Raw genomic sequence first — 55,650 nt, forward strand, 5'->3', positions numbered from 1 at the left:
CAGTTCCGCACGGACTGGGCGGGGCGCTCGATGGACCGCACGCCGCGCAGCATTTCCGACTACGACGCGGTGATGGACCCGATCCGTTCGGCGCGTCAGGCCAAGAGCGGCCAGCAGCCAGGAGACCCGGACCGGGCGGCGCAAGCGTTGCTGCGGCTAGTGGAGGCGGAGGACCCGCCCACGCGTCTCTTCCTCGGCGAGGACGCCCTGGGGCTGGTCGCCGGCAAGCTGGACGCGATGCGGGCAGAGATCGCGGCGTGGGAAGCCGTCTCCCGCTCCACGAGCTATGGGGCCTGATCGGACGCGTCGGGCGAGAAAACACAGCCTGCACGCTCGTGTCACGACCTGACAGTTGACGGATGTGCTGCGATGGAGCCGGATAGGAACGCCTACGTCCGGCTCCCGAACGACAGACTGAACGGCACGACCACAGGGCGGCCGCGGAACCATAGCATCATAACGAACTTGGCTTGGCTGCGGGTGAGCGTGACGGCGACCATTGCTGCACCAGCGCCAGCGCCTCCTCGTTCTCGTGCCAGCCCAAATAGCCGCGCACCCTGGCCGCGGAACATGAAGTTCACCGGCGGGCTCACGATCCCGGGGCCGTTCGCCATGGTGACGAAGGCGGACTAGCCGCCCTACACCACCAGGTCGTTTCTCACGTGCATGTGCATGAAAAGTGTGTCGTCAAGCAACGGGTCGATCGTGCCCACCGTGAACAGCGCGGGTGGGAGCTCCGCCAGATCCGCGTAGAGCGGCGAGATTGCCGGGTCGCGCAAGTCTGCCGGCCCGCCGCAGGACGCCGCCATCTGCTCAACGATGGGGCGATCGATGAACGCGGTGCCAACGGCCACCTTCCGGACGGAGCGGCTGACGCGGGACGCGACCGCCCGGCCGCTACACCTGATGATCGGGCACTGGCGGTGGGACCGCTTCGCGATGCGCCTGGTCTCCGCGCCCGCGGAGGCGGGCAACCACCTGACGGTGAGTGAACTGGAGCTTGGCTTGAGCCCAGAAAGACGTTGAGGACCGTGCAACACTGAGGCGGTGTGGCTGAGCTTGGCCGGGAACGCCACTGCCGCTTGTGGGTGGAGCATTCGGCGAAGCTGCCGTCCGACGATGCTCCAATTCTGGCAGGTCTCGACCCCAAGCAGCCCTAGCGGGGTGGAAGAACAGCTACAGACATCATTAGAGGTATTTGGACAGACTACCAACGTCCGCCCCATGGATGGCCGCGTTCAGGCTTGCGGTCGGAAAGCGATACATTTGATTTCGACAAGCAGGCCAGGTCGCGCAAGCTCCGACACGCCGATGACCGTCCAGGCACATGTGCTCCGTGGAAAAACCCGGTCCTTCACCGCACGGAAGACAGCGAAGTGCTGGTTGAGGCCGACATGGTAGGTTGTCATGTCGACCACGTCCCCGAAGCCGCACCCAGCCTCTTCCAACACCAGCCTGAGATTGTCCCAGCACGCCATGAACTGCGCCTCTGGGTCCTTGATGACGTTCAGATCCTCGTCTCTGCCTACCTGCCCGGCGCAGAATACGAATGAACCGGCCCTGACTGCGGGCACGTAGCCTGCGGTGTCGACGATGGGCTGCATTTTCCGGGGTATGATAAGCGTGCGGTCAGTCATGAAGGCTTCCTGAGTTCTGACTTCTCTGGCTGGTTACCGGCCGACACACAAATATGCCACTCCGTGGCACCTCGGCCGAAATCTGCTCTCCACCCACCCCAGCCGTATGCCGTCTGAACGGCAACGTCCGGTGTCGGGGAGACAACATGACCTGCGAACCTCCCGATCTGGGCGCAAAACAGCTGTTCGCTTGGCTGAACCCTCTTTTCCCCGGCGCAGCCACAAGGCCGCGGCCCGTGATCAGGAAGCGCGCCCTTAGGCGCGCCGGTCTGTCTAGCATTCACCCAGGAGAGAAGTCCCACCTACTCCCCCACCCATGAACGGCGACCGGCAGGGCCGCCGGGTGGCGCCGAGTTCAGATGCGGGTTGGACATCACCAACGAGGACGCTGCTCATGAATGCCTGTGGAAAACAGGATGCGCTTGCGAGCCCTCGGCCCCTCTGAAGCAGAACACCCCGGCCGCTACTGCCCTCAACAAGGGCGCTCCTTGACCGTCACACAATGCTGTCCCACATTCCTGCCAAGCCAGCGTAAGCTACTGGACCAAATGGGGATCTTGTGTTCCTGGGTGGGAATCCTGACGCACCAACCAGCCGACCAACTTCCGTTTTATTTCAACAATTCACGCTGACGACCTGGCCCTCAGAGGCGGCTCGGTGGTCCGTGTCACACAACGGCGTCACACAACGGCTACCCCGTCCGGCGACGGCCACAGAGCCGCGCAACCCAACTCGCCCAGCGGGACGGAAAGTTCCATCGTGGTTCTCTTTAGGACGGAGAAGGGTGCCGCCAGTAGCTGAGGCGACACCGCACATTACATTGCGGATTACCTGATCGACCCAGAGCCGGACCAGACGGCGAAGGAGCCGACCAACACGGGCAACCGCGCCATGTCCACGCTGGACGCTTAGGCGATCAAGCTCGCCCTGGTGGGCAGCCGCTTCCTCCTGCCGGGCCACGGCCACCCGGCCCTCGTCAGCTGCGGACGGATCGTCGGGTGCTACGAAGGGCTCTTCAGTGACTCGCGCGCGGCTGCCATCGCAGCGGCGAACCATGCGCCGCTCCCGTTACTCCAGGCCGGTGCCGACAGATGGGATCACTGAGCGGGCTGTGGTGAGGCGGGCGCACCAAGCGGCGGGCCGGATCGGCCGCCGCTTGGTGCGCTCCTCATGAGGCGTCGGCCGATGCGGCGAAGGCGTCCAGCGCGCGGGCCGAGTAGACGACGGCCGCGCCGGCGTTGATGCTGACTGCGACGCCCAGCGCCTCGGCCAGCTCGGCCTCGGTGGCGCCGGCCTTGCGGGCCGCGTCAGTGTGCACGGTGATGCAGCCGTCGCAGCGCAGGCTGATCGCCACCGCCACAGCGATCAGCTCCCGCGTCTTGGCGTCGAGCTGGCCCGTCTTCTGACCCGCGGTGCTCAGCGCGCCGTAGCCGCGCACCGTGTCGGGGCTGAGCTTGGCGAAGCCGCCGACGCCAACGCCAACCTGCTGGCGGTAGCGATTCCAGTCCATCATGTGCTGCATGGTTCTGCTCCTGAGATGAGGTGGTGAAGCGCCGACCGCGCGGTTCAGCGCGCAGAGCCGACGAGACAGGGTTGGATGTGCGGCGCGGCGGCGGCCTCTCCGGTCGGGGCGAGCACAGTCCGCCGGTGAAGGACGACCGCAGCCAGCTCCGCCGCGCCCGCGATCGCGCCAATCCCCCAAACTGTGCCGGTGCCCACCACGCCCGCGCCTATGGCGCTGCCGACGGAGAAGCCGAAATACATGGTGGAGGTGTTGAGCGCGAGGGCGACGGAGGCCTGGGCCGGCGTTCCCGCAGCGATGAGCCGTGCCATCTGCGCGGGGAAAAAGGACCAGACGGTGAAGCCCCAGACGGCTACCGCCGCGAGCACCGGGTAAAGGGCGGCAACCGGTGGCAGCGCGGTGGCCGCGGCGAGCGCCAAGAAGGCGGCGCCCAGCAGCAGCAGGGAGCCGAGTGCCACGCGGTCGGAGCCGAAGCGGTCGTTCAGCGCGCCGCCGGTGATCACGCCCACCGCGGCGAAGGCGCCCCACATCGACACGGTGGCGCCGACGCCCCCCGCCCCGAAGCCCAGCACCGCGCCGAGGTAGGGCGCAATGAAGGGATAGGCCGTGTAGGCGCCGACAGACCAGAACAGCGTCACCGCCAGCAGGCGCAGCACGGCGGGCTGGCGGACGACGCCGAGGCGCTCGCCAAGGCCGGCCACCGTGCCCCCCGCCCCGGCGTCCCGCCGCACGCCCGCGGTGATGCCGGCGATGGCGACTAGGCCCATCGCCGCGACCGCCAGGAAGGTGGCGCGCCAGCCGAAGGCGTGCCCCACCACCGCGCCGAGCGGCAGGCCGAGAGCGATCGCCAGCGTCATGCCGCCGCTGACGATGGCCAGGGCCCTGCCGCGTTTCTCCGGCCCGACGATGGCGCCGGCCAGGGCATTGGCATTGGGCGCGTAGAGCCCGGCGGCAACGGCCATCAGAACGCGCGCCGCCATCAGTGTCCAGAAGCCGGGGGAGAAGGCGGCAACAAGGTTACCGGCGGTGAACAGTGCCATGGCGATCACCAGCGTGTCCCGGCGCCGGAGGCGCCCGGTCAGCACCGTCGCGACCGGGGAACTGAGCGCGAGCACCAGGGTGAAGACCACCACCAGCAGCGCTACGGCCGAAAGGCCCATGCCGAAATCCTCGGCCATCACGGGCAGCAGCGGGGCGATCATGAAGCCCTCCGTCCCGATCGCGAAGGTGCCAAGAGCCAGAAAGGCGGGCGGCAGCAAGGAACCGCCCGTTCCGGGGATCACCGCGGCGGTCGGCATCTTGAGTTCTGACATGGGTGCGGTTCCGCTCCTTCCCGCCGGCCGGCGCGCGGCCGGCGGGGCGGCCTTCTTCAGACCGGGATGGGGTTGGCGATCAGGGCGGCGTTGAAATCGTTGACGAGCCTGTGCTCACCGGCGCCGGGGTTGTCGCGAACGGGCTTGACCGCATCAACGACGATCTCCTCGTCATCGCCGGCGAGCTTCTCCATCGTCTCCGCGATGAAGGCGTCCAGCGGCATGGCGCGCGGGTCGCCGCTCTTGCGGATCAGGTCGGTGTCCACCCAGGGCGGCGCGATCTCCTGCACCCGCACGGAGGTGTCGCGCAGCATGAAGCGCTGAGACAGGGTGTAGGAGTGCAGTGCCGCCTTGCTGGCGGAGTAGACCGCGCCGCTGGCCAGCGGCAGGTAGGCGAGCACCGAGGTGGTGTTCAGGATTGTGGCGCGCGGCTGCTTCTTCAGGTGCTCGATCAGCGCGGAGGTCATGCGGATCGGGCCGAGCATGTTCGTCTCCAGGATGCGCTGGCTGACCGCGTCGTTCACCGGCATGGAGGGATCGTCAAGGGGCATGATGCCGGCGTTGTTGACCAGCACGTTCAGCGCCGGGAACTCCGCGATCAACCGCGCCGCGGCGGCGGCGATGCTGTCCGTGTCGGCGATATCCAGCTCCATACCGCCCATGCCGGGATTGGCGGCCGTCACCTCGTCCAGCAGCTTGCGGCGGCGGCCCGCGATGATGACCTTGTTGCCAAGGCGGTGGAAAGATTCGGCCAGAGCGCGGCCGATGCCGGACGTCGCGCCAGTGATGAAGATCGTATTCCCGGTGAGCTGCATCTTTGCTCTCCTGATGGGGGTTGCGTGACGCCGGTCAGGCTGCGCGCGGCAGGGCGCGGTAGCGGGCCGCTGGCTCTGCATGCGACAGGTTGGGGAGCATGGCTTGGCGGGCCGTCTCGTAAGCCGCCCATTGTGCCGCGTCCGGCAGGGCGGGGATGGTGACGAGCTCGCCCGCGTCCAGCCCGGCCAGCGCGGCATCCACCATGTCGGTGGCGCGCATCACGATTTCGCCCGGCAGGTGCTCCACCGGCGTGCCCGCGATGTTCCAGAAGTCGGTCGCCGTGGCGCCGGGCAGCACCGCTTGCACCCGCAGCCCCTTGCCCGCCAGCTCGTGGTGCAACGACTGGCTGAAGGCCAGCACGAAAGCCTTTGCCCCGCCATAGGCGCCGTTCAGGATCTCCGGCCCGATGGCGACGATGGAGGCGATGTTGACGATCGTGCCGCGGCCGCGCGCGGCGAAGGCCGGGGCCGCCGCGTAGGTCAGGCGCATCAACGCCGTGACGTCGAGGTCTATCATCCGTTCCATGGCGTCCACGTCGGCCGAGAGCAGCGGCGCGGTGGCGCCGACGCCCGCGTTGTTGACGAGTATCGAGAGGCTGGCGTCCGTCGCCAGCAGCCGCTCCACGGCGCGCAGATCAGCCTTGTCGCCGAGATCAGCGGAGACGACCTCGACCGAGCGCCCGGTCCGATCCGTGATCCGGGAGGCTAGGTCGGCGAGCTTCGCGCGGTTGCGCGCCACGAGGATGAGGTCGTGGCCGCGGGTGGCCAGGCGGTCTGCGTAGACGGCGCCGATGCCGGAAGAGGCGCCGGTGACGAGCGCGGTGCCGAGAGGGGAAAGGCTCATGGGTCTTGGTCCTGTGCCGGGGCGGCTCCATCGCCGCCTGTCCTGGGCACCGGCTTAGGGCATCCGGGACATGGCCCGAATGTCGTATATGCCTCCTTTTAGGACGCGCGGGCTGCAGCGATGCGCGCCTGCTTTCGCTCCTTCGGCCAGCCACCCCGGGCAAATCGGCGGGCGGGATCGGTGCCGGCCTGATCGGGCGCACGAGTCATTCTGGCGGCGCCGCCCGTTTTGACGCGGCGACGTACCCGGCCTTCGTTATCAGCCCGACCATGGCGATCAGCCCGAAGGCGGCCATGCCCAGCCCAACCGCGAGGAACAGGCCGTGCAGCCCCGCCGTCATCCACCCGCCGAGGATAGCAATGGCCGAGCGGGTGAAGGCGCCGGCCACTGGCCATCCCATACGCCCCGCGCCCTGGGCGGCGCAGTAGGCGGCGAATGCCGCACCAAAAAAGCCGTAGAACGGCCCCGTGGTCCGCAGATATGCGGTGCCGGTGGCCAGCACCTCCGGTTCCCCGCTGAAGCCGCCCAGCCAGACCTCGGGCCAGAAGGCGGCGGCGAGGCCGATGGCCTCCGCCACCAGCGCCGCCATCAGCACGGCGGTCCAGGCGGTGCGGAGGGCGCGACGCCCCTGACCCGCGCCGATGTTCGTGCCGATCAGGATGCCCGCCGGACCACCGATCCCGTAGGAGAGCGGCACGAGAAGGAACTCCAGCCGCGCGCCAGCCCCGTAGCCCGCCACCGCCGCCGTGCCGTGCGCCCCAACGAAGGCGTTCACGATGGCGATGGTCACGTTCGTGCTGGCGCTCACCAGGGTGGACAGGCCGCCAACGCGCAGGATGTTCCAGGCCGGGGCGAGGGCCAGCCGTGGTGGCCGCGTGGCCGGGTGGAGCACGCCGCGGTAGCGCCAGATGTGCAGGGCGAAGCAGAGGCTGCCGCCCGCGTAGTAGAGGAGGATGGCTGCGGCACCACCGCCTACGCCCAGCCCTGGCAGGCCACCGATTCCGAAGATCAGCAGCGGCGAGAGCGGTAGCAGCAGAAGCGCGCCGCCCCCTACCACCATCATCGGCAGGATGAGATTGCCCGTCCCGCGCACCACTGAGAGCAGCGCGTTGAACAGCCATATCAGTGCGGCGCCGGCGAAGATGGCTCGAGAATAGACCTGGGCGGCGTCCAGCGCGCCCGCCTCGGCCCCCATGGCTTGATAGAGCGGCCCGCCGAAGACGAGGACGAGCGCACTGGTGACCAAGCCGAGGACAAGGGCGATCGCCACCGCATACCAAGCGACTTCGCTCGCTTCCGCAACCGCTCCGCGCCCGAGGGAGCGGGCGATGGAGGAAACGATCCCCCCGCCCATGGCGCCCTGAGACACAGCGATGGTCAGCGCCAGCACCGGGAAGACCTGCGACACCCCGGCCAGGGCATCCACGCCGAGGCGGGCGATGAAGTAGATCTCCAGCAGGCCGATCGCGGCCTGCGTCACCATGACGAAGGCGTTCGGGGCGGCGAGGGCGAGAAGGGTGGGAAGAAGCGGCGCCTCCAGCAGGCGGCGCGTCCGCGCATCTGTCACCGTCCCGTTTGCAGCCATCCGAAGAACTCCTCGCAACGGGGCATGCCATCGTCGCCTCCGGAGTTCTGGCCTTCTGGCTAACGGCGCTCCCGGTCTTGGCTGATTGAACCCTTCGCAGAGGCCGTCCGCCGCCGGTGCCAGGGCGACTCTCCCTGGCGCTTGTCCCATAATCCCCGTAACCCTCGTATCAGGACAGGGATTGAGATTGGGAATGCGCGTCGGGTTCGTGATCTTTCCCGGGTTCCAGATGATGAGCCTCGCTGCCGGCTCTGTCTTCGAGTTCGCCAACATCTGCGCCGGGGAGACGGTGTACGAGCTCACCACGGTTTCCGAGCGGGGCGGCCCCGTGCGCAGCTCCACCGGCATGGAGGTGAGCAGCCGCCCCATGGCGGGGGAAGACCTCGACACGGTGCTGGTCGGCGGCGGCGTCGACGTGCCCCGGCCCAGCGAGGGGCTGAAGGCCTGGATCGCAGGCCGCCTGCCGGAGGTGCGGCGACTGGGCGCGATCTGCACCGGCGCCTTCGTGCTGGCGGAAGCGGGCCAGCTCGATGGGCGCCGGGCCACGACCCACTGGCTGCTGGCGCGCGAGCTTCAGGGCCGCTTCCCCGCCGTGAGGGTGGAGGAGGACCGCATCTTCATCATCGACGGGCCGGTCTGGACCTCCGCCGGCATGACGGCCGGCGTGGATCTGGCCCTGGCCATGGTGGAGAAGGACCTGGGCGGGGAGATCGCGCGCTCCGTTGCCCGCAAGCTGGTGATGTACCACCGCCGCGCCGGCGGGCAGACGCAGCACTCGGAGCTGCTGGATCTGGCGCCGAAGTCGGACCGCATCCAGGCCGCGCTGACCTTCGCGCGCCGGAACCTGCGGGCGGAGCTCTCGGTGGAGGAACTCGCCGGGGCCGCGGCCCTCAGCCCACGCCAGTTCAGCCGCGCCTTCCGCGCCGAGACCGGCCAGTCCCCCGCCAAGGCCGTGGAGGGGCTGCGGGTGGAGGCGGCGCGGCTGATGCTGGAGCGGACGCGCCATCCCGTGGAGGTCGTGGCGCGCGAGAGCGGCTTCGACGACCCGGAGCGGATGCGCCGCGCCTTCCTCCGCGCCTTCGGCCAGCCGCCGCAGAGCCTCCGCCGGGCCGGCCAGCTCGCGGCGGGCGGCCACCTCGAGGACTGACCCGGCGGGCTCCGCGGCGGACGGGCGCCCCTACCCCTTCCCGCCGCGCAGGAACACGGAGATGTGGGCGGCCACGGGGCCGGGATGGTGGTGGTGCGGCGCGTTGCCTGTGCCTGGCAGGGTGATGACCTGGAGCGTCGGCAACTGCTGGCTCAGCGCGTACCAGTTCTCCACGGGATAGCCGATGTCGTGGTCGCCGCCGACATGCAGGATCGGGATGCCAGTGGTGCGGAGCGCGGCCAGTACCGCGTCCGAAGGGAAGAGGGGCTGGCGCGGCGCGTCGCCGAGTTGCGCGGCCGCCCACTCCCAGGGCACCTCAGCGCTGCGGCCGGCCTCGCGTAGCACCAGCCGCTCGGCCGATCTTCGCGCCGCTTCCAGGCCCTTCCCGGACCGGTCCCCGAAGAACAGGACCGCCTCGTCCTCCAGGCTGCACTCGGGCTTCGTGGCGATGTCGTAGAAGAGCTGCTCCGCCTGGCGCGCGCTCGGGCCCGGCGGGGCGGTGCCGATGAGCACCACGTGGCTGAGCAGCGCGGGAATGCGGGCCAGGGCGGCCTGGGCGACCATGCCGCCGAGCGACCAGCCGCCCACCGCCACCGGGCCGAGCCCCAGCGCCCCGGACAGGTCGCGCAGGTCCTCCACCATCTCCAGCGGGTTGTAGCTGCGCTCCCCGGTCGAGAGGCCGAGGCCGCTGTGGTCGAAGACGATCACCCGGATGCCGTGGCCCGCCAGCGCGTCGAGGAAGGCCGGATCCCAGCTGTCCATTGTGCCGCGGAACCGGTTGCAGAGCAGAAGGGGGACTCCCTCCCCGATAGAGCGGTAGGCGAGCTGCCGACCGCTGGCCTCGACGCGCCGGTTGGGCGCGGTGACGGCGCCTGGCCTGTCCGCTTTGGTGCGGCGGGGCATGCTTTCTCCTTGATGGGCCCGCGCCGGGGTCGCGGGCGTCTTGCTCCGCCGGCGGCGGATGGCCCGGGAAACATCAGGGCGCCGGGCTGCCCTGCAGGAAGGCGATGATGTCGGCCCTGTCGGCCTCCCCCGCCACGCGCACCGCCATCCGCGTGCCCGGCACCTTGCCCGTGGGGTTGGCGAGGTAGGCGTCGAGCTGGTCTGGGGTCCACTGAATGCCGGCGCCCTTCAGCGCGGGCGAGTAGCCGAACCCCTGCGCGGAAGCGGCGGCACGCCCCACCACCCCCTGTAGATGCGGCCCCACGCCGTTGCGGGGCTGCGCCACCTGGTGACAGACGGCGCACTGCCGCTGGAACAGGGTCTTGCCCTTGTCCGCATCGGCGGCGAAGGCCGGGACTGACAGCGCGACGAGGACCATCGACAGGAGGAAGGGGCGCATCAGACGGCTCCGAAGCGGGTCTTGGAGAGGGGAAGGCTGCGGACGCGCTGGCCGGTGAGGGCCGCGACCGCGTTGGCGACGGCGGGCGGCACCCCCGGCAGGCCGGGCTCGCCGATGCCGCCCATGGGCGCGCCGCTCTCGACGATGCGCACGTGCACGCGCGGCATCCGCGTGCGGTTCAGGATGGGGTAGGCATCGAAGTTGCGGGCCTGCGGCGCACCCTTCTCGTAGACCACCTCCTCCAGCAGGGAGGAGGAGAGGCCGAGCGCTACCGCCGACTGCACCTGGTTGGTGATGATGGCCGGGTTCACGACCGAGCCCGGGTCGATCGCCACCCAGACCTCGTGGACCTGCACCTCGCCCTCCGCGATGGAGACTTCGGCGATCGTCGCCACCTCCGTATTGAAGGCGCTGGCCAGGGCGACGCCGCGCGCGCGCTTCCCACCCTCGGCCTCGTATGGGCCGCGCTTCCAGCCCCCGGAGAGGTCGCCCACGGCCCGCAGCAGGTCGCGCTGGCGCGGGCTGTCCTTCAGCAGCTCCATCCGCAGCGCGAAGGGGTCCTTGCCCCCGGCCGCCGCGATCTCGTCCAGGAAGGATTCGTAGAAGAACTCGTTCATGGAGTGGCCGACGGAGCGCCAGAAGGCGATCACCGCGGGCTGGGGGTGCTTCACGCAGTCAATACGCCGGTTGGGAATGGCGTAGGGCCGCTCCACGATGCCCTCCACCATGGAGGGATCCACGGGCGGGTTGCCCATGGCCGCGCCGAAGTAGCGGCCGATCGGCCCCTCCCCGACCACCGCGACGTGCAGGGCCACGGGCATGCCGTTCGCGTCCAGCCCGGCCCTGAAGCGGGTAAAGCCCATGGGGCGCACCGCGTCGCGCGCGAATTCCTCCTCCCGGCTCCAGATCACCTTCACCGGGCGCCCCACCGCCTTGGCGAGCTGGATGGCCTGCTGAAAGGGGTTGGCGAAGTCGTAGAGGAAGTGGCGGCCGAAGAAGCCGCCGAGCATGGGGGAGTGCAGCTTCACCTGCTCCGGCCTCAGCCCCGCGACCTGGGCGGCGGCCCCCTGGAACAGCTCCGGCATCTGGTTCGGCAGCCATAGCTCCAGCGTGCCGTCCGCGTTGAAGCGCGCGAGGGCGGAGGGTGGCTCCAGCTGCGCGTGGGAGAGGTAGGGCGCGTCGTACTCCGCCTCGATCATCTTCGCCGCGCCGCGCAGCGCCGCCTCGGCGTCGCCCTTCTCCTCCGCCACCGCGCCCGTGCCGCGCTCGGCCCTCAGCGCGGCCAGCATGCCGGCAGAGGAGAAGTCCTCGGGCAGTCCGCCCTGTCCGGGCTTCCAATCCACCTTCAGCGTCTCCACCGCGCGGCGGGCGCGCCACCAGCTGTCGGCGACCACCGCTACGGCGTCCTTCAGCCGGTGGATGGAGTGGACGCCGGGCATGGCGCGCACCTCCGCCTCGTTCAGGAAATCACCCGCCTCCGCGCCGATGCGCGGCGCGTGCTGCACGGCGGCCTGCAGCATGCCGTCCACGCGGGTGTCGATGCTGTAGGCAGCGCGGCCCGTGGACTTGTCGCGCATGTCCAGCCGGGCGAAGGGCTTGCCGATGTAGCGGAAGGTCTTCGGGTCGCGCAGCCTCACGCTCTCGGCCGGGGGCAGCGCCATCGCCTCGCCAGCCAGGGCGGCGTAAGTCAGGCGGCGGCCGCTCCCCCGGTGCAGCACCTGCCCGTTCTCGGTCACCAGCTGCTCCGGCCGCACCTTCCAGCGCGTGGCGGCGGCGCGCACCAGCATATCCCGCGCGGTCGCCCCCAGCCGCCGCATGATCGCGTAGGAGGATCGGGTGGAGGAGGAGCCGCCCGTCATCCGCATCCCGTCCACCACCGCGTAGTCGAGCCCGGGCGGCGCGCACTCCACCTCAAAGCGCGCGGGATCGACGTCCAGCTCCTCCCCCATGATCTGCGCCATGGTGGTGGCGATACCCTGCCCGCCCTCCACGAAGGGAGAGAGCAGCCGGAAGCGCCCGTCCGGGTGGATCTCCAGGAAGGCGCTGACGCGCGTGCCCGGGGGCGGCGGGGTGGCACCCTCCGCACGGGCCATGCGCCGGGGCAGCGAGGCCCCGAGGACCAGGGCTCCGAGCGTCACGCCGAGGCCGCGCCGGGAGAGGCGCGGGCCCGCAGCCGCGCGCGCGAAAGGTGGGATCATGCCGTCCATCTCCGCCCCTCCTCAAGCCGCCGAGGCGGCGTGGCGGACGGCGTCCGCGATGTTGTTGTAGGTGCCGCAGCGGCAGAGATTCGTCATCGCGGCGGCGATGTCCTCGTCTGTCGGCTTCGGCGTCTGCTGCAGCAGCGCGGTGGCGGCGATCACCTGGCCGGACTGGCAGTAGCCGCACTGCGGCACCTCCCCACCCACCCAGGCCGCCACGACCTTCTTGCCCACCGGCAGCGTCTCGATCGCCTCGATGGTGGTGATCTGCGTGCCCACCGCGCTCTCCACGGGCGTGACGCAGGAGCGTGTGGCCTGCCCGTCCAGCAGCACGGAGCAGGCGCCGCACTGGGCGATGCCGCAGCCGTACTTCGTGCCGGTCATGCCGAGCGTGTCGCGCAGCACCCAGAGAAGGGGCGTATCGCCCTCCACATCGACATGGCGGGTCGTGCCGTTGATGGTCAGCTCGATCATGCGGCCTCCTGGGATAGTGCTTCGGCGTCCTGCGCCACTCGAGGCGCGCGGACGGGAAGCGGCGACAAGGCCCGGACCCTAGGCCCCGCTCCCCCTGGCGGACTTGTCGTTTTCGCTTCCCTCAGCACGTGGGCGCTTTCCCGCCCGGGGCGGGCCGAAAAGGCGGGTGCAAAAACGGGGGGCGGGACTTTTAACACCGCTTTACTCACGCCCCCCGCGGCGGCGGGGGCATGAGACTGGCACGGGTCGCACCGCGCCGAGGACGGCAAGGGGCGGGCCCGGGCAGGAAAGGGCCGCCCCATGCAGACGAGCTTCGCCAACCCGGTCGCCGCCGGTCACCTCATCCCCGCCAGCCACATCGAGCGGCTGGCCGCGCTGCTGGACGCGCCGCAGGGCCACGCCGCCGCCGATGCGCGGGCGCTGCAATCCGTGCTGCTGCGGGCCAACGCCATGGTCTCGGCCATGCTGCGCGCCGAGCCGGAGCCGCGTCCGCTGCCCACGCCGCGCCGCGGCTGCGCGGGGCTGGCGCCGTGGCAGCAGAAGCGCGTGCGCGACTTGGTGGAGGAGCGGATGCACGAGAGCCTCTCCGTGGTCGAGATGGCCGCCGCCGCGCGGCTGAGCCGCAGCTTCTTCTCCCGCGCCTTCAGCGCCTCCTTCGGCTGCTCGCCGCACGCCTACGTCATGGATCGGCGCATCGCCCGCGCGCAGGCGCTGATGCAGGAAGGGGATGAGCCGCTCGCGCAGATCGCCGTGGCCTGCGGGCTCTCGGACCAGGCGCACCTCTCCCGCCTCTTCCGCCGTCACGCGGGCATGACGCCCTCCGCCTGGCGCCGGCGCGCGCAGGTCGGGCGCGGCAGCACGCCGTCCCGCGGCATCGTGGACGGGAACGCTGCGCTGGCGGTGGGCTAGGGGCTGGCCATGTGGGTCCAGGCCCTGCCGCCCTCCTACTCCGACCTGCCGATACAGGAGGTGCTGTTGATCGAGCCAGCCATGCCCCGCGCCGCGCAAGGGCGGGAACGGGACGTGCTGCACGGTGACCTGCGGCGCCTGGCCGCGCTGGGGGAGATGACGGCCGCGGCGGTGCACGACTTCAACAACCTCCTCCAGGTCGTCGTCAGCGCGCTCCGCGTGATCGAGGGCCAGCTGGACCCGGTGCCCGCGCAGGAGGTGAAGGACCTCTTCGCCCAGGGGCTCTCGGCCGCCCAGCGCGCCGCCTTCCTTTCGCGCCGCCTGCTCTCCTACGGCACGGCTAGCGGGGGCGCCGCCGCGCGTCTGGAGATCGGCGCGGCGCTGCGTGGCTCAATGCCGATGCTGGGCTGGATACTCGGCGGCCGGATCGGGCTGCGGCAGGCGCTGCACGAGGAGCCCATGGTGGTGGAGTGCTGCGCCAACGAGCTGGAGCAGGTGCTGCTGAACCTCGCCGCGAACGCGCGGGATGCCATGTCCGGTGCGGGCACCCTCACGCTCCGCAGCGAGATCGTGCCTGCATCTTCGCTCTCCTGGCCCACCCGCAGCGTGGTTGCCGTTTCTGTCGTGGACGACGGGTGCGGCATGCCGGAAGATGTGCAGGCGCGGGCCTTCGATCGCTACTTCACCACGAAGGGTGCCGAGGGGTCGGGAATCGGCCTCTTCGCCGTGCGGGAGTTCGCGCGGAGGAACGGGGGCGACGCCTGGCTCCGCAGCGCCCCGGGCCAGGGCACCACGGTGACGGTGGCGCTGCCCTGCCGGCCGCTGGACTAGGGGCTGCCATGCCCGTGGCGGTTTGCCACGGCCTTTTTGCGGGTGCTAAATGCGACGGACCTGATCGAGTGATGACCTCGCGCCGGGGGCGGCCTGCCGTTTCCTTCCGGGGTCGGAGGGCCACGGCTGCATGGCACGAGAGAGTTTCGTCTTCGGCTCCTTCCGCCTCGATCCCGCGCAGCAGCTCCTGACCAAGAACGGGCACCCGCTGGCGCTCGGCGCCCGCGCCCTGGCCATCCTCGCCCTGCTGGCGGAGCGCGCGCCGGAGACGGTCGGCAACGCGGAGATCATGGCCCGCGTCTGGCCGGGGATCTTCGTGGAGGACGCGAACATCCGCGTCCACGTCTCCGGGCTACGGAAGGCGCTCGGGGAAGGCCACGGCATCGTCAACCATCCCGGCGCCGGCTACGCCCTCTCCACGCCGGTGCGCCGGTGCGGCGAGGAAGCCGGCGCGGCGCTGCCCGACGCGGCCGCAGCGCTGCTGGGGCGGGAGGAGGCGCTCGCCCACCTCTCCGAATCCCTCGCCCGGCACCGTCTCACCACCGTCATCGGGCCCGGCGGCATCGGCAAGACCAGCTTGGCCCTTTCCACGGCGCAGGCCGTCGCCGGGCGCTTCCCGGAGGGCGTGCACTTCGTCGATGTCTCGCCGCTGCAGGACGCTTCGCTCCTCACCGGCCGCGTGGCCTCGGCGCTGGGGCTGCGTCTGGCCGACGCCGATTCCGCGGCGGAGCTGGCGGCGGCGCTGCGCGACCGCGCGCTGCTGCTGGTCCTCGACAACCTCGAGCACGTGGTGGACGCCGCCGCCGTGCTGGTGGAGGAGCTGCAGGCCGGCGCGCCGGGCCTGTGCATCCTCGCCACCAGCCGGGAGCCGCTGCGCGCGGAGGGCGAGCACCTCTACCGCCTGCCGCCGCTGGGCCTGCCGCTGGCCGGGGAGGCGGAGCGCGACCCGGCGGGCGCCATGCGCCTCCCGGCCATGCGCCTCCTCGTGGAGCGCGCGGCGAGCAACGACCCGCCCTACGCCCTGTCGGAGTCCGAGGCGCCGCTCGCGGCCCGGCTCTGCCGCGCGCTGGACGGGCTTCCGCTCGCCATCGAGCTGGCCGCGGCACGGCTGGGCAGCTTCAGCCTCCCCGCCCTCCTGTCGCACCTTGACGAGGCGCTCTCCACCCCGCTGGAAGGGGCCGGCCCCGCGCAGGCGCGGCATCGCACGCTGACCGCGACGCTGGACTGGAGCTACGGCCTGCTGCCGCCGGCGGAGCGCGCGCTGCTGGATCGGTTGGGCATCTTCTGCGGTGCCTTCTCGCTGGAGGCGGTGGGCGTCGTCGCCGCGGATGGCGACGACGAGGCGGTAAATGGACCGCGCCTCGGCGCCGCCATGGCGGTCGCGGGGCTTGCGGAGCTGATCGACAAGTCCCTCGTCGTCGCGGACCTCAGCGGCGAGCAGCCCTGGTACCGCCTGCTCGACACCATGCGGCACTACGCGCAGGGCAAGCTGGCCGGCACGGCGCTTTCCGCCCGGCTCTCCCGCCGCCACGCGGTGCGCGTCCTCGCACGGCTCGCCGAACTGGCCACACCGAGCGCCCTGCAGGCGGAGCAGCGGCAGGCGGCGAACCGACGCCTTCTGGACGACGTGCGCGGCGCGCTGGACTGGGCGTTCTCGTCCTCGGGCGATCTCGGGCTCGGCCTCTCGCTCGCTACCGCCGCGGGGCCCTTCTACCTCCAGCTCTCCATGGCCGGGGAGTTCCGCCGCCAAGCCGGGCGCGCGCTGGACGCTATCTCCGCCGCGCCCGATCAGCACCAGGCCGCCGAGATGGGCCTACTGCTCACCCTCGGCAGCGCGATCTACAACACGGATGGGGCGACGCCCGCTGTGTTCGACGCCTACTCCCGTGCCCTCGCCCTCGCCGAGGCGCTGGGCGACGTGGCGGCCAAGCGGCGCAGCCTTTGGGGGCTGTGGCTGCACGCCTTTGGCCTCGGCCACTACGCCGAGAGCCTGACTTATGCCCAGGCCTTCAGCGCCTGCACGCCGCCGGAGGAGGATCCGCTGCACGTGCGGGACCGGATCCCGGCCATGTCGCTGCACCACATGGGCGAACTGCGCCCGGCGCGCGAGCTGGCCGAGCAGGCGCTGAGGCGCCGGCCGCCGCAGGGCGGCAACGTCCTCGGCGGCTACCAGTTCGAGCACCGGGTCGCCATCCTCGGCGGCCTCTCGCGCGTGCTCTGGCTGCAGGGCCACGCCGACCAGGCGCGGGCGGCCGCGCGGGACAGCCTGGAGGAAGGGCTGAAGGGCGGCCACGCCCTCTCGATCCTCTTCACGCTCAATCTCGGCCAGTGCTTCATCGCTCACGTCAGCGGCACGCCGGAAGATGCGCGGGACGCGGCCGAGCTCATGCTTTCCACCGCGCGCGGCAATGCGCTGCCCTATTGGCTACGCTACGGCCAGGTCTATCGCCGCGCCGCGGCGGTGGGGTTCGGAGAGGCGCTGGATGACGAGGCAGCATTCCTGCACGGCCCCCCCTGGAACAACGGGCAGGTGGAGCTGATCGCGACGCTCGGCCTCGGTTACGCTCACCCGCAGGGTTTCGCGCGGTTCGAGGGCGGAGAGGTCTTCTGGGGCTTGCCGGAGGTGTTCCGCCTGGAGGCGGGGCGACTGGCCGGTCGGGATCCCGCGGGCGCCGCCGCCCTTCTCGACCGCGCGGACGGGATCGCGGAGAGGCAGGGCGCCCTGGCCTGGAGGCTGCGGATCGCGATCAGCCGCGTCCGGCTCCTCGGGAGCGGGGCCGGCTCAGCACGGGCGTTGGAAGCGGTGCTGTCGCGCTTCACCGAAGGATTTGATACGCCCGATCTCGTCGCGGCACACCGGATGCTTTCCTCGGCGACGATGCGGGCGGGATGACGCGTACTCCTTCAGATGAGGCTGGCGTGAAGAGCGGAACTGGACGGCGAATCCTCGGTGTGGCCGTCATCGGCGGAGCACTTGCCCCCCTTATCCCGGCGGCGAGGGCCCAGACAGCCGACCGCCCGATCCGCATCCTGGTCCCCGGCGCGCCGAGCACGCAGCCCGACCTCGTCGCGCGCATCCTGGCCGAGGAGATGGGGCGGCAGCTCGGCCGCGCCGTGGTCGCGGAGCCGCGCCCGGGCGGGAACGGCATCGTCGCGGTGAACGCGCTGAGGCAGCAGCAGTCGGACGGGGGGGTGCTGATGCTCGGCGGCGGTTCCGTGCTGACCTACAACCCCGCGCTCTACGCGAACCCACCCTATGATCCCCTGCGAGATTTCAGCGCGATCGGCCTCGTCGCCAATTCCCCGATGACCCTGGTCGCCAGCCGCCGTAGCGGCATCGCGACCGTTGCAGACCTGCTGGAGAAGGCGCGTGCGCGGCCGGAGGCGCTGACCTTCGCCAGCGGCGGCTATGGGCACTCGACCCACCTGGCGATGGAGATGCTCTGCGACGTGGCCGGCATTCGCCTGACCCATGTGCCCTTCCCGACGCGCTCGCCCCTGCCGGAACTGCTGTCCGGCGCCATCGACCTCGCGACCGGTCCCGTCAGCAGCAGCCTGCCCTCGGTGCGCGCCGGGGAATTGGTGGCGGTGGCGGTGCTGTCGCCCGGGCGGGTGCCCGCGCTGCCCGACATACCCACCCTGCGCGAGGCCGGGCTGGACTGCCCGCTGGTGCCCGTGTGGTACGCGGTGGTCGGCCCGGCGGGCATGCCCGAAGACATCACGGCCCGGCTCAGCGCCGCGATCGGCGCCGCGGTCGCGTCCCCGGCCTTGCAGGCCCGGATGGCCGATCTCCAGATCACCCCGCTGGTCGGCAACCCGGCGCAGGTTGGGGAGAAGATCAGGACCGAGGCGGCGGCCTGGTCGCCCTTCGTCCGGAAGATCGGGTTGTCGATCGGCTAGGCCGCTTCCAGCGCTTTCCGGGCTGCCATCAGGTCCGGCATGTCGCGGCCCTCGTCGAAGGTGGTGAGGAGGGGCGTCAGCAGGTCCTCTGCCCGGCCGTGCTCCCCCTGGCCTCGCCAGAGCCTGGCGAGGCTGGTAGCGCTGCGGAGCGCCCAGGCGCGCAGCGCCCCCCGCTCCGCCAGGGCCAGCGCTTCGCGCAGGACGCGCTCCGCGGCCCGCGCGGCCCCGGGCTCGCCGCCGGCGCGGCGGAGGAGGTTCTCGGCCTTGGCGCGCAGCAGCTCCGGCGCGCACCAGGCGGCCTGCCCCGCCTCGGCCCGCGCGATGGTGGCACTGTCGGCCAGGGCCGGGTTCATCGTGGCCACGACTTCCAGGTGATAGGGCGTCAGCTCCAGTTCCCTCGGTAAGCTGGGCACCTCGCCGGGCCGGACGGAGAGGCTTCCGAAGAGGCGCGCCCAGCCGTGCCAGTAGGGCATGCGGTGGCGCAGGGCGGTGGCGGCCAGCTGCTCCACCCGCTCCGGCGCCGCCGGGTCGCCCGTCCAGACGGCGATGGGAACCCCGGCCTGGGTCAGGGCGTAGCAGAGCGAGAGCGCGTCCTCCGCCGCTTCTGCCGCCGCCAGTGCCGCCCCTGCCGCCGCCCGGGCCGCGTCGAAGCGACCATCCAGCCAGAGCAGCCGTGCGTCCAGCACGTGCACCGCGGCGGCTTGGTCGATCATGAGGCCGTAGGGACTGGTGTCCAGCCTCGCGCGGAGGTGGTGCATGGCCAAGTCGGCGTGCCGCCGCGCCTCCCGCTGGTCGCCGGCATAGTGCAGGGTCAGCGCGGCCACCCGGTGGTGCGCCTGCCGCAGGTCGGAATCCGGAGGCGTCCCGGGCGGGATGCGGGCGTCCATCTCCGCCGAGAGGCGCACGGCGCCGGCCGTGTCGCCCGCCATGATGCAGGCCATCCACAGCCCGCCCACGGCGCGGATCGCCGCGCCGCCCTCGCCGATCCGGTCGGCGATCTCGATGGCCCGGCGCAGCGGCTCCGCGACCAGCGCCACCTCCCCCGTGTTTCGCAGGATCGTCATGCCGGCGGCGACGTGCAGCCGCAGGGCGGCCAGGGTCTCCCCCTGGCCGGAGGCCGTCAGGCGCGAGAGGGCCAGCTCCAGGCGGTGGCGGTACTCGGCCGCGAGGTTCAGGCCCAGCCAGAGCGGGCCGGAGCCGGCAAGGAGACTCAGGCCGATCTCCACCTCTCCCTCCGGTCCGAAGGCCCAGTCCACCGCGGCGCGCAGGTCGTCCGCCAGCCCGGCATGGGCCGTGCGCCAGGCGGAAGGAGACATGCCCGGGCGCATCGCCTCGGCCGCGCCCACCCTCTCCAGCACGTGCAGGGCGTGGAGGCGGTGCAGGGCCGGAGCCTCGCCGCTGGCCTCCAGCTTCTCGGCGGCATAGGCCCGTGTCGTCGCCAGCAGCCGCCGCAGCGGCCCGCCATCGCCCTCCCCCTCCACGCGGTGCAGCAGCGACTTCGTCTCCAGCCGCACCAGCGCGCGCCCGGCGTCTATGGAAACGTCCTCTCCCGTCACGGTGACGGCGGAGGTGACGGAGAAGGGGCCGCGGAAGACGGAGAGCCGCCGTAGCAGGCGCTGATCCGCCGGGGAAAGGGCGTCGTGGCTCCAGTCCAGCGTCGCCCGCATGGTCCGGTGCCGCCCCGGCGTGCTGCGGCGTGAAGAACCTGGGGCGGCCAGCTGGTCGGCCATCCCCGCCGCCAGCCCGGCGATGCCGAACATGTCGATGCGCGACGCCGCGAGGGCGATGGCGAGCGGCAGCCCGTCCAGCTTCCGGCAAAGCAGGGCCAATCCGGCGGCGTCAGAATCTTTCGGGCTGAACCCGCCCAGCCGGGCCGAGGCGCGCTCCACGAAGAGCTGGGCGGCGGGGTAGGCCATCACCTCCGCCGCGTCCCGCGGTTCCGTCTCCGGCGGCACCTCCAGCGGCGCCAGCCGGTGCAGCCACTCCCCCGCCGCGCCCAGCGGCTCCCGGCTGGTCACCAGCAGGCGCAGCGCCGGGCTGCGCTTCAGCAGCCGCTCGGCGAGGCGCGCGGCGGCCTCGGCCAGGTGCTCCGCGCTGTCCAGGATCAGCATCGTCTCGCCCCGCAGAGTGGCGCCGATCTCCTCCACCGGGTCCAGCCCCGGCGTGCCCAGGCCGAGCGCGCCGCCCGCCGCGGCCGGCAGCAGCGCGGGATCGGAAAGGGCGGTGAGGTCGAGGAAGCGCAGGCGCCGCCCGTGCCGGGCCGCCCAATCCCCGGCGGCGGCCAGGGCAAGGCTCGTCTTGCCAATGCCGCCGATGCCGGCCAGCGTGATCAGCCGCCGGTCCTCCAGCCGCTCCGCCAGTAGCGCCAACTCCCTCTCCCGCCCAATCAGCCGCGTCAGCAACGGCGGCGGGCGGCCGGATTCCTCATCCGGCAGGCCCGCCACCAAGGGCGGGGCCGAGAGGCGTCGAACAGGCAGGGTGAACTGGTAGCCGCGGCCGGGGATGTTGAGGATCGCCCCCTGGCCCTCCGGCACCGCCGCCAGCGCCTTGCGAAGCGCCGTCATCTGCACGCGCAGGTTCGCCTCGCCCCGCGCGCCGCCGGGCCAGGCGCTCTCCATCAGCGCGGCGGCGCCCACCACCTCGCCGGGTTGTGCTAGCAGGGCCGCGAGGAGGCTCCGCGCCGGCCCGCCCAGAGTCACCGGCGTACCGTTCAGCAGCAGCGTCCGGGCGGCCGGGTGGAACAGGAAGTCACCGAAGGCGAGGGGCTCGTCGGCCGTCGTCAAACCTCATCCACTCCGCATCGTCGCGCGGCCGGGCTTCGTGCCGGGCCGCGTGGGAGAATGCACGGCCCGGGCAGGAGGGCAACGCGCCAGCAGCACGCCCCAACCCGGGCGAGGCCGGGGCGGGGCGCCGCCGCCGGAGCCGGCAGCCTGCGCGGGACGCCCGGCGGGGGCTTGCAGGACTGCCCGGCGGCGCGGCGGGACGATCCGCCAATCCGGTGCTCAACCTTCCAGCACGCGCCCGGCCTCCCGTAGGTCGGGCGTGTCGAAGCCCTCCTCGAAACGGCCATGGACCTCGTGCAGCGCCTCCAGGCCGCGCGCCCGGGCCGCGGCGTCGGCCGGCAGCCGCGCCATGCTCGTCAGGATCCGCAGCTCGTAGGCCAGCGCGCCGTTGCCGCGGGCGTGGGCCAGCGCCTCGTCCAACCCGGCCACCAGGCGCGCGGTGTCGCCATCGCCATTCCACGCGTAGAGGGCGCGGAGGTGCAGCAGGTGCGGCAGGTTCACCAGCTCCGCCGTCTCCTGGGAGCGAAAGATCGCCGCCTCCACCTCCGCCAGCGCCGCCCCGTGCCGCCCGGCCGCCGCATAGGCCTCGGAGAGGTGAATCATCAGCACCACCTCCAGCAGGCGGCTGTTGATGCCGCGCAGAGCGGACAGGCTTCCTTCCAGCAGGGGGATGCCCTCCGCCGGCCGGCCGCGATGGGTGAGGACCGCGCCGCGATGCGCCTGCCCGACGAGACGGGAGGGGGAGAGGCCGCCGCGCGCGGTGCACTCCTCCAGCCGCGCCAGCCGGCGTTCCGCCACCACCACCTCGCCGGTCCAGAGGGCGATCGGCAGGGTCCACATCAGCGCGACGGCGAGGGTGACGGGATCGCCCAGCGCCTCCGTCTCCTCCACGTTGCAGGCCGCCACCTCCCGTGCCTGATCCGCCATGCCCTGCATCCACAGGGCGCGGGCCAGGGCGTTGGCGGCGTTCACCCGCTGGTCCACGCCGATGCGCAGCACGTCCACCGGCCGCTTGCGGGGCAGCGTCGCCATCGCGCGCACGAGGTGGCGGCGCGTCTCCGGCAGGTTCCCCGCAAAGTAGTGGGACACGCCCATCATCCAGTCCGATCCGCCGTAATTCGGCAGGGTGATGCTCCGGGTCAGCGCCTCGGCTCGGCGCGCCGTGTCGAACATCGCGCGGAAATGCCCGCCGCGCAGGTGGTAGGTGAAAAGGCCGTCCAGAATGCGGGCCTGGTGGGCCACCGCGCCCAGCTTCTCCGCCAGCCCCAGCGCGCGCTCCAGCGCCAGCCGGACCTCCTCCAGATTGCCGCGGGTGAAGAGGAGGGGCATGGCGAAGCCCGTGCGCAGCTCCATCTCTCGCACCGTGCCGCGCTCCTCATTCGGCAGGCGCTCCAGGGCGAGGCCGGTCCAGCGGACGCACTCGGCCAGGAGCGACAGATCGATGAAGAGAAAGGCCGCCGCGACCGAGAGCGGCATGCCGATGGAGAGGTCCCCCTCCGGCGAGAAGGCCCAGGCCAGGGCGGCGCGGATGTTGTCCAGGTCCGGCCGGAAGGGTAGCAGCGTCTCGGCCGGGCGTTCCCGCAGGAAGCGCTGCAGCACGTTCAGGAAGTGCAGGGCATGGCGCCGCGCGAAGACGCCGCGCTCCCCTTTCTCCGCCAGGCGTTCCAGCGCGTAGACGCGCGTGGTCTCCAGCAGCGCGTAGCGCACGTTGCCTGAGGCGGTGTCGGCCGAGACGAGTGAGGCGAGGACGAGGCGGGCGAGGTGGTCGGTGAAGTCGTCCGGGGGGATGTCGTCGCCGCAGACCACGGCCTCCGCCGCGTCCAGCGTGGAGGAACCGGCGAAGAGGCTCAGGCGGCGCAGCACCACCTTCTCCTCCTCGGTGAGGAGGTCGTAGCTCCAGTCCAGCGCCAGGCGCAGAGTCTGCTGGCGCGGCAGGGCCGTGCGGCGGCCGCGGCTGAGCAGCTGGAAGCGCTGGTCCAGCCCCGCCGCCAGCCCCTTCACGCCGAAGGAATCGATCCGCCCCGCCGCCAGCTCGATCGCGAGCGCCAGCCCGTCCAGCCGGCGGCAGATCTCGGCCACCACCGGGGCGTTCCCGTCGGTCAGCACGAAGCCGGCGGCGCCGGCGGCGGCGCGCTCCACGAAGAGGGCGGCGGCGGGGTAGGTCGCGACCTCCGCCGCCGTCCGGTCCCCGCCCTCCGGCGGGCAGGGAAGGGGCGGCAGGCGATGCACGCGCTCCGCCCGGATGCAGAGGGGCTCCCGCGTCGTCGCCAGAATGCAGGCCCGCGGGGCGCGCTCGTGGATTGCCTCCGCGAGCGTCGCTACCCCGTCCAGCACGTGCTCGCAATTGTCGAGGACCAGGAGGACGGGCGCATCCTGCAGCGCGGCGAGGATGTTGCCGGTCTCGTCCTCGGACCGGATGGGCAGGTTCAGGGCGGTAGCGACCGCGCTCTGCACCATGCGCTCCTCGCGCAGCGGGGCGAGGTCCACGAAGGCGACAGCACCGGGGAAGCGGTCGGCCAGCGCGGCCGCGACGGCGAGGGCGGCGGTGGTCTTGCCGATGCCGCCCGGCCCGACGACGGAGATCAGCCGGTGCCCGAGCAGCGCCTCCGCGAGTTCCGCGACCTGCTCCGCCCGGCCGAGCACGGCGGTGCGGCGCTGGGGCGGCGGGCGCAGCCCGGTGGAGGACGCGACGGGCTTGGGGCGGGGCGGCTCCGCGGTCTGCGGTGCCGCCCCGCCCTGCCCGACCAGGGCCACGAAGCTGTAACCGCGCCCAGGGATGTTGACGACGTAGCGCTGGGTCTCGCTGTCACCCAGCGCCTTGCGAAGGGCGTGGATGTGGACGCGAAGGTTCTCCTCCTCCACGTGCACGCTGCCCCAGGCGCGCTCCAGCAGCTCCTCCTTGCCGACGACTTCGCCCGCGCGCTCCACCAGCAGGAGAAGGAGGCCGAAGGCGCGGTTGCCGAGGGGAACCGCCCTTCCTTCTCGGAAGAGGCGCCTCGCGGCGGGGTCGAGGCGGAAGGGGCCGAAGCCGATTGCCTGCGGTGCCGCGGCGCCGGCCTCTCCCGCCGTGTCGAGGCGTTGCTGCATCCCGGCGCCTACCTAGCGTAGCGATGGGTGTCCGTCACCTCCGCCAGGGGCTGCTCTGCCGTGCCGGAGAAGCGCGGCAGCCGGGCCATGATCGCGGCAGCGGCCAGCAGCAGCGCGGTCACGCCCCAGATCACCGCGGCGTAGTTGCCGCTGCGATCGAAGCTCATACCCGCCAGGAAGGGACCCACGGCGCCGCCCAGGACGAAAAGGGCGTAGAGGATGCCGTAGTTGGTGGCGTAGCGCGACATACCGAAGTAGCGGGCCGTCAGGAAGGCCATGAAGTCCACCTCCGCACCCAGGGAGAGGCCGATGGCGAGGGCGGCCACGGGCGCCAGTCCGACGCCGCCCACCGCCAGCAGGAGGCAGCCCGCTGCGGCGCCGGCGAAGAACAGCGCTGCTACCAGCGGCGCGAAGAAGCGGTCGACGAGGTAACCCGCCGCGAGCCGGCCCACGAGCACGCCGACGCCGACCAGCGAAGCGATGCGCGCCGCCCCCATCGCGTCCAGCCCCGCGTCGCGCAGCAGCGGCACCATGTGGACGATCAGGGCCGAAACGGCGACCGCGACGGCGGCGAAGGCGAGCACCATGGCCCAGTAGGTGCCGCGGCCCAGCGCCGTGGCCGCCGCGGCCCCGCCCCTCGCGCCCGCCGCGGCCCGGTGCCGAGGAAAGGCGAGGAGGACGAAGGGCCAGGGCAGCAGCGCCAGCACCGCCAGGGTTAGATAGCCCGTCCGCCAGCCGTAGGTGCCGTTGATCGAAGAGAGCAGGACCGGCAGCAACATGGCGGCGACGCCAATGCCGGCCAGCGAGATGCCGAGCGCCGTCCCCCGTGCCCGGCGGAAGGCCGCGTTCACCGCTCGGGTATAGTTCACGGGCGTCGCGCCCGCGCCCAGCAGCCCCATGAGGCCGAAGGCGAGCTGGAAGTGGAGCAGCGAGCCCTGGAAGGCGCCGAGAAGCAGGAGGCCCACCGCGAAGAGCGGGATCGCGAGGAGCGACACGCGACGCACCCCGAAACGGTCCGCCAGCACCCCCAGCAGCGGCGCCGCTACGGCGAGCACGAGGGTGGTGTAGAGGTAAGAGGTGGTGATCGCGCCCCGGCCCCAGCCGAACTCGGCCTGCAGCGGACCGATGAAGGTTCCCAGGGTGTAGAAGGGCAGCACGCTGACCCCTGTGGCGGAGCCGAGCGTCGCGGCCAGCAGCACCGGCCAGCCCCGGCGAAACTCTGCCAGGGCGGAGGGGGCGTTCTCTCCCGTCGTGGCGTCCATCGTCGGCGGCTCCTGATGCCTGGCTGCGCTGCGCGGCACCGCCAGGGACCCCGCCCCCCGGGGCTCGCACCGGACACGGGGTGCCCGCAGCCTCGGCCGGTGGATCATGCCCGTCTTGTCCGGATGTGCCCTCCGGACGCCTCGGCGCTTCAGCCATGGTCACAGGAAATGAAGCGGCCCCGCACCGGCCGGGGAGAGGGGGGCCGGGCGGGGCCGACGCACGCCATCCCGCCGTGGGGGGCGGCATGAAGGCTGGGATGGCGGTGCGAGCGGTCCGGGGCCTCCGCGCCCCGGGGTGGTCTCGTCGGCCTAGCGGTTGCGCGCGACGTAGGCGACGCCCTGGACCAGCCCGTTGTTGCAGGGCTGGTCGGCGCTGACCACGGCCATGTCGTACCCGCCGATGCGCAGGACCGGCCGGCCCTCGCTGCTGCCCACCACCTGCACGGTCGCCTCGTCGAGGGTGTAGAACTCCTGCCCCGGCTTCATCTCGGCAACGGGGTGGCGCCCTTCTAAGACCAGCTGGTCCATCACCGGGCCCACGCCGCGCACGTCACCGATCTCGGGCCCGAGCGGCAGGAAGAGGTTGCGCACCGCCGGCGGCACCTTCTCCACCTCGGCGTTGTCCAGCGCGAAGATGGTGATCGGCTGGTTTTGGGTGAAGCGCGCCGTGCCGCCGACGCGCTCGATCGCGTCAAAGAAGGAGCGGTAGTTCGGGTTCGCCTCGAGCGCGTTCACGCAGCTGTGCAGGCGCGGCGATGCCGCGTCCACCGGCACGGCGGAGGAGAGGAGGACGCCCGCGACGGTGGCGAGGGCGAGAGTGCGAAGAGCGTTCATGCTAAGGACCCTTTCCTGCTGTTGATTTCATCCGGCGAGTTCGAAGGGGGGCGCGGACGAGGGGTGTTGTAGGCCGCCGGAGCGAGCTTCTCTTGGAGGGACGGACCCTGGTTGTCCGGTTGCGTTGCGCCGTGACTTGAAAGGCTGAATTGAATCGTCACGGTGGTCTCGGGAGGCTCTGTGAGCAGGGCAGCCAGATCGAGATCCGCTTCCCGCGCGAACGCGGGAGGCGGAGCCGTCCAAAGATGCGGAGTGGTCCTGATGAGAGATCAAGAGGCCTTGGCGTAGGTGAAGCCGGCCCGCTGCACCTCGGCCAGATAGGCAACGACGCTTGGCACGAGCACGGTGCCGGAGACGAGATTGTTCGTGAGTTCGGCCGCGATGGCATCGGCCGCTCCTGCCTCCGCTCCCCGCGCGGCGCGGATACCCCGGGCGATAGCATGGATCGAGTCATGACAGGCCACGAACACGGCGCCGCGCCGTTGCAGCGAGACGATGTTGTTGTTTCCCGGTCCGTAGAAGCCGTCCAGACTCTGGAGATCGTCCTCCGGCGAAGCGCCGGGCCGCTCAACGATCATCTCGTTGCGCGAGAGGCTGCCACGGGTGTTCGCGGCCAGCCCGTACTTGTCCCACATCACCTGGCTGAACAGCGCCAGGTGCGCGGTGCCGTGCACGGCGGCCACCGCCAGGAAGTCGGGATGGCTGTGCGCGAAGACTTGGCCGTTGAGGGCTTCGCGCATGAGGTTCGGCCAGGCTGCGGCAATGTCGCTGCACTCCCACACCTGCTTCGGCCCGCCGGGATAGTCCAGCAGAATCGCCGAGGCCTCGTGGTCCCAGAGGTCCGGCCGGTCCACCACGAGGGGAACGGCCGCGAAGCCGCGCCGACGCGGTGCGGCGGCGAGACGGCGCGAGAGCGCGGCGAGCGCGGCGAGCGCCGGGCCGCCCGACCCGGCCCTGGCGGCCGGGGCTCCCGCCGACAGGGCCGCCGCACCGCCAATCCCGAGCAGGGCCAGGCGTCGTGACAGGTTCATCGCTGCCCCCTCAGTAGGAGTAGACGTTGGCGGCGTGGTCGACGACCGCCTCCATCGCCTTGCCCATCGCGGCCACGGTGGCGGGATCGTTGATCCCGTAGCGGCCGGCCAGGGCCTCCAGCTCCGGGTAGCCGATCCAGGTGCGCCCCATTGCGTCCTCCCACACCAGCACGCGCAGCGGGAGGTCCAGGCCCACTGTCTGGTCGTCCTGCATCAGCCGCGTGCCGATCCGGGGATTGCCGAAGGTGATAACGGTGGTCGGCCGCAGCGTCTCGCCCACGCCGCGCGCATTGGCGGCGTGGTCGACTGTGGCAAAGACCGGGACGTTGCCGGCGGCGAGCCCGGCCTGGATCCGCGCGACCGTCTCGGCCGCACCGAACTTGCTCTCCTGCGCGACGAGGCCCCGGTTGGCGACCGCCGGGCCGAGGTCGTCCTTGTAGGCGGCCGCGATCTGGCGCGCGAGCACCGTCAGGTCCACGCCCTCCTTGTTCGTCAGCAGGGTCACGCAGACCAGCTCGGCCGATTCCGTGAAGCGGCTGAGGTAGGAGCTGAAGCCCGGGGAATTGCCCTTCACCTCCATAAAGCCGGGGTGGTGCGTGAACTCCCAGCCCGCCATGGCCGGCACCACCGTGCCGTTGGCCAGCTGCGTGGGCTTGTAGATCACGTCGCGGTTCGCCGCCTCCCGGATCAAGGTGGAGCCGGCCAGGCCGATGTCCCACTTGCTGATGTCCTCGGCCGACGACCAGAGATCGCCGAAGCCGAACAGGTTGGCGGAGCTCTCCGGCGTCACAGCGACCATGCGCCCGTTCACGAGCTGGTAGCCGGTAGCCGGTTCCACCGGGTTGATGAAGCGCACATCCGACTTGAAGCGGGAGTGCTGGTTGTCGTGCGCGGGCGTCGGCACCGGCCGGTCCACTGCCGCACGCTCCGCAAAGTCGGCGGCGTACATCGTCGCCGTCAGACCCTCCACCTCGATCTGGTTCTTGCGGACGAACTCGTGATAGCTCATGCCGCTGGCATGCTCGACGGCCATGGCGAGAAGCGTGGAGTTCGTCGCGCTCAGCCGCGCCTCGGTGCCGTGCTCGAACAGCATCGGCTTCGCGGCGACGAGCCCGATGAGGTCGCGCGGCGCGTAGCGGCGGCCGGCCTCCATCGCCTCGCGGTAGTCGGGAATGCCGGAGGCGTTCTGCAGCAGCTCCATCACCGTCACCCCGCGCCAAGTGACCGGAAGTCCGTCCACGAACTTGCCGATCGGGTCCTCGAGCCGGAGCGCGCCGCGCTCCTTCAGCTGCATCACAGCGACGGCGGTGAAGGCCTGGGTGATCGGCCCGACGTTCCACAGCGTGCGGGTGGAGGCGAGCTCGTCGTGGTCGAGGCTGGTCCTGCCGTAGCCGGCGGAGCGCGGGATGTAAGGCGCCTGGACGATGGCCATGGTCAGCCCGGGAAGACCGTGTTTCGTGATGAAGTCGGCGATCAGTTGGTCGATGTAGACGCCACGGTCCTGAAGCCGCGCGTCGCCGCGCACGATCGGGATGCCGGAGGTCTGCGGTGCCTGCGCGAAGGCCGATCCGATCGGCGAGAGGGCGGTGGTGGCGAGGGCCAGCGTGAGCACGGCTCGGGCGATCTTCATGGCGGTTTCTCTCTTCGGGGGGAACGAGACGCGTTCGGGTGGGCGCCGCGTGCCCCCAAGCTGGCGATCCAGCGCCGCGATCGCTTGAACCGCAGTCCGTCAACGCTCGCGCGCGTCGGTTGGGTCACGTTCCGACAAGTCGGCCTGCACAGGGCGGATTTCTGTCCGTCGCGAGAGCCTTCCGCGAGCGCGGCAGGGCAGGAGGATCGCGGAATGCCGTTCATCAACATCCGGTGCGCCGGGACAGCCCTGACGGGCACGCAGACCGCGCGGTTGCAGGAGGAGGCCAGGCGGATCCTGGCGGAGACCATGCGCAAGCGAGCGGACTGGATCATCGTCCTTGTCGAGGAAACCTCGCGGCGGGGCTGGAGCATCGTGGGGCAGCCGGGCGGCATCGCGGCCCATGTACGGACGACGGTCAACGCGGGCGGCAGCACGGCGGAGGAGAAGGCACGCTACGTCGCCGCGACCTACGCGATGCTGGGCGAGGTGCTGGGCCGCGATCTCGGCGAGATGGCCTATGTCGAGATCCTGGAGCTGGACGGCGATGCCTGGGGCTTCGGTGGCCTGACCAACGCCGACCGCGCGGCGATGCAGCGTGTGTCGCATTGAGCCCACCGCCGCGACCCATGGCGCCAAGCCGGGGAGGCGTCCGGCGTCCATCCTTCCGGCACGCAACCCCGGGAGATTTGGCATGGACCCACTGGCGCAGCGCGTGATCGACGCGCATGGCGGGCTGGAGCGCTGGAAGGCGTTCAGCACCGTATCGGCCGACCTCGTGCAGGGCGGCGCCCTCTGGGCGATCAAGGGCCACTCGCGCACGCTGGAGCGCACCCGCGTCACCGCCGGGCTGCGGGAGGAGTGGGCGGGCCACGCGCCCTTCGGAGGGAACGGGCGCCGGAGCCGGTTCGAGCCGGGCCGGGTCGCGCTGGAGGCGGCGGACGGCACCGTGCTGGAGGAGCTGCGGGAGCCTCGGCGCAGCTTTGCCGGGCATGATCTGATGACGCCCTGGACGGAGCTGCAACTGGCCTATTTCGCGGGATGCGCGATGTGGACCTACCTCAACACCCCTTTTCTCCTGGCCTGGCCGGGGGTGGAGAGCGAGGAGGTGGAGCCTTGGGAGGAGGACGGCGCGGCATGGCGGCGGCTGCGTCTTCGCTTCCCGCCCGGCATCGCGACGCACAGCATGATCCAGACTCTCTACGTCGACAACGAGGGCCTTCTTCGCCGGCACGACTACGACGTAGAGATCGCCGGGGGAACGCCGGGCGCCCATTACATCAGCGCCTACACGCAGGTGTCGGGCATCACCTTCCCGACAAGGCGCCGCATCTTTCCGCGCGGGGAGGACGGGCGGGCAGCGCCGGAGCCGCTGGTCGTCTCCATCGACCTGTCGGGGATCGAGCTGCGCTGAGGCCGGAAAGGGGCGGGCGGCACAATCTCGGACAACGGTCCAAGAGGCGCCGCCCGCCGCGGGAGCAGGGTTGAAACGCCCACCCCGCATCGGAGATCCCGCCATGCAGCCGCGCAACCCCGCCTATGCCGACCCGCCGAACCCCGCCCTGCCGGTTGTCGGCATGGATCTGGACCTCAGCCGCACCGCGCTGCTGGTCACGGACCCGCAGATCGACTTCCTGAGCCCGCAGGGTGCAGCCTGGGGCGTCTTCGGCGAGAGCATCACCGAGCACCGCACGGTGGAGAACCTCGGCCGGCTCTTCGAGGCTTCCAAGCGCGCCGGTATCCCCGTGGTGATCTCGCCCCATTACTACTACCCCTTCGACCACCGCTGGAGCTTCGCCGCCACCGGCGAGACGCTGATGCACAAGCTGCGAATGTTCGACCGCCGCGATCCCCTCTCGCTGGAAGGCTTCGACGGCTCGGGCGCGGACTGGATGCCGGAGTTCAAGTCCCTCATCCAGGACGGCCAGACGATCGTCTGCTCCCCGCACAAGATCGCCGGGCCGCAGACGAACGACGTGGTCTTCCAGCTTCGCAAGAAGCGGATCGACCAGGTGATCCTCGCCGGCATGGCCGCGAACTACTGTGTGGAGTCGCACCTGCGCGACCTGGTCGAGAAGGGCTTCGAGGTCGCGGTGGTGCGCGACGCCACGGCCGCCAGCAGGATCCCGGAAGGCGACGGCTACCTTGCGGCGCTGACCAATTTCCGCTGGCTCGCCAGCGCGGTCTGGTACACGGACGAGGCGGTGGACCGGCTGGCGCAGGGCCGCGCCAGGGCCGCCGCGTGACGCCGCCATGAGATCCCTTCCCCTCGTCCCCGCCTCCTTCTTCGGCATCGTCCTCGGCCTTGTCGGGCTCGGGGGTGGATGGCGCCTAGCTCACCGGGTCTGGGGCCTACCCGCTGCCGTCGGGGAGGTGCTGCTGGCCCTCGGCACCCTCGTCTGGGCCGTTCTCGTCCTGCTCTACGCCGCGAAATGGATGCTCGCCCGCGACGCCGCGCTGGCGGAGATCGCCCACCCCGTGCAGTGCTGCTTTGCCGGGCTCTCGGGTGTGGCGACGATGCTCGTCGCCGCCGCCCTGCTCCCGCTCTCCCATGCGGCCGCCGTGGTTCTCTACGCGGCCGGCGCCGCCGTCACCCTCGCCTTCGCCCTCTGGCGCTCCGGCCAACTCTGGCACGGGGAGCGGGAGGCGGGCGCGACCACGGCGATCCTTTACCTGCCGGCGGTGGCGGGCTCCTTCGTCACCGGCACGTGCGCGGCGGCGCTGGGCTACGCGGACTGGGGGCAGCTCGCCTTCGGGGCCGGGCTCTTCTCCTGGCTGGCGATCGAATCCGTGCTGCTGCACCGGCTGTACCACGGCCCCGCCATGCCGGCGCCGCTGCGGCCGACACTCGGCATCCAGCTCGCGCCGCCAGTCGTCGGGGCAGTGTGCTACCTCTCAGTTACCTCCAGGCCGCCGGACGTGCTGGCGCACGCGCTGCTCGGCTACGGCCTGCTCCAGGCGCTGCTGCTGCTGCGGCTGCTGCCCTGGATCCGGGAACAGCCCTTCACCCCCGCCTACTGGGCCTTCAGCTTCGGCGTCACGGCCCTGGCCAATGCCGCGCTCATCATGGTCGGGCGCGGCGACGGCAGCGCGGTCGCCACGCTGGCGCCGCTGCTCTTCCTCGGCTCCAACGTCGCCATTGGGCTGCTGGCGGCCGGCACGCTGGCCCTGCTGTTCCGGGGCGGCTTGAAGCTGGAGCGGAGACCGCTGGCGACACCGTTCCCGGCGGATGGCGGCACGCCCCCGGCCCGGCCGTAGCGGCCGATCCGTCCAAGACGGGCGCGCCCGGACAAGGCATGACACGCCGGGCCGCAGGACGGCACCGCGCAGGAGAAGCGACATGAACGAGAAGGACGAGAGGCCCGCCGGGATCACCCGGCGTGACGCGATCCTGGCCGGGGCCGCCATGGCCGCTGTTCCCGGCGCGGCGCTGGCACAGACAGGGCGCCACCAAGCCAATCCCACCCCCCACAGCGAAGGACGCAGGACGATGAGCTTCGTCACCACCCAGGACGGCACCCAGATCTTCTACAAGGACTGGGGCTCGGGCCAGCCGATCGTCTTCCACCATGGCTGGCCGCTGAGCGCTGACGACTGGGACGCGCAGATGCTGTTCTTTCTGTCCCAGGGCTATCGTGTGATCGCGCATGACCGCCGCGGCCACGGTCGGTCCAGCCAGTCCCCCAAGGGGCATGAGATGGACACCTACGCCGCCGACGTCGCGGCGCTGGCGGCGCATCTCAACCTCAGGGGCGCCATCCATGTCGGCCACTCCACCGGGGGCGGCGAGGTGGCGCGCTACGTGGCCCGCCACGGCGGCAACGGCCGCGTGGCCAAGGCCGTGCTGATCGGTGCCGTGCCGCCTGTCATGGTGAAGAGCGCCTCCAACCCCGGCGGCCTGCCGATCGAGGTGTTCGACGGCATTCGCCGCGCGCTGGCCGCCAACCGCGCCCAGTTCTTCCGCGACCTTCCGTCCGGCCCCTTCTACGGCTTCAACCGCGCGGGCACCGAGACGATCCCCGGCGTGGTGGACAACTGGTGGCGGCAGGGCATGACCGGCAGCGCCCAGGCCCATTACGAGTGCATCAAGGCCTTTTCCGAGACCGACTTCACGGAGGACCTGAAGGCGATCGAGGTGCCGGTGCTGCTGATGCACGGTGAGGACGACCAGATCGTGCCGATCGACGATTCCGCCCGGATCGGGATCAAGCTGCTGCGGCACGGCACCCTCAAGACCTACCCCGGCTACCCTCACGGCATGGCAACCACCCATGCCGACGTGATCAATCCGGACCTGCTCGCCTTCATCAAGGGCTGAGAACGAGGGCGGCCTTCCCGCAGGGGGAGGCCGCCCTTCGCCGCCCGCTTGCCCTTGGGCGGCCGGGGGCATAGTTCCCCTCCCGTCCAGAGGCGGATCCCGCGGGCCATGCGCTATCCCGATCTCGAGCTCGACCTGCTCCGCGCCTTCGTCGCGGTCGCGGAGACCGGCAGCTTCACCGCGGCGGCGGAGGTGGTGGCGCGGTCGCAATCCGCCGTCAGCCAGAAGGTGCTGCGGCTGGAGGAGATCATCGGCCGCCGTGTCTTCGAGCGCACGAGCCGGTCCCTCAGCCTGACGCGGGACGGCGAGGCCCTGCTCGTGGCCGCCCGCCGCATGCTGGAGTTCAACGACGCGCTGATGCGGCAGATGCGGGAGCCGCCGCGTGTGGGCACGCTGCGGCTCGGCATCTCCGAGGATTTCGTGCCGGGCGAGTTGCCGAAGCTCCTCGCCCGCTTCGCCCGGATGCATCCCGGCGTGCGGGTGGAGTTGATGACCGGGCTGAGCTGCGAGCTGTTGGAGGCCTACGACGCCGGCCGGCTGGACGCGGTCGTCGCCAAGAAGGACGGCGCGGCCCAGCGCGGCCGCGTGATCTGGCGGGAGCCGCTGGTGTGGATGGCCGGCGCCGAGTACCGCCCGGACTTCACCCGCCCCGCGCAGCTGGTGATGCTGCGCGCCCCCTGCACCTACCGGGACACGATGATCGCGGCACTGGACACGGTGCGCCGCGAGTGGGTGGCGGTGTGCACGGCCAGCAGCCTGATGGGCGTGCAGGCCGCCGTGGCGGGCGGGCTGGGGATGACGGTGCTCGGCCGCTCCTTCGTGCAGCCGGGGATGCAGATCCTCCGGGCGCCGGAGCACTGGCCGCCCCTGCCGATGACGGAGATCACCGTGCTGGGCGAGGAGGGCGAGGTCGGGGAGCTGCTGCGCCCGCTGGTGGGCTTCCTGACGGAGAGCCTGGCGGGGGCGCCCCTGCGCGGCGCGGCGGCCTGACCGGCCTCTTCCGTGCCGGTCAGTCCTTCTGCCGGAGACTGACGAGCATCCCGCCGGCGATGCAGGCCGTGCCGATGGCCAGCGCCGCGTCCACCCGCTCCCCCAGCACCGCGACGGAGAGGGCCAGCCCGGCGAGCGGCACGCCGAGCATGGCCATGGACATGGTGGTGGCGGGCAGCCTGGTGCTGGCGGCGTTCACCGCCACGAAGCAGAAGGCGGTGGCCACCGGCCCCACGAAGGCCAGGGCCTCCCAGAAGCCGGTGGAGCCGTCCCCGGTGAACGGGCCTTCCCAGATCTGCCCGGCCAGGGCCAGGCCGGTCGCCGCCAGCAGCATCTGCCAGGGCGCCACGGCGTAGGCGGAGACGGGGTGGACGCGCAGGTGCAGGATGCACGCCGCCCAGCAGCCCGCGGCCAGCAGCAGCATGGCGTTGGCGCCGAGGACGCCCGGCACGTGCCAGGGGATGGAGAGCGGGTTCACCAGCACCACGATCCCGGCCAGCCCCAGCGCGATCCCCGCCAGGCCGCGCGGCGTCGCCTTTTCCCCGAAGAGGAGGATGGCGGCGGGCGCCACCCAGACGGGCGTGGTGTAGCTGAGGATGGCGGAACGCCCGGCGGGCAGCACCGTCATCGCCTCCATGCCGAGCGCGGTGAAGGCCGTCATCTGCAGCAGCCCAATGGAGGCGATCACCGGCAGGTCCGCGCGCCGGGGAAGGTGCAGCCGGCCCTGCGCGGCCTGCAGCAGGAAGAGGCAGGCCGCACCGGCCGCGAAGCGCAGGGCGGAGAACCAGAGCGGCGTGACATGCGCCAGCCCCACCTTCATCACCGGCCAGTTCGCCCCCCAGAGGAAGATGGCCGCGACGAGCGCCACCACGGCCCAGCGCCCCTGGCGCGCCGCGGCGGGGACGGCCGGCGCCACGACCGCCTCTCCCGCCGCGGGCGCGGGGGAGAAGCGGGTGACGGTGGGAAACGGCAGGCACGACATGGGTCTGGTCCCGATCCCGGGGTTTGTCGTCGGGTCCCAGCCACGGGCGGTGAGCCGGGGAAACGCTTAGATTGGATTGCTGCCGGCGGCGGGCCTGATGGACCGGGCGGCCACGCTAGCTACGGCTTCGGTACCAGCCCCATCTGCTGCAACAGGGTCAGGTTGTCCTCGATATGCCAGTTGTCGGTAACGAGCCCATCCGTCACGCGGATCAGGTCGGTCGCGATGAAGTCGATCGGCTGGCCCTGGCCGGCTGCGTCGCCCATGCGGCCGGTGAAGTGGCCGGTGAAGTGCATGTGCACCGTCACGTAGTCGCCGGCGATGATCATCTTCTCGACCGAGACGCGCAGGTCCGGCACCGCCCCGCGGAAGTTGCGGGAGGCGAAGGCCGGGCCTTCCGCCCCCTGCGGCCGGCCGGGCGGCAGGGTGTGGTCCGTGAAGGCGGGGGATAGGGCGGCACGCAGCACCGCCTCGTCGCCCGTGTTCCAGAAGTCGTAGAAGGCGCGCGCTGCCTTCTCCTCTCCCGTGCGCTGCGCGGCCGAGGGCGCGGCGGCGACGACCAGCTCCTTCACCGGCACGCCCTGCGCGGCGGCAGGCAGCGCGGCCGGGAGGAGAAGCCCGGCCAGGACCGGGGCGGATCTCAGCATCGATGTCATGGGACGGACCTCCTGCGGGCGAGGCTCACTGCCCCTGCTGGCGGATGAAGCTCTCCGGCGTGCCGTCCGCGGGGTTGACGAAGATGATGTCCTTCGGGTCGCGCCGCGGCGTGTCCACGGACAAGAAGACGACCGGCCGTTCCAGGATGTCCGGCAGGGCGTGCACCGTGCCGCGCCGGAAGAAGAGGAGCTGGCCGGGCCCGAACTCGTCCTGCGTGTCCGCGCTCTCCATCCAGAAGGTGCCGCGCCCCGAGAGGACGTAGAGGTACTCGTCGCAGGTCGCGTGGTAGTGCGGCGGCGTGCCGCGATAGACGCGGAAGACGCGCGCGCTCGCCGCCTCCTCCCGCGTCAGGTACCGATCCACGAGGAGCGTGTCCGCCGTCTCGGGAAAGCTCCTTGCGATGGCGGCGAGGTCGAAGCGGCCATGGGATGGCGTAGTATCGTTGGGCACGAGTGCTCTCCTGTCCGGGATGGGTGTTCAGCGCGCGTAGTAGCCCGCCGTGCCGTCCAGCCAGTCCTGGCGCTGCGGGGTGAAGATGTCGATGTCGATCGTGTCCTCGGTGAAGAGGAAATCATGCGGCACGTTGGGCGGGATGATCAGCACCGTGCCGGCCGTCATTACGAAGCGCCGGCCCTGGGAGAAGACCTCCGCCCGCCCTTCCGTGATCCAGGTGATCTGCTCGTTCGCGTGGTGGTGCAGCGGCACCACCGCGCCCTTGCGCATCGTCCACTTGCAGAAGGTGGCGCCGGCGCCGCTGAGGTACTGCCGCCCGATCAGGGGCGACATCCGCTCCATCGGCTGCTCGTCCAGCCCGAACAGCGTTGGCACGGCGCCGACATGGGCGCTGACGGCGGGCATCAGCCCGCGCCCCGGCGCGGCGGTGACGTGGTCGCCGCCAAGCTGTGGCGCGAGGATGGCCGGCGCCCCGGATGGCGGGGACTGCGCGCCCGCCGTGCCGGTCTCCGCCGCGAAGGCGATGCCGGCACCGCCGGCGGCCAGGTTCCGCATCACGCGTCTCCTCGAAGGGTTGCCGCCCAGCAGGGCCTCGTCCCGGCCGCTCACCGCAGCGCCACCGGCCCGGCCCCGATCTGGATGCGGAAGAGGAGGTAGGGCTTCGTCCGCAGGTCTCGCCCTTCGTGGAACATGGCCTGGCGCTGCAGCTGGTTGGCGGTGAAGTAGAGGTGGCCGTCGTGCGCTACGGAGAGCGTGTCCGGCCAGAGGATGCGCGGGTCGTGCGCGATGGTGCGCCACTGGCCGTCCGTGTCGCGCTGGCGGATGCTGTTGTGCTCGTAGTCGCCGGCATAGACGCGGCCCCTGTCGTCCGCCTCCAGCCCGTCCGAGGCGCCCTTCTCTCCGAGGTCCCGCACCGCCGCCGCCACGGCCTCCGGCGCCGCGCTCCGGTCGCGCAGCAGCGCCGTGGGCACGGAGAAGAGGTGGCGACTGGAGAGCGGGCAGAAGTACAGCGTCTCCCCATCCGCTGAGAGCGCGATCCCGTCGGAGGCCACGCGGAAGGGTGCGGGCGGCTTGCCAGCCTCGCGCGCGGCCATCGTCTCGCCCTCCACCATCGGTACGAAGGCCGGGTCCGGGGAGGTAGAGGGATGGCCCGTCAGGTGTCGCCACGCCTCGCCGCTGTCGAGGTCGACGATGATGATCCCGCCCGGCCCCGAGGTGGAGGAATCCGTGATGTAGGCGACCCCGGCACGGCCCTGACGAAGGTCGAAGCGCACGTCGTTGACGTAGGTGGTGGGCAGCACCACGCCTTCTGGCAGCACGATGGTGCGCACGACCCTGTCCGTCGCCAGGTCGACCGCGACGAGCTTCGCGCCGCCGGCCAGGGGCCGCGCGAAGCCGGGCGCGGCGGTGTCGAGGATCCAGAGGCGATCGGCGGGATCCACGACCACGCTCTGCACACTCAGCAGCGTCTCGCCCGGACGCGCCGGGTCGGCGCGGTTGATGGCGGCGTCCGGGTAGGGCACCACGCGGCCGTCGCGGATCTCGCCCACGGTGAAGGGCACCTCGTCACCCCATTTCGGGAAGTTCACGAAGATGCGGCCGCGCGCGGAGACGGTGACGCCGGTCGGCATCGGGCCGTTGCGGAAGGCGAAGACCGGCTCGATCGCGCCGATGCTGCGCTCCGCCGGGAAGGCCTCGGGGAGCGGCGCCTGGGCCAGCGCCGCGCCTACCCCCACCGGGGCGGCCAGGGCAAGCGCCAGGCCCGCCAGGCCCAGCCGCGTGGACATCGTCATCAGCATGACCTTTCTCGATCGCCGGGTGGCCTGGGGTGGCCGGGCGCCTCGCCCGTTCCTTGGCCGGGAAGGTGGGCGCCGGAAGGCAAGAAGGAAAACGCATAGTTCCGATACCAAGCAGATGAGTTTCTGCTGGTTCGGACCGTTCAGCCCGGCCGGTCCAGCGGCAGCCGGAAGAGCTGGACCGGCCAGCGGGTGAGCGGCCGTCCGCCATTGAACAGGGCCACCCGATCCATCTGCGGCACGGGCAGCCAGATGTTGCGCTCCGCATCGATGAAGGGCGCGTCCACCCAGTGCAGCCGCGGGTCGCGCAGGATCGTGGTCATCCGGCCATCGGCGCCGAGGCGCTTGAGCGCGTCCTCCGCCAGGTCGGTGAAGTAGAGGTCGCCGTTGCCGTCCATCGCCGTGCCGCCCACCGGCGGCAGGTCGACCCAGGGCTCCACCCCTGCGGCCAGCCTCGCCGGTGGGATAGCCGGGTCGTCCAGCAGCCTTGTCTGAATGCGTGACCACGGGCCGGTCAGCGGGCCGTAGAGCAGCCATTGCCCGTCCGGCGTCAGTTCGAGCGGGTCGGCGTTCACGCGCAGCACGCCTCCATCCGGCGCGCGCACGGGCTGACCGTCCAGCACCGCTGCGCGGCCCTCGGGCGCCATCGTGGAGGGATGGCCGTCCAGTACGCGCCGCGCGGCCCCGCTCCGAAGATCGAGCACGATCAGCCCGGGGCGGCCCGCATCGGTGAGGTACGCGGTGTCGCCGCGGAAGCGCGCGTCGTCCACGTAGCTGCCGGGCCCCGCGATCTCCGGGCCGAGCGGCACGACGCGGTCTACACGGCCACTCTCCAGCCCGATGCGCACGAGCTTGGCGCCGCCCGGCAGGGGATCGCCGCCGAAATCCGGGGAGCCGGTGTCCACGGCCCAGAGCCCGCCGCGCCCGTCCAGGTGGACGGCGTTGACGTTCACGAAGGCTCTGGCGGCTTCCTGTCCGCGCGCCCAGCCGTTCCACGTAGCATCGGGGTAGGGACGGACGGCGCCGCCTTCCAGCAGGCCCAGCGCGGGGCCCTGCGAGCCCGTCCAGCGCGGGCCGGCGACGAAGACGCGGCCCTGATCCACCGCGACCGCGTTCCAGATCATCTCGCGACTCTCAGCCACCAGAACCAGCCCTGCGGGCGTGGCCGCACTTGCAGCGGCGCCCAGGCCGCCGGCCGCTCAAGCGGCCAGGAAATGGCGTCGCGGCATCGCGCTTTCCGGCATCTCGATCATGGGCGCATACTCGCCGCGCGCCTCGGCCGAATCTTGAAGGCATGCGCCCGTTCAGGACGTTGCGCCTCTCCCCCGCGCGCGGAGGGTCCGGGTGTCGCGCCCCTTTCCACGAGGCCACCCGGTCCGGCGTGAGAGGCTGCCAGCCGCTAGGGCCCCTGGCCTGCCAGGTAGGCGATGAGGTCCGCCCGGTCCTGCGCCCTCGCGACGCCGTGGATGGTCATGCGGGTGCCCGGCGCGAAGGCCTGGGGATCGCGGAGCCAGTCGTCCAGCCGCTCCACGGTCCAGCGCCCGCCCGCGGAGAGGAGCGCGCGCGTGTAGCCGTAATGCGGGCGGTTCCCGCCGACCGGCGCGCCGAGCACTCCGTGCAGGTTCGGCCCGCTGAGGTCCGGGGCGCCCCGGCCGATCGTGTGGCAGGCGGCGCAGGCGCGGAACAGGCGGCCGCCCGCGGCGGCGCTGGCGGAAGCGGGCGCGCCCGGCGAGGGCTCCCCGCCCGGCCGGGCAGGCCCGGTGCTGGGGCCCCAGGCGAGGATACCCCCGGCAAGGCCGCCCAGCGCCGCCACGCCCAGCACGATCTTCCGGGCTCCGGTCATCCGTCCGGGATCAACGCGGCAGCGCGGCGCGGCCGGCCTCGGCGATCGCCACGTCGTGCTGCGGGGTCTCGGCCGAGACGCCGATCGCGCCCACCACCTGGCCCTCCACCACCAGCGGCAGGCCGCCGGCCATCATCACGAAGCCCGAGGTGACGGCGGCCTGGCGCCCGCCGTTGATGGCGTCCTCGAAGGCGCCGCTGGGGCGGCGGAACATGGCGGCCGTTCGCGCCTTGCCGGCCGCGATCTCGGAGGAGGCCGGGCCGGCGCCGTCCAGCCGCCCCAGCGCGAGAAGCGCGCCGCCCGCATCGCTGACGGCGATGGCGCCGCGCCAGCCTTGCTTCCGCGCCTCCGCCTCGGCGGCGGAGAGGACGCCTCGCGCGGCCTCCAGGTCCAGGACGGGCTGGCGCGGCAGGTCGGCGGCGCGGCCCGTGCCGGCGGCGAGAACGGGCAGGAGGAACAGGGCGGCGATCGGGCGGCGATGCATGGGAACACTCCGGGGAAGCGGCAGGTGGGCGGGAGGGCGCTACTGCCGGGCGGTTTCGCGCGTGACGCCGTTCGCCCAGGCGATGCCGACCACGGCGCCCTTCATGAAGGGGAGCGTGGCGAGGGTGATCGCGGTGATGAGGGGCAGCCAGATCGCGAACATGACCCAGAGAGCCGGCGACCAGGCCTTGTCCATCCAGAACACGAAGGGGACGACGAAGTGGCCGACGAGGAAGAGGGTGAGGTAGGGCGGCGCGTCGTCGGCCGGGTAGCGCGTGTTGTCGGAACCGCATGCCTCGCAGGCGCTCACGGTCAGGAAGCGCCGGAAAAGCCGCCCCTCGCCGCAGTGCGGGCAGCGCAGTCCCAGCCCGCGGCGAAGCCCGGTCGAGATCCTGGACGGTTCGGACATGGTGGTTCCCCGATCCTGCGCCGCTCCTGCCTTGCCATACAATCGGCTAGATGATACATACAATATGTGGCGCTTCTCCGCGAATATATGGATTGTATGGCTTGCCCGCAAGATGAACGCGGCACGGGATGAGCGGGGCTGGGTCCCGCGGATCGAGGGGGTCGAGGGGCCCATCTACCTCGCCATCGCCGGCGCGATCGGCGCCGGCCTGGCCGAAGGGACGCTGCGGCCCGGGGAGCGGCTGCCGACCCATCGCGCCCTGGCGGACGCGCTGGGCGTGGACCTCACCACGGTGACGCGCGCCTACGCCGAGGCGCGGCGGCGCGGCCTGCTGGACGCGCGGGTGGGGCGCGGCACTTTCGTCCGCTCGGCGCCCGCCATGCCCCGTCCGGATGGGGCGGAAGGGCCGGTGGACCTGGGCATGAACCTGCCGCCGCTGCCGGAAAGCCCGGACCTGCCGGCCCTGCTGCAGGAAGGACTGTCGCGGCTGCTGGCCGAAGGGGCGCAGGACATCCTCACCTACCGCCGGGGCGCGGGGACGGAGGAGGAGCGCGCGGCGGGGGCGCTGTGGCTGCGGCCGGTGCTCGGCGCGGTGAACCCGGGGCGGGTGCTGGTCTGCCCGGGCGCGCAGCCCGCCCTTCTCGCGGTCCTCGGCCAGCTGGCGGGGCCGGGCGACGTGGTGCTGACGGACGCGCTCACCTATCCCGGCATCCGCGCCGCGGCCGCGCAGCTCGGCATCCGCCTGGCGGGCGTGGCGCGCGACGAGGGGGGAATGCGCCCCGACGCGGTGGAGGCCGCCTGCCGGACCCTGCGGCCAAAGGCGCTCTACATCATCCCGACGATCCACAACCCCACCACCGTCACGATGCCGGAGGAGCGCCGCCGCGCGCTCGCCGGGACGGCGCTGCGCCTGGATCTGCCGGTCTTGGAGGACGACGCCTACGGCCTGCTGCCCGGGGCCCCGCTCCCCGCCATCGCCGCCCTGGCGCCCGGGATCACCTACCACGTCGCGACGCTGTCGAAGGTGCTCTCCCCGGCCCTGCGGATGGCCTATGTCGTGGCCCCCGGTGGCGCGGCGGAGCGGCTGGGCGCCGCGCTGCGGGCCGGGGTGCTAATGGCCTCGCCCCTGCTGGCGGGGCTGGCGACGCGCTGGGTGCAGGACGGGACCGCCGGCACCCTCCTCTCGGCGATCCGGCGGGAGTGCGCGGCGCGGCAGCGCGTGGCGCGGGCCCTGCTGCCGCGGGGATCCTTCGACGCGCACCCCGAGGGGCTGCACCTCTGGCTGCGGCTGCCGCCGCGCTGGAGCCGGCTCGACTTCACCGCGCATCTACGCCGGCAGGACGGGCTGGCGGTGGTGCCGAGCGACGCCTTCGCGGTGGAGGGCGCCGCGCCGGACGCGGTGCGCCTCTCGCTCGGGGCGGCGAGAGGCCGGGACGCCCTGCGCCGCGCCATCCGGGCCGTGGCCGCCGCCCTGGAGGAGGAGGCGGCGCCCGACTTCACGAACGTGGTGTGAGCAACTCTGCCTTCGTGCCCGTCCGGAGGGGAACGAACTCTGCCCCACTCTCCTCCCCTTATCGCCAGGAGCGCAGTCCGCTCTCCGTGGCCAGTTCTCCGATTGCACCGCCAGAGCAGCACCGGGACTTGTCCAACCCAGGTCCGCTTCCCTGAACCATTCGAGTGACCGGGGTGGGCGCACAGCGGTCATCGGCTCAGTCAAAAGCCTTTTCCCCCGGCGGAGCCATGAGGGCCCGGCCTGTGATCAGGATGCGCGCCGCTAGGGCGCGCCGGTCTATCGAGACTACAATCAAAGAATTTATCCAACCCCGCTCTCGGCCATGAAGAGCGATCGGCAGATGCGTCAAACGATCGCTGAATTCGGATGCGAGCTGGATCTCACCAACGAGGACAGTTCAGGGACGCCTGGACGGGAGGGCAGTCTGAGCACGGGCCGCAGGATCTCGGCCCGTTGATCCAGCGTGGCTCGGTGACCTGCCGCCGGCCGCACCGTTAGCGGTCGCCGCTTCTCGCAGTCACGTTGGGCTGCTACCGGGCCGGTCCCAGACTGAAGTCCTGAATGTTGCCAGCAGTTACATACACTTCGTTCTGGTCGGGGGCGCTGCTTTCGATGCAGCTACTCTCGCCGCGCATGCTATGCTCAGTGCTTACAGGCTTGTTGCAGAGGGCTGTCCTTCCCGCCTTCCAATCTGCCCCTCGGACGGACCTTCGTGACCCGGCAACTCGTCTCCCGCGCCAACCTGCTCGTGCTCGGCGTCCTGGTCGGAATCTGGTCGGCGGCATCGCCTGGGAGCGGTCGAAGGCCGCCCGGGACGCGAGGGGCTGGTCGGACCACACCCAGAAGGTCATCTCCACCCTGAAGGACCTCGGCCTCGCCATCTGGGTGGCGGAGACCGGCCAGCGCGGCTACCTCCTCACCGGGGTCTAGGACTACCTGGCGCCGTACCAAGCGGCCTTGGGGCAGGTCACCGTGCTCTCGGGGGAGCTGCAACGCCTGACCGCCGACAACGCCCTCCAGCAGCAGCGCCTGCGGACCCTGGCACCCCTGAACCTAGCGGGTCGGGGGCAAGCGCGGGAAGATGGTGAAAAGTGCCTCAGGGGGGCCGAGGGCGGCTTCTACCGCCACCGGCTCGTCTCGCCCTTCTACAGCAGGATCCAAATCTGGCCGAGGCCTGGGCGCGATGGCGGGCCGGCCAGACCGATGATGTCGGTCCAGATAGAGACGTCCATCCAATCGCCAGTGCTGAACAGGAGACAGGGTTAAGCCAAACCGGCTGTCAGTCGCGCTGAGGAAAGCCCTATGCCCCCGAACACGCAATCCGGGCAGCATTCAGCTGCCTATTCCCCCAACCAGTATGTTGATCTGGAAGGGCGCCGCCTCGCCTACCGCTCCATCGGTGAGGGCACCCCGCTGGTACTCTGCACGCGCTTTCGCGGAACCATGGACACCTGGGATCCGGCCTTCCTCGACGGGCTGGTGGCCGAGGGACTGCGCGTCATCACCTTCGACTACGCCGGTCTCGGTCTCTCGGCCGGCGAGCGCACCTACAACCCGGCCGTCCTGGCCAAGGATACGGCGGCACTGATCGGGGCGCTCGGCCTCGGGCGCGTGGTGCTCGGCGGCTGGTCGCTGGGCGGCATCGTGGCGCAGGTGCTGCTGGCTACGCGGCCCGACCTCGTCTCCCATGCCGTGCTCATCGGCACCACGCCGCCCGGCCCCGTGGTGAAGCTTCCGGAGCAGCTGTTCATCGACACGGCCCGCATCCCCGGCAGCTCGCTCGACAAGGATACCATTCTCTTCTTCGAGCCGGCATCGGCCGAGAGCCGCGCCGCGGCGGAACGCTCGGCGAAGCGCCTATCCGCCCGGCAGGAAGGCCGCAGCCCCGAGGTGCCAGGCGAATGGGCGGCCGCCCAGCTCGGGGACAGGCCGCGCAACCCGCCCTTTCCTGCCGACGCCGTGCTGGCGGCGCTGAAGGCGACGAAGGTCCCGGTCCTGCACATCGGCGCGGACCATGACATCGCTTTTCCGGTGGAGAACTGGTACGCGCTGAATAGCCAACTCCCCACGTTGCAACTGCTCACCTACCCACAAGCCGGGCACGCGCCCCACCATCAGTACCCGGAAGCGTCGGCCGCCTATATCGGCACCTTCGTCCACTCCACGCTGTGCGCTTGAACATGCCGAGAATGGTCGATCCAGCCGGGCGCCGGACTCGGATTGCTGTCGCGGGCGCGACAGGGCGAGTTGGCAGCACACTGACAGGACTTCTGGCGTCCGACCCCGTGAATGTCGTGGCGCTTACGCGTCGGCCGGATGCCGTTCAGCTGCCAAGCGGCGTCGCCACGGCGGCAATCAATTTCGATCAACCGGAGACCCTGTCCGAAGCTCTCCGCGGTACCGAGCGCCTTTTTCTCGCGCATGGCACATCAGCCCGACAGGTGGCGAACGAGATCGCGGTGATTGATGCAGCGATCGCCGCCGGGGTGTCGCACATCGTCAAGCTGTCCGCGATGGGCCCACCGACCAGGCTGCACCCCTTCGACTGGCACATGGCCATCGAAGCGCACCTAGCGGCCTGCGACATCGGTTATACGGTGCTCCGCCCCGGCTCCTTCGTGAACATTCTCGCACGGGCCGCGACGCCCGTCGCGACGAATACTTGGGGCGGCGCGGCTGGGGACGGGCGCGTCAACCTGATCGACGTGCATGATGTCGCCGCCGCCGCCAGGGTCGCATTGCTCGACGGCAGCTTCCTGCGCGCTCAGCGGGCCTACCATCTGACTGGCCCCGCTGCTGTCAGCATGCCCGAAGTGGCCGACGAGCTGTCGCGGCTGCTCGGCCGTTCCGTAACCTATCAACACCGCACACCCGCAGAACACCGGGACGTGCTGATCGCGTCCGGCCTGGATAATATGGTAGCCGGCCTCCTACTCGGCCTCGACCAGCTCTTCCGCGAGGGTGTCCTGGCGGAGACAACGAACACGGTTTCCGACCTGACCGGCAAGGAAGCTCGGCCGGTCGCAGGTTGGCTGCGCGACAACATCTCCGCCTTCTTGATGGCGTCGACGTCATAGCACTGAAGATCCGAGAGAGGACCTGACAATGACGGAAGCCGGTCGAGCCCAACGCCTGCATTGGGATCTGTTCATTAGGAAGCGTCAGAGCGCGACTAGCGGGCTGCCGCCGGGTCTGGAAGGCCTGAGCTGGGTGGCAAACACGGCCACGCTGCTGTGGGGAGAACAGGACGCCGTTCTGGTCGATACCTTTCTCAGTGATGCGCAGACCACTGAACTCGCGGATTGGATCGAAGCCAAGGGCAAGGCGCTGACCACCATCTATCTGACGCATGCCCACCCCGACCATTTCTTTGGGCTCACCTCCCTACTGGAACGATATCCCCAGGCGCGCGCGGTCGCGCGGCCGAACGTGGTCGCCGCCATGTGGGTCACGTCCTCGCCCGCCGTCCTGGAGGGCAACTGGAAACGTCGGTTCCCAGGCCTCGTGCCGGACCGCCTCACCGTCGCGCAGGCACTGGACAAGGGTCGCTTTGAACTGGAAGGTCAAGAACTGCGCATCCTCGACCTGCCGCATACGGATACCGACGACACCACGGCCCTGCACGTTCCTGCACTCGGCCTCCTGATCGCGGGCGATGCCGTGTACAACGAGACGCACCCCTTCCTGGTCGAGACAGACAGGGCGGGGCGGAAAGCTTGGCTTGCGGCACTCGATCGCCTCGCCTCCCTCGGGCCAAGGCACGTCGTGGTCGGCCATGGTCCACTTCATCCCGATAATAGTCCCTCGCACATCCAGGCCACGCGCCAGTACATCCTCGATTTTGACCGACTGGATGGCCAGACGAAGACCCCGCGTGAACTCTACGATGCGATGCTGGCGCTGTACCCGCACCGCATCAACCCTGGGTCGTTATGGGGCAGCGCGCACGCGGCTAAGGCCCAAGTTTAGACCTCGCTTGATCGAGGCTGAGGCAGGGGGCGCGTAGTCCGCGACTGGCCGGGCCATGGCCTCTCGGCCGCGGCGGACGGGGGCGGGGTTGTCTTCGTCGGCGGTGATGCTCAACGGCGCTTCTTGCCTCGTGAGGACGGCTTGATCTTGCGAGTCTATTATGCCTGCAGTGGTGATATCTCCTGCACCTCGACATGCCCCACATCGGGGCGGTGATGGCAGTCGGGCAAATCGCAGCCGGTGACGATGCCGGGGACATTCTCAGAGCCGGGCACCCTGAACGCTTCGATGTAGAGCCCACGCCAGGAGCAGCGGCCCTCGAAGGGTGCACCGGGCGGAGCAGGAAGCGGCCAAAGCCACCTCGTCCTGCTGCAAGCCGCAAACCGGGTGCTGATAACAGTGGTACCATGGCCGGGTCTGGCCGAGAACTGCCCGACCGCTTTCCGGCAGGACATACCGGAAAGCGGTCATCGACCGGCTAGCCACCCAAGTTGGGCGCACCAGGACGTCGCGATCGGGCAAGCCCAATGGCGCATGGCGCCGCGTCGGCCCTGGCAGTCCCGGGCCGGGAACAATCCGGAGTCGTCCGGGGCTCAGGACGGGGGCTGAACACCGGAATGTCCTCGTGACTTCGTCGGGAGAGCCTGGCCGCGCCAGGACGCGGGCTGGCCCGCTAGGCCCTGGGATGCCGCCTATGGCCGCTGGTCACCGGTGGAGGGCAGCGGCGCCCCGCGCATCGGCTCGATGCCGATGTCGAACCCGGTGCCGCCCGTCAGCGCGCCGCTTCCGGCGGGGGGAAGGGAGCCGCCGCGCATGGGTTCCGTCGCGATATCGGGTCTGGCGCTGGTCACGGGCACCCGCGCCGCGGCTGGCAGCGACCCGCCGCGCATCTCCTCGTGTCCGATGACGGGCGGCGGGCTGGTCTGCGCGCAGGCGCTGAGGAGGGCGAGGCCGAACGCGGCCAGGACGGCGCGGCTCGCGGGATGGAAATGGCTCATGGGATCTTGTCCTTTCGGGTGATGACGGGTTCAGAACCGGTCCACGTCGAGGATCGCCTGGGCGAACTCGCGCGGCGCTTCCTGCGGCAGGTCGTGGCCGATGCCGCCGGTGATGTCCCGGTGCTGGTAGCGACCGGTGAACTTGCGGGCGTAGCTGGCCGGCGGCGGATAGGGGGCGCCGTTCGCGTCGCCCTCCAGCGTGATGGTGGGCAGGACGATCGTGGGGAAGGCGGCGAGCTTCGCTTCCAGCGCGTCGTACTTCGCCTCACCCTGGGCCAGACCCAGGCGCCAGCGATAGTTGTGGATCGAGATCGCCACATGGTCCGGGTTGTCGAGCGCCGTCGCGGAGCGGTCGAAGGTGGCGTCGTCGAACCGCCACTTCGGCGAGGCCAGCTCCCAGATCAGGCGCACGAACTCGCGCGTGTTCTTCGCGTAGCCCTGCGCGCCGCGCTCGGTGGCGAAGTAGAACTGGTACCACCACAGCAGCTCCGCCTTCGGCGGCAGGGGCGCGCGGTTGGCCTCCTGGCTGCCGATAAGATAGCCGCTGACGGAAACAAGGGCCGTGCAGCGCTCGGGGAACAAGGCGGCGAGGATGCAAGCGTTGCGGGCGCCCCAGTCGAAGCCGGCGACGAGGGCCTTCTGGATGCCTAGCGCGTCCATCAGGGCGATGGCGTCCACCGCGAGCGCGCTCTGCTGGCCGTTGCGGGGCGTGTCATCGGAGAGGAAGCGCGTGGCGCCGTAGCCACGGAGATGGGGGATGATCACCCGGTAGCCCGCCGCCGTCAGGATCGGCGCCACGTCCACGAAGGCGTGGATGTCGTAGGGCCAGCCATGGAACAGCAGAACCGGCTTGCCGTCCGCCGGGCCCTCCTCGACATAGGCCACGTCCAGGACGCCGGCGTTGATGCGCTTCAGGGGCGGGAAGGCAGTGCGGCCCGCGGCCACGGGGCGGGCCGCTAGGCGGGTGGACGTGGACGCGCCCTGCGGCGCCTGCTGGGCGATTGCGGGCGCGACCGTGGCCAGCCCGGTGGCCGCGACCCCCAGGGCGGCGGTCCCGAGGAATGTCCTGCGGCGCTGGTCTATCTGTTCAGGCATCACTGTCTCCTCTTCACGTCGTTGGTGAAGGGGAGAAGACTGCACCGCTGTATCGCCCCGATGTCGTGGACTCGCGGGATCTGCAAGACCCTGTACGGAGCGGGCTGCTGTACACGCGCCGATACATTATCGATAACGCGACTGCCCAGGAGCTGACTGAAGGATCTCCCGGGGACGGCGATCTGACCACCGTGGAGATGCGGGTGGATTCGGAGGAGGCTGAATCTCAGGCGGTGATCGAGGACTTCCGGCACCGCAGACCCGCCAGCGCTTGTAACCCCTTGCAATCGCGTCGGGAGACACGAGGGACTCCGCGCCGGCCCGAAGGGCACGGCGCGGCTTGCCCGGCGGTGCGGCGGATCAGCGCAGGCCCCGGAAGGCGGCGCGCACCTCCTTCACGAAGATCCGCGGCTGCTCCCAGGCCGCGAAGTGGCCGCCTTCGCTCGCCTCATTGAAGTAGACCAGGTCGTGGTAGCAGCGCTCCGCCCAGCTGCGCGGGGCGCGGTAGATCTCGCCGGGGAAGACGGTCACGGCCACGGGCGTGCCCGCGATCTCGCGCGCGTTGAAGTTGTTCGAGTGATCCTCCCAGTAGATGCGCGCGGCGGAGGCTCCTGTTCCGGTCAGCCAGTAAAGCGAGATGTCGTCCAGCATCTCGTTCTTCGTCAGCACCTTCTCCGGATCGCCGCCGCTGTGGGTCCAGCTCGCGAACTTCTCGTAGATCCAGGCGGCGAGGCCGATCGGGGAGTCGACGAGCGAGTAGCCGATGGTCTGGGGGCGCGTGACCATCATGGTCGCATAGCCGGAGCTGTCCTTATAGAACGCCGCCAACGCGTCGAAGGCGCGGCGCTCCTCCGGCGAGAGGCTCGGCGGAGCCGGGTTATCCGCCGTGAGGATGGCGGCGATGTCGTCCGGTACCGTCGCCGGCATGTTGAGATGGATGCCGGCAAGACCGGGCACCTTCTGGAGCGCCATGCGTTGCGAGATCACCGCGCCACAATCGCCGCCCTGCGACACGTAGCGCCCGTAGCCGAGCCGTTGCATCAGCACCGACCAGGCACGGCCGGTCCGGTCGGACCCCCAGCCCCTGGTGATGGGCTTTCCGGAGAAGCCGAAGCCGGGGATGGAGGGCACGACGAGGTGGAAGGCGTCCGCGGCCGAGCCGCCATGCTTCACCGGGTCCGTCAGCGGCTCCAGCACCTTCATGAACTCCAGGACCGAGCCGGGCCAGCCATGGGTCATGATCATCGGCATGGCGCCGGCATGGGCGGAACGGAGGTGGATGAAGTGGATGTCGAGCCCGTCGATCTCCGTCATGAACATCGGCAGCGCGTTCAGCCGCGCCTCGATCCGGCGCCAGTCGTAGGCCGTGGCCCAGTGTGAGGCGAGAGAGCGGAGACGCTCAAGGGGCACACCCTGGGCGAAGTCTGCCCCCGTCTCCTCGGGCCAGCGTGCCGTGGAGACGCGGCGGCGCATCGCGTCGAGATCGGCCTGGGGGATCGCGACCCGGAAGGGACGGATGGCGCCGCCGGGCTCGGTAGCCCGGAGGGTGGCGGGTGCTAGGCCCGCCGCGGCCGCGAGGCCGACGGAGGCCAGAAGACGGCGCCGTGACGGGGAGGGAAGATGATCGGACATGGAGAGGACTCCTTCTCTGCTTGCCCCGCCATCAGGCCGCGCGACTGTCCCTGCGATGTGTCGGGACGCGCTCTTTTCGGTATCCGGGTGTAGAGCGCCAGCCGCGGCCGCCCCGCCCGGTTTGCACCGATGTCCCTCAGCGCAACTCGGCCAGCCACTCCGTCAGCATGGCGCGGGCGGGGCCGCGCAGGGCCGCGCCGCACCGCGCGGCCTTGGCGCGCAGCCCGCGCGGATCGATCCCGGCCCCGGCCAGTTCCGTGGCGTGGCCGATCAGCCAGGGCTCGATCCCGGCCGAGGCGTCGAACTCCGGGTGGAACTGCAGGCCCAGCACGTTCGGGCCGCGGGCGAAGCCCTGGGTCGCGCAGGCCGGCGTCGTGGCCAGCCCCTCCGCGCCCCCGGGGATGGCGAAGGCGTCGCCGTGCCAGTGCAGTACCGCCACGCCCTCCAAGTGCCGCAACGGCCCGACCGCCCCCGCTGGGGTGAGGTCGAGGGGGGCGAAACCGATCTCCTTGGCCCTGCCCGGCTCCACCCGCGCGCCCAGCGCTGCCGCCATGAGCTGGGCGCCGAGGCAGACACCCAGCGTCGGCCGCAAAAGGGCCAGACGCCGCCGGAGGAGCGCGATCTCCTCTGCCAGGAAGGGGTAAGCGTCCACCTCGTAGGCGCCGACCGGCCCGCCGAGGACGACCAGCAGGTCGTCCCCGAGCGGATCGATCGCGGCGAGGCTGTCCCTCCCGGCATCGTGGTAGTGGATGAAGTAGCCGGCGGCGCGCAGGGGCTCATCGAAGGTGCCGAGGTCCTCGAATCCCACGTGCCGGATGACGCGCGCGACGCCGATCATGCCCCGCTCCTCCCGCGCCGCCGCTACCGCCCCGCCTCGCGTGCCGCGTCCTCGATCACCGCCGCGACCCTTTCGGGCTGGGACGCGAAGACGGCGTGGCTGGCTGCGATCTCCGTCACCGCGCTGCCGGCGCGCCGGGCCATGCGCCGCTCCAGTTCGGGGTTGATGGAGCGGTCCTCCGTGGCCACCACCGCCCAGCTGCGCTTGCCGCGCCAGGCCGGCTCCCCGGCGGTGGCGGTAAAGGCGGCCTTGGCGGCGAAGACCTGTGACCGGGCGAGGAAGGCCGTCTCCTCCCGGGGCAGGTCGGCCGCGAAGTCGGCGTGGAAGGCGGCGGGGTCGAGGTAGAGGTACTGCCCGTCCCCCGTCTCCCGGATGCCCTGCCCGGCGGGCGGCGTGGCGCCTGCCAGCCCGGCCAGGCTCTCGCCCCGGTCCGGCTGGAAGGCCGCGCCGTAGACCAAGCCGACCACCGCCGCGTGGTGCCCGGCCTCGGTGATGACCATGCCGCCGTAGCTGTGGCCGACGAGGAGAGTCGGGCCCTGCTGCAGGTCCAGCACGCGCCGGGTCGTGGCCACGTCGTCCGCGAGGGAGGTGATGGGCTGCTGCACCACCGTGACGTTCAGGCCGCGGGCGAGGAGGATCTCCGCCACGCGGCGCCAGCCAGAGCCGTCGGCGAGGGCACCGTGGACGATGACGACGTTCCGCACCTCGGCGGCCTCCGCCGCGGAAGGTCCGGCCGCGGTGGCGACGGCGCCGGCCGCGATGGCCAGGGCTAGGGCGGTGACGTGGCGGCGGTTCATCATGGGTCTACTCCTGCAATACGGTGGGTTGGGGAGGCGGGTCAGCCGAAGGTGAAGGCGTAGGCCTCGACGCCGGGGTCGAGGAACCGGATCTCGAAGCGCCGCGCCCGCACGGCGCCGGATTGGCGGACGAGCTGGTAGAGGCGGGTCGCGTCCACCGTGCCGTAGCCCTCGGCATCCGTGTCCGCGCCGTGGTCGGCGCCGGGCGCCTGGCCGTCGATGGTCACGCGGAAGCGCACGGGGCGCCCGGCGGCGCCGGGGCCGAGCACCAGGTGCAGGTCCCGGGCGCTGAAGCGGTGGTCGAGGCCGCCGCCGGGCGCGTTCAGCACGGCCTGCTCGGCCTGGACCGTCCATTTGCCGGAGAGGCCCCACTCGTTCACCCGCAGGTCGCCGACGGAGTAGTCCCGTGCCGCGTCGGCCCGCACGCTCTCGCGGGAGGCGAACCCGGTGGCTTGGCGGTAGCCGACATAGGTCTCGCCGGAGCGGATGTTGGCCAGGTTCGGCGCCGCCTCGATGGCCTGGGGCCGTGGCTCGGCGGGCGTGCCGGCGGGCATCCCGCCGCTCGCCTCGCGCAGCAGGTCCCGGATGGCGGCCTCGAAGCGCTCGTAGTGCCCCTCGCCGAACTGGCTGTAGCGGATGCGCCCGCCGGCATCGACGAGGTAGAAGGCCGGCCAGGCGTTGTTCCGCCAAGCGCGCCAGATGCGGTAGTCGCTGTCCACCGCCACGGGGTAGGCGATCCCGAAGTCGGATACTGCGCGGCGCACGTTCTGGAGCCGCTTCTCGAAGGCGAATTCCGGGGTGTGAACGCCGACGACGACGAGGCCCTGGTCCCGATACCTCTCCGCCCAGGCGCGCAGGTAGGGCGTGGTGCGGATGCAGTTGATGCAGGAGTAGGTCCAGAAATCGACCAGCACCACCTTGCCGCGCAGCGCCTCCGTCGTCAGCGGCGAGGAGTTCAGCCATTCCACCGCGCCATCCAGGGGCGCGGCGCTGCCCTGCACGGGCAGGCTGCTGCGGTAAGGCGGGGCGGCGTCGGAGGCCGCAGCGCCACTGCCGGCCGTCTCGGTCGGGGCATCGGCGGGACGCAACCCGTTCAGGACTGCATGCTCGGTGGCCGTGGTGCCGGCGTAGGACACCCGCGCCAGCGCGCCTGTGTCGAGGCCGAGCGCGATCGTCGCCACGCCGGCGAGGACGGCGGCGCCCAGGCCGCGCCGCACCCACTCCCCGGCGCCAAGGGACACCTTCAAGGCCGCCAGGACCCGACGACCCGCGAGCAGTGCCACGGCCAGCGAGGTACCCGCGCCGGCGGCATAGGCCAGCAGCAGCAGCGCCGTGCCGGCATTCGGGCCGTTCAGCGCCGCCCCCGTCAGCACGAGGCCGAGGATCGGCCCAGCGCACGGGGTCCAGAGCATCCCTGTCGCCGCGCCGACCAGCAGCGAGCCGAAAGCGCCCCAGCGGCCGTCGCCGGCGGCGCCGAGCAGCCGGTTGCCCCCGTCTACGAAGGGCCGGGCCAGGGTGCTCGCCAGACCGGGCAGCAGCAGGGCGGTGCCGAAAAGCGCCAGCAGCAGGATCCCGGCGAGACGCCCGATCTCGTTCGCCCGGACTGCCCATCCCCCACCCACTGCCCCCAGCGAGGCCACCAGGGCGAAGGTGACCGCCATGCCGGCCAGCATCGGCAACGTGTCGCGCAGGAAGGAACGCCCGGCCCGCGCGAGGACGAACGGAATGACCGGCAGGATGCAGGGGCTGAGGATCGTCAGCCCGCCGCCGATGTAAGCGATGAGGAGAAAGGGCATGGCCACCTCTGGGGATTGAAGCCGTGCCGCAATCCCAGCGGGGCCGGGTATCCGGAGTATGTGCCCGGGCGGCCGGAAGCGTACCGTGCTGTCGCTGCCGGGCCGCGCCATACAAGCCGGTACAATCTGGAACGGGCCGGGCAGCTCCCACCTCGTCCCGGCCCACGATACAAGGGCATACAATTCCGGCCCGCGCCGATACAGGCTGGATACCCGGCCGACCCTATCCTGCGGCAAGCCGGGGTCGATGTTTCCGGAGCGGCCACGATAGACTCAGCGTAGGGACGGCGAGAGGGGCGCGCATGGACCATGTCGACCACATCCTGATCGTCGACGACGACCGGGAGATCCGTGATCTGGTCTCCGAGTACCTGAGGCGAAACGGCCTGCGCGTGACGGTGGCCGCAGACGGACGGCAGATGCGGAGCTTCCTGGACGCCAACACGGTGGACCTGGTCGTGCTCGACATCATGATGCCGAGGGAGGACGGGCTGACCCTCTGCCGCGAGCTGCGCGGGGGCAGGCACAAGGCCATCCCTATTCTGATGCTGACGGCCCGCAGTGACGAGACCGACCGCATCATCGGGCTTGAGATGGGCGCGGACGACTATGTGCTGAAGCCCTTCGCGGCGCGGGAGTTGCTGGCGCGCATCAACGCCGTGCTGCGCCGCACCCGGATGCTGCCGCCCAACCTGCAGATCAGCGAGGCCGGCAAGGTCCTGACCTTCGGCAACTGGCGCCTCAACACCGTGGGCCGGCACCTGATCGACAGGGAGGGCACGGAGGTGGCGCTGAGCGGCGCCGAGTACCGGCTCCTCCGCGTCTTCATCGACCACCCCAACCGCGTCCTGAACCGCGACCAACTCCTCAACCTCACCCAGGGGCGAGACGCGGAGATTTTCGACCGCTCCATCGACCTGCTGGTGAGCCGCCTGCGCCAGCGGCTGCGCGACGACGCGCGCGACCCGGCCTACATCAAGACCGTGCGGAGCGAGGGCTATGTCTTCTCGGCCTCGGTCGAGATCACGGAACCCATGGGGTGAGCGCCGCGCGCGCTTCGCGCGGCTGGTGGCCGCGCACCCTGCGGCTCCGCGTCTTCCTCATCCTCCTCGCCGGCCTGGCCGCGGCCTACGGCCTGTCCCTCGTCGCGCTGAGCGCCGAACGATACCTGTCGGCAAAGGCGATGATGCTCGGCACGCTGGAGAGCGACGTCGCCACCTCCATCAACATCCTCGACCGGAGCCCGGCGGAGGACCGCCCCTGGCTTGCGGAATGGCTGGCCCGCGGCAGCTATCGCTTCGTGATCGGCCCCGGCGAGCCTGGCGTGGCGGAGACATCCACCCGGGGGCGCGAGATCGCGGCGCGGATTGAGGAGGCGGCGGGAGGGCGGTTTCCCGTCGCCATCCGCTCCATCCCCGGGGAGCGGGAGCGGCTACAGGCTCACCTGACCCTGAGCGACGGCGGTCCCCTGACCATCGACATCACGCCGCGCGGTGTCATGCCTGTCGCCAGATGGCTGCCCTGGGTTCTGGCCGCCCAGATGGTTCTCCTCGTGCTCTGCGCCTGGCTCGCCATGAACCAGGCGCTGCGGCCACTCGGCGATCTGGCGGCGGCGGCCGACGCGCTGGACCCGAACCGGAACGGCACCGACCTGAGCGAGACCGGCCCCAGTGAGGTGGCCCACGCGGCCCGCGCCTTCAACGCCATGCGCCGAAGGATCGCCGGTTACCTGGAGGAGCGGGTACAGATCCTCGCCGCCATCTCCCACGACCTGCAGACGCCCATCACACGGATGCGCCTGCGCGCGGACATGGCGCCGGACTCGCCGGAACGGGACAAGCTGGTGAACGACCTGCGCGAGATCGAGGCCCTGGTGCAGGACGGCATCGCCTACGCCCGCAGCGCCCATGGCAGCGGGGAGAAGGTGGCCCGCATCG

Annotated in this window: 52 protein-coding genes (2 of these 52 cut by a window edge); 20 read left to right on the plus strand and 32 right to left on the minus strand. The window is 71.3% G+C overall.

All coding sequences use genetic code 11. The annotated features are described in order from the left end of the window. Nucleotides 1–297 carry the end of an oxidoreductase gene (locus J5Y10_RS20075; protein WP_209375886.1) on the plus strand. 549 nt of this gene lie to the left of the window's left edge, so only the last 297 of its 846 coding nucleotides appear in the window; its start codon lies beyond the left edge, outside the window; the stop codon is at nucleotides 295–297. Nucleotides 298–638: 341 nt separating this feature from the next. Here J5Y10_RS20075 and J5Y10_RS28055 read toward each other — a convergent pair whose 3' ends face one another. Beyond that, complete coding sequence (locus J5Y10_RS28055; protein ID WP_342452975.1) at nucleotides 639–854, minus strand: alpha/beta hydrolase fold domain-containing protein; 216 nt, start codon at nucleotides 852–854, stop codon at nucleotides 639–641. On the opposite strand from J5Y10_RS28055, the gene J5Y10_RS28060 reads away from it, so the two are divergent. After that, nucleotides 832–1,026 carry a hypothetical protein gene (locus tag J5Y10_RS28060; RefSeq protein ID WP_245214904.1) on the plus strand — a complete coding sequence of 65 codons (195 nt, stop codon included), beginning with the start codon at nucleotides 832–834 and terminating at the stop codon, nucleotides 1,024–1,026. The two genes, J5Y10_RS28055 and J5Y10_RS28060, sit on opposite strands and share 23 nt — an antisense overlap. 212 nt (nucleotides 1,027–1,238) lie before the next feature. Here J5Y10_RS28060 and J5Y10_RS20085 read toward each other — a convergent pair whose 3' ends face one another. The 6 genes from J5Y10_RS20085 to J5Y10_RS20110 form a co-directional block, all read right to left on the minus strand. After that, nucleotides 1,239–1,637, minus strand: coding sequence for a RidA family protein (locus tag J5Y10_RS20085; RefSeq protein WP_209375888.1), 399 nt, complete (start codon nucleotides 1,635–1,637; stop codon nucleotides 1,239–1,241). Between the two features lie 1,168 nt (nucleotides 1,638–2,805). Beyond that, on the minus strand, nucleotides 2,806–3,150 hold the full coding sequence (locus J5Y10_RS20090; RefSeq protein ID WP_209375961.1) for a carboxymuconolactone decarboxylase family protein: 345 nt from the start codon (nucleotides 3,148–3,150) through the stop codon (nucleotides 2,806–2,808). A 53-nt stretch (nucleotides 3,151–3,203) separates the two neighbouring features. Then, nucleotides 3,204–4,472, minus strand: coding sequence for an MFS transporter (locus J5Y10_RS20095; RefSeq protein ID WP_209375889.1), 1,269 nt, complete (start codon nucleotides 4,470–4,472; stop codon nucleotides 3,204–3,206). Nucleotides 4,473–4,528: 56 nt separating this feature from the next. Then, nucleotides 4,529–5,287, minus strand: a complete 759-nt coding sequence (locus tag J5Y10_RS20100; protein WP_209375890.1) for an SDR family oxidoreductase — start codon at nucleotides 5,285–5,287, stop codon at nucleotides 4,529–4,531. A gap of 34 nt (nucleotides 5,288–5,321) precedes the next feature. Then, entirely contained in the window at nucleotides 5,322–6,131 is an 810-nt protein-coding gene (locus J5Y10_RS20105) for an SDR family NAD(P)-dependent oxidoreductase (protein ID WP_209375891.1), read from the minus strand. Between the two features lie 205 nt (nucleotides 6,132–6,336). Further along, the gene (locus J5Y10_RS20110; protein ID WP_209375892.1) at nucleotides 6,337–7,716 is read right to left on the minus strand and encodes an MATE family efflux transporter; all 1,380 of its coding nucleotides are present in this window, start codon (nucleotides 7,714–7,716) and stop codon (nucleotides 6,337–6,339) included. Nucleotides 7,717–7,909: 193 nt separating this feature from the next. Between J5Y10_RS20110 and J5Y10_RS20115 the strand changes: the two genes are divergently transcribed. Further along, nucleotides 7,910–8,863 (plus strand): GlxA family transcriptional regulator, encoded by a 954-nt coding sequence (locus tag J5Y10_RS20115; RefSeq protein ID WP_209375893.1) that lies wholly within the window; start codon nucleotides 7,910–7,912, stop codon nucleotides 8,861–8,863. A 30-nt stretch (nucleotides 8,864–8,893) separates the two neighbouring features. Here the strand turns inward: J5Y10_RS20115 and J5Y10_RS20120 are convergent, their stop codons facing one another. The 4 genes from J5Y10_RS20120 to J5Y10_RS20135 all read right to left on the minus strand — a co-directional run bounded on the left by J5Y10_RS20120 (nucleotide 8,894) and on the right by J5Y10_RS20135 (nucleotide 12,877). Next, nucleotides 8,894–9,766: an alpha/beta fold hydrolase gene (locus tag J5Y10_RS20120; RefSeq protein WP_209375894.1), complete on the minus strand. Its 873-nt coding sequence runs from the start codon at nucleotides 9,764–9,766 to the stop codon at nucleotides 8,894–8,896. 73 nt (nucleotides 9,767–9,839) lie between these two features. Beyond that, entirely contained in the window at nucleotides 9,840–10,205 is a 366-nt protein-coding gene (locus J5Y10_RS20125; protein ID WP_209375895.1) for a c-type cytochrome, read from the minus strand. Next, complete coding sequence (locus J5Y10_RS20130; RefSeq protein ID WP_245214905.1) at nucleotides 10,205–12,403, minus strand: xanthine dehydrogenase family protein molybdopterin-binding subunit; 2,199 nt, start codon at nucleotides 12,401–12,403, stop codon at nucleotides 10,205–10,207. The genes J5Y10_RS20125 and J5Y10_RS20130 overlap by 1 nt, the downstream gene beginning before the upstream one ends. A 21-nt stretch (nucleotides 12,404–12,424) precedes the next feature. Continuing rightward, nucleotides 12,425–12,877 carry a (2Fe-2S)-binding protein gene (locus J5Y10_RS20135; protein ID WP_209375897.1) on the minus strand — a complete coding sequence of 151 codons (453 nt, stop codon included), beginning with the start codon at nucleotides 12,875–12,877 and terminating at the stop codon, nucleotides 12,425–12,427. 300 nt (nucleotides 12,878–13,177) lie between these two features. Between J5Y10_RS20135 and J5Y10_RS20140 the strand changes: the two genes are divergently transcribed. From J5Y10_RS20140 to J5Y10_RS20155, 4 genes are all read left to right on the plus strand, one after another. Next, on the plus strand, nucleotides 13,178–13,786 hold the full coding sequence (locus J5Y10_RS20140) for a helix-turn-helix domain-containing protein (protein ID WP_209375898.1): 609 nt from the start codon (nucleotides 13,178–13,180) through the stop codon (nucleotides 13,784–13,786). A 9-nt stretch (nucleotides 13,787–13,795) separates the two neighbouring features. After that, the gene (locus J5Y10_RS20145) at nucleotides 13,796–14,617 is read left to right on the plus strand and encodes a sensor histidine kinase (protein ID WP_209375899.1); all 822 of its coding nucleotides are present in this window, start codon (nucleotides 13,796–13,798) and stop codon (nucleotides 14,615–14,617) included. 130 nt (nucleotides 14,618–14,747) lie between these two features. After that, complete coding sequence (locus J5Y10_RS20150) at nucleotides 14,748–17,510, plus strand: ATP-binding protein (RefSeq protein WP_209375900.1); 2,763 nt, start codon at nucleotides 14,748–14,750, stop codon at nucleotides 17,508–17,510. 26 nt (nucleotides 17,511–17,536) lie between these two features. Continuing rightward, complete coding sequence (locus tag J5Y10_RS20155) at nucleotides 17,537–18,517, plus strand: Bug family tripartite tricarboxylate transporter substrate binding protein (RefSeq protein ID WP_209375901.1); 981 nt, start codon at nucleotides 17,537–17,539, stop codon at nucleotides 18,515–18,517. Here the strand turns inward: J5Y10_RS20155 and J5Y10_RS20160 are convergent. The 6 genes from J5Y10_RS20160 to J5Y10_RS20185 form a co-directional block, all read right to left on the minus strand. Further along, nucleotides 18,514–21,300 carry an ATP-binding protein gene (locus J5Y10_RS20160; RefSeq protein ID WP_209375902.1) on the minus strand — a complete coding sequence of 929 codons (2,787 nt, stop codon included), beginning with the start codon at nucleotides 21,298–21,300 and terminating at the stop codon, nucleotides 18,514–18,516. The two genes, J5Y10_RS20155 and J5Y10_RS20160, sit on opposite strands and share 4 nt — an antisense overlap. A gap of 219 nt (nucleotides 21,301–21,519) precedes the next feature. Next, nucleotides 21,520–24,387: an ATP-binding protein gene (locus J5Y10_RS20165; protein ID WP_209375903.1), complete on the minus strand. Its 2,868-nt coding sequence runs from the start codon at nucleotides 24,385–24,387 to the stop codon at nucleotides 21,520–21,522. Between the two features lie 8 nt (nucleotides 24,388–24,395). After that, nucleotides 24,396–25,649, minus strand: coding sequence for an MFS transporter (locus tag J5Y10_RS20170; protein ID WP_209375904.1), 1,254 nt, complete (start codon nucleotides 25,647–25,649; stop codon nucleotides 24,396–24,398). A 309-nt stretch (nucleotides 25,650–25,958) separates the two neighbouring features. Beyond that, nucleotides 25,959–26,483: a fasciclin domain-containing protein gene (locus tag J5Y10_RS20175; protein WP_209375905.1), complete on the minus strand. Its 525-nt coding sequence runs from the start codon at nucleotides 26,481–26,483 to the stop codon at nucleotides 25,959–25,961. A gap of 269 nt (nucleotides 26,484–26,752) precedes the next feature. Then, nucleotides 26,753–27,514 (minus strand): thiosulfate dehydrogenase, encoded by a 762-nt coding sequence (gene tetH / locus J5Y10_RS20180; protein ID WP_209375906.1) that lies wholly within the window; start codon nucleotides 27,512–27,514, stop codon nucleotides 26,753–26,755. A gap of 10 nt (nucleotides 27,515–27,524) precedes the next feature. Further along, on the minus strand, nucleotides 27,525–29,144 hold the full coding sequence (locus J5Y10_RS20185) for a serine hydrolase (RefSeq protein ID WP_209375907.1): 1,620 nt from the start codon (nucleotides 29,142–29,144) through the stop codon (nucleotides 27,525–27,527). A gap of 213 nt (nucleotides 29,145–29,357) precedes the next feature. Between J5Y10_RS20185 and J5Y10_RS20190 the strand changes: the two genes are divergently transcribed. The 6 genes from J5Y10_RS20190 to J5Y10_RS20215 all read left to right on the plus strand — a co-directional run bounded on the left by J5Y10_RS20190 (nucleotide 29,358) and on the right by J5Y10_RS20215 (nucleotide 34,452). After that, nucleotides 29,358–29,756: a tautomerase family protein gene (locus tag J5Y10_RS20190; RefSeq protein WP_209375908.1), complete on the plus strand. Its 399-nt coding sequence runs from the start codon at nucleotides 29,358–29,360 to the stop codon at nucleotides 29,754–29,756. Nucleotides 29,757–29,838: 82 nt separating this feature from the next. Continuing rightward, nucleotides 29,839–30,558, plus strand: a complete 720-nt coding sequence (locus J5Y10_RS20195) for a hypothetical protein (protein WP_209375909.1) — start codon at nucleotides 29,839–29,841, stop codon at nucleotides 30,556–30,558. A gap of 103 nt (nucleotides 30,559–30,661) precedes the next feature. Further along, nucleotides 30,662–31,390, plus strand: coding sequence for a cysteine hydrolase family protein (locus J5Y10_RS20200; protein ID WP_209375910.1), 729 nt, complete (start codon nucleotides 30,662–30,664; stop codon nucleotides 31,388–31,390). 7 nt (nucleotides 31,391–31,397) lie between these two features. Next, nucleotides 31,398–32,402 (plus strand): dicarboxylate transporter/tellurite-resistance protein TehA, encoded by a 1,005-nt coding sequence (tehA, locus tag J5Y10_RS20205; protein WP_209375911.1) that lies wholly within the window; start codon nucleotides 31,398–31,400, stop codon nucleotides 32,400–32,402. A gap of 232 nt (nucleotides 32,403–32,634) precedes the next feature. Then, nucleotides 32,635–33,462, plus strand: a complete 828-nt coding sequence (locus J5Y10_RS20210; RefSeq protein WP_209375962.1) for an alpha/beta fold hydrolase — start codon at nucleotides 32,635–32,637, stop codon at nucleotides 33,460–33,462. A gap of 108 nt (nucleotides 33,463–33,570) precedes the next feature. After that, nucleotides 33,571–34,452, plus strand: coding sequence for a LysR substrate-binding domain-containing protein (locus J5Y10_RS20215; protein WP_209375912.1), 882 nt, complete (start codon nucleotides 33,571–33,573; stop codon nucleotides 34,450–34,452). A 19-nt stretch (nucleotides 34,453–34,471) separates the two neighbouring features. Here J5Y10_RS20215 and J5Y10_RS20220 read toward each other — a convergent pair whose 3' ends face one another. The 9 genes from J5Y10_RS20220 to J5Y10_RS20260 form a co-directional block, all read right to left on the minus strand. Next, complete coding sequence (locus tag J5Y10_RS20220) at nucleotides 34,472–35,434, minus strand: DMT family transporter (protein WP_209375913.1); 963 nt, start codon at nucleotides 35,432–35,434, stop codon at nucleotides 34,472–34,474. A gap of 119 nt (nucleotides 35,435–35,553) precedes the next feature. Further along, on the minus strand, nucleotides 35,554–36,090 hold the full coding sequence (locus J5Y10_RS20225; protein ID WP_209375914.1) for an ester cyclase: 537 nt from the start codon (nucleotides 36,088–36,090) through the stop codon (nucleotides 35,554–35,556). 25 nt (nucleotides 36,091–36,115) lie between these two features. Next, entirely contained in the window at nucleotides 36,116–36,541 is a 426-nt protein-coding gene (locus tag J5Y10_RS20230) for a cupin domain-containing protein (RefSeq protein WP_209375915.1), read from the minus strand. Between the two features lie 27 nt (nucleotides 36,542–36,568). Continuing rightward, nucleotides 36,569–37,099 carry a cupin domain-containing protein gene (locus tag J5Y10_RS20235; protein WP_209375916.1) on the minus strand — a complete coding sequence of 177 codons (531 nt, stop codon included), beginning with the start codon at nucleotides 37,097–37,099 and terminating at the stop codon, nucleotides 36,569–36,571. Nucleotides 37,100–37,149: 50 nt separating this feature from the next. Next, nucleotides 37,150–38,337 (minus strand): L-dopachrome tautomerase-related protein, encoded by a 1,188-nt coding sequence (locus J5Y10_RS20240; protein WP_209375917.1) that lies wholly within the window; start codon nucleotides 38,335–38,337, stop codon nucleotides 37,150–37,152. A 146-nt stretch (nucleotides 38,338–38,483) separates the two neighbouring features. Beyond that, complete coding sequence (locus J5Y10_RS20245; protein WP_209375918.1) at nucleotides 38,484–39,482, minus strand: L-dopachrome tautomerase-related protein; 999 nt, start codon at nucleotides 39,480–39,482, stop codon at nucleotides 38,484–38,486. A gap of 257 nt (nucleotides 39,483–39,739) precedes the next feature. Then, complete coding sequence (locus J5Y10_RS20250) at nucleotides 39,740–40,183, minus strand: c-type cytochrome (RefSeq protein ID WP_209375919.1); 444 nt, start codon at nucleotides 40,181–40,183, stop codon at nucleotides 39,740–39,742. 10 nt (nucleotides 40,184–40,193) lie between these two features. Beyond that, complete coding sequence (locus tag J5Y10_RS20255; RefSeq protein ID WP_209375920.1) at nucleotides 40,194–40,667, minus strand: GlcG/HbpS family heme-binding protein; 474 nt, start codon at nucleotides 40,665–40,667, stop codon at nucleotides 40,194–40,196. Between the two features lie 39 nt (nucleotides 40,668–40,706). Continuing rightward, a complete protein-coding gene (locus J5Y10_RS20260) occupies nucleotides 40,707–41,075 on the minus strand; it encodes a DUF983 domain-containing protein (protein WP_209375921.1) in 369 nt (122 codons plus the stop codon). A gap of 112 nt (nucleotides 41,076–41,187) precedes the next feature. Between J5Y10_RS20260 and J5Y10_RS20265 the strand changes: the two genes are divergently transcribed. The 5 genes from J5Y10_RS20265 to J5Y10_RS20285 all read left to right on the plus strand — a co-directional run bounded on the left by J5Y10_RS20265 (nucleotide 41,188) and on the right by J5Y10_RS20285 (nucleotide 46,557). Continuing rightward, nucleotides 41,188–42,588, plus strand: a complete 1,401-nt coding sequence (locus J5Y10_RS20265) for an aminotransferase-like domain-containing protein (protein WP_209375922.1) — start codon at nucleotides 41,188–41,190, stop codon at nucleotides 42,586–42,588. 633 nt (nucleotides 42,589–43,221) lie between these two features. Beyond that, the gene (locus tag J5Y10_RS28920; protein WP_408901592.1) at nucleotides 43,222–43,518 is read left to right on the plus strand and encodes a CHASE3 domain-containing protein; all 297 of its coding nucleotides are present in this window, start codon (nucleotides 43,222–43,224) and stop codon (nucleotides 43,516–43,518) included. Between the two features lie 372 nt (nucleotides 43,519–43,890). Then, nucleotides 43,891–44,766 carry an alpha/beta fold hydrolase gene (locus J5Y10_RS20275; protein WP_209375924.1) on the plus strand — a complete coding sequence of 292 codons (876 nt, stop codon included), beginning with the start codon at nucleotides 43,891–43,893 and terminating at the stop codon, nucleotides 44,764–44,766. An 11-nt stretch (nucleotides 44,767–44,777) separates the two neighbouring features. After that, entirely contained in the window at nucleotides 44,778–45,665 is an 888-nt protein-coding gene (locus J5Y10_RS20280; RefSeq protein WP_209375925.1) for an NAD(P)H-binding protein, read from the plus strand. 28 nt (nucleotides 45,666–45,693) lie between these two features. Further along, nucleotides 45,694–46,557, plus strand: a complete 864-nt coding sequence (locus J5Y10_RS20285; protein ID WP_209375926.1) for an MBL fold metallo-hydrolase — start codon at nucleotides 45,694–45,696, stop codon at nucleotides 46,555–46,557. A 692-nt stretch (nucleotides 46,558–47,249) separates the two neighbouring features. Here J5Y10_RS20285 and J5Y10_RS20290 read toward each other — a convergent pair. The 6 genes from J5Y10_RS20290 to J5Y10_RS20315 all read right to left on the minus strand — a co-directional run bounded on the left by J5Y10_RS20290 (nucleotide 47,250) and on the right by J5Y10_RS20315 (nucleotide 53,713). Then, nucleotides 47,250–47,555 (minus strand): hypothetical protein, encoded by a 306-nt coding sequence (locus tag J5Y10_RS20290; RefSeq protein WP_209375927.1) that lies wholly within the window; start codon nucleotides 47,553–47,555, stop codon nucleotides 47,250–47,252. Nucleotides 47,556–47,585: 30 nt separating this feature from the next. Beyond that, entirely contained in the window at nucleotides 47,586–48,650 is a 1,065-nt protein-coding gene (locus J5Y10_RS20295; RefSeq protein ID WP_209375928.1) for an alpha/beta fold hydrolase, read from the minus strand. Nucleotides 48,651–49,010: 360 nt separating this feature from the next. Next, the gene (locus J5Y10_RS20300; protein WP_209375929.1) at nucleotides 49,011–50,282 is read right to left on the minus strand and encodes an epoxide hydrolase family protein; all 1,272 of its coding nucleotides are present in this window, start codon (nucleotides 50,280–50,282) and stop codon (nucleotides 49,011–49,013) included. Nucleotides 50,283–50,418: 136 nt separating this feature from the next. Beyond that, on the minus strand, nucleotides 50,419–51,120 hold the full coding sequence (locus J5Y10_RS20305) for a glutamine amidotransferase (protein ID WP_209375930.1): 702 nt from the start codon (nucleotides 51,118–51,120) through the stop codon (nucleotides 50,419–50,421). Between the two features lie 23 nt (nucleotides 51,121–51,143). Further along, nucleotides 51,144–51,920: an alpha/beta fold hydrolase gene (locus tag J5Y10_RS20310; RefSeq protein WP_209375931.1), complete on the minus strand. Its 777-nt coding sequence runs from the start codon at nucleotides 51,918–51,920 to the stop codon at nucleotides 51,144–51,146. Nucleotides 51,921–51,958: 38 nt separating this feature from the next. Then, complete coding sequence (locus tag J5Y10_RS20315) at nucleotides 51,959–53,713, minus strand: cytochrome c biogenesis protein DipZ (RefSeq protein ID WP_245214906.1); 1,755 nt, start codon at nucleotides 53,711–53,713, stop codon at nucleotides 51,959–51,961. 302 nt (nucleotides 53,714–54,015) lie between these two features. Between J5Y10_RS20315 and J5Y10_RS20320 the strand changes: the two genes are divergently transcribed. Next, a complete protein-coding gene (locus J5Y10_RS20320) occupies nucleotides 54,016–54,756 on the plus strand; it encodes a response regulator (protein WP_209375933.1) in 741 nt (246 codons plus the stop codon). Then, nucleotides 54,753–55,650 carry the 5' portion of an ATP-binding protein gene (locus tag J5Y10_RS20325; protein WP_209375934.1) on the plus strand. It continues 422 nt past the right edge of the window, so only the first 898 of its 1,320 coding nucleotides appear in the window; its start codon is at nucleotides 54,753–54,755; the stop codon falls past the right edge of the window. Before J5Y10_RS20320 ends, J5Y10_RS20325 begins: the two co-directional genes overlap by 4 nt.

It is taken from the genome of Roseomonas indoligenes, from assembly GCF_017813365.1.
Taxonomy (GTDB): Bacteria; Pseudomonadota; Alphaproteobacteria; order Acetobacterales; family Acetobacteraceae; genus Roseomonas; species Roseomonas indoligenes.

Coding starts and splice junctions, on each gene's coding strand:
- J5Y10_RS20130 (WP_245214905.1), bottom strand. CDS start 12,403: ATGATCCCACCTTTCGCGCGCGCGGCTGCGGGCCCGCGCCTCTCCCGG.
- J5Y10_RS20140 (WP_209375898.1), top strand. CDS start 13,178: ATGCAGACGAGCTTCGCCAACCCGGTCGCCGCCGGTCACCTCATCCCC.
- J5Y10_RS20290 (WP_209375927.1), bottom strand. CDS start 47,555: ATGAGCCATTTCCATCCCGCGAGCCGCGCCGTCCTGGCCGCGTTCGGC.
- J5Y10_RS20310 (WP_209375931.1), bottom strand. CDS start 51,920: ATGATGAACCGCCGCCACGTCACCGCCCTAGCCCTGGCCATCGCGGCC.
- J5Y10_RS20135 (WP_209375897.1), bottom strand. CDS start 12,877: ATGATCGAGCTGACCATCAACGGCACGACCCGCCATGTCGATGTGGAG.
- J5Y10_RS20305 (WP_209375930.1), bottom strand. CDS start 51,120: ATGATCGGCGTCGCGCGCGTCATCCGGCACGTGGGATTCGAGGACCTC.
- J5Y10_RS20275 (WP_209375924.1), top strand. CDS start 43,891: ATGCCCCCGAACACGCAATCCGGGCAGCATTCAGCTGCCTATTCCCCC.
- J5Y10_RS20285 (WP_209375926.1), top strand. CDS start 45,694: ATGACGGAAGCCGGTCGAGCCCAACGCCTGCATTGGGATCTGTTCATT.
- J5Y10_RS20300 (WP_209375929.1), bottom strand. CDS start 50,282: ATGTCCGATCATCTTCCCTCCCCGTCACGGCGCCGTCTTCTGGCCTCC.
- J5Y10_RS20190 (WP_209375908.1), top strand. CDS start 29,358: ATGCCGTTCATCAACATCCGGTGCGCCGGGACAGCCCTGACGGGCACG.
- J5Y10_RS20100 (WP_209375890.1), bottom strand. CDS start 5,287: ATGCAGCTCACCGGGAATACGATCTTCATCACTGGCGCGACGTCCGGC.
- J5Y10_RS20200 (WP_209375910.1), top strand. CDS start 30,662: ATGCAGCCGCGCAACCCCGCCTATGCCGACCCGCCGAACCCCGCCCTG.
- J5Y10_RS20265 (WP_209375922.1), top strand. CDS start 41,188: ATGAACGCGGCACGGGATGAGCGGGGCTGGGTCCCGCGGATCGAGGGG.
- J5Y10_RS20110 (WP_209375892.1), bottom strand. CDS start 7,716: ATGGCTGCAAACGGGACGGTGACAGATGCGCGGACGCGCCGCCTGCTG.
- J5Y10_RS20085 (WP_209375888.1), bottom strand. CDS start 1,637: ATGACTGACCGCACGCTTATCATACCCCGGAAAATGCAGCCCATCGTC.
- J5Y10_RS20295 (WP_209375928.1), bottom strand. CDS start 48,650: ATGCCTGAACAGATAGACCAGCGCCGCAGGACATTCCTCGGGACCGCC.
- J5Y10_RS20105 (WP_209375891.1), bottom strand. CDS start 6,131: ATGAGCCTTTCCCCTCTCGGCACCGCGCTCGTCACCGGCGCCTCTTCC.
- J5Y10_RS20170 (WP_209375904.1), bottom strand. CDS start 25,649: ATGGACGCCACGACGGGAGAGAACGCCCCCTCCGCCCTGGCAGAGTTT.
- J5Y10_RS20150 (WP_209375900.1), top strand. CDS start 14,748: ATGGCACGAGAGAGTTTCGTCTTCGGCTCCTTCCGCCTCGATCCCGCG.
- J5Y10_RS20165 (WP_209375903.1), bottom strand. CDS start 24,387: ATGCAGCAACGCCTCGACACGGCGGGAGAGGCCGGCGCCGCGGCACCG.
- J5Y10_RS20145 (WP_209375899.1), top strand. CDS start 13,796: ATGTGGGTCCAGGCCCTGCCGCCCTCCTACTCCGACCTGCCGATACAG.
- J5Y10_RS28920 (WP_408901592.1), top strand. CDS start 43,222: ATGCTATGCTCAGTGCTTACAGGCTTGTTGCAGAGGGCTGTCCTTCCC.
- tehA (WP_209375911.1), top strand. CDS start 31,398: ATGAGATCCCTTCCCCTCGTCCCCGCCTCCTTCTTCGGCATCGTCCTC.
- J5Y10_RS20210 (WP_209375962.1), top strand. CDS start 32,635: ATGAGCTTCGTCACCACCCAGGACGGCACCCAGATCTTCTACAAGGAC.
- J5Y10_RS20235 (WP_209375916.1), bottom strand. CDS start 37,099: ATGCGGAACCTGGCCGCCGGCGGTGCCGGCATCGCCTTCGCGGCGGAG.
- J5Y10_RS28060 (WP_245214904.1), top strand. CDS start 832: ATGAACGCGGTGCCAACGGCCACCTTCCGGACGGAGCGGCTGACGCGG.
- J5Y10_RS20315 (WP_245214906.1), bottom strand. CDS start 53,713: ATGCCCTTTCTCCTCATCGCTTACATCGGCGGCGGGCTGACGATCCTC.
- J5Y10_RS20195 (WP_209375909.1), top strand. CDS start 29,839: ATGGACCCACTGGCGCAGCGCGTGATCGACGCGCATGGCGGGCTGGAG.
- J5Y10_RS20320 (WP_209375933.1), top strand. CDS start 54,016: ATGGACCATGTCGACCACATCCTGATCGTCGACGACGACCGGGAGATC.
- J5Y10_RS20090 (WP_209375961.1), bottom strand. CDS start 3,150: ATGATGGACTGGAATCGCTACCGCCAGCAGGTTGGCGTTGGCGTCGGC.
- J5Y10_RS20120 (WP_209375894.1), bottom strand. CDS start 9,766: ATGCCCCGCCGCACCAAAGCGGACAGGCCAGGCGCCGTCACCGCGCCC.
- J5Y10_RS20250 (WP_209375919.1), bottom strand. CDS start 40,183: ATGACCGGAGCCCGGAAGATCGTGCTGGGCGTGGCGGCGCTGGGCGGC.
- J5Y10_RS20255 (WP_209375920.1), bottom strand. CDS start 40,667: ATGCATCGCCGCCCGATCGCCGCCCTGTTCCTCCTGCCCGTTCTCGCC.
- J5Y10_RS20175 (WP_209375905.1), bottom strand. CDS start 26,483: ATGAACGCTCTTCGCACTCTCGCCCTCGCCACCGTCGCGGGCGTCCTC.
- J5Y10_RS20115 (WP_209375893.1), top strand. CDS start 7,910: ATGCGCGTCGGGTTCGTGATCTTTCCCGGGTTCCAGATGATGAGCCTC.
- J5Y10_RS20280 (WP_209375925.1), top strand. CDS start 44,778: ATGGTCGATCCAGCCGGGCGCCGGACTCGGATTGCTGTCGCGGGCGCG.
- J5Y10_RS20185 (WP_209375907.1), bottom strand. CDS start 29,144: ATGAAGATCGCCCGAGCCGTGCTCACGCTGGCCCTCGCCACCACCGCC.
- J5Y10_RS20220 (WP_209375913.1), bottom strand. CDS start 35,434: ATGTCGTGCCTGCCGTTTCCCACCGTCACCCGCTTCTCCCCCGCGCCC.
- J5Y10_RS20260 (WP_209375921.1), bottom strand. CDS start 41,075: ATGTCCGAACCGTCCAGGATCTCGACCGGGCTTCGCCGCGGGCTGGGA.
- J5Y10_RS20095 (WP_209375889.1), bottom strand. CDS start 4,472: ATGTCAGAACTCAAGATGCCGACCGCCGCGGTGATCCCCGGAACGGGC.
- J5Y10_RS20225 (WP_209375914.1), bottom strand. CDS start 36,090: ATGACATCGATGCTGAGATCCGCCCCGGTCCTGGCCGGGCTTCTCCTC.
- tetH (WP_209375906.1), bottom strand. CDS start 27,514: ATGAACCTGTCACGACGCCTGGCCCTGCTCGGGATTGGCGGTGCGGCG.
- J5Y10_RS20125 (WP_209375895.1), bottom strand. CDS start 10,205: ATGCGCCCCTTCCTCCTGTCGATGGTCCTCGTCGCGCTGTCAGTCCCG.
- J5Y10_RS20215 (WP_209375912.1), top strand. CDS start 33,571: ATGCGCTATCCCGATCTCGAGCTCGACCTGCTCCGCGCCTTCGTCGCG.
- J5Y10_RS20240 (WP_209375917.1), bottom strand. CDS start 38,337: ATGACGATGTCCACGCGGCTGGGCCTGGCGGGCCTGGCGCTTGCCCTG.